The sequence below is a fragment of the Streptomyces sp. NPDC001508 genome (assembly GCF_040298665.1).
Lineage (GTDB): Bacteria > Actinomycetota > Actinomycetes > Streptomycetales > Streptomycetaceae > Streptomyces.
Genome location: NZ_JBEPAP010000062.1, coordinates 1 through 57,671, shown reverse-complemented (window position 1 = coordinate 57,671; position 57,671 = coordinate 1). Strand labels below are relative to the sequence as shown.

Here is a 57,671-nt window from a genome sequence, read left to right as displayed (position 1 = left end):
TTAGGACCCGAGTCCTCGGTCACCGCGTCTGAGACCATGGGGGCGTGAATGAGATTCGGCGCGGCACGCTTCAGGAGCAGACCTTCTACCAGCAGGTCGGTGGGGAGGAGACCTTCCGCCGGCTGGTGCACCGTTTCTACGAGGGAGTCGCCGAGGACCCGCTGCTGCGGCCGATGTACCCGGAGGAGGACCTGGGCCCCGCCGAGGAACGGCTGACGCTCTTCCTCATCCAGTACTGGGGCGGCCCGACCACCTACAGCCAGAACCGCGGCCATCCCCGGCTGCGCATGCGGCACGCCCCCTTCACCGTGGACCGGGCGGCGCACGACGCCTGGCTGAAGCACATGCGGGTGGCCGTCGACGACCTCGGCCTCTCCGAGGAACACGAGCGCACGCTGTGGAACTACCTGACCTACGCGGCGGCCTCCATGCTCAACACCCCGGCCTGACCAACCCCAGCCCCACTGGCCCCCCTCCATCCGGGCGGGGGCTCCGCCCACGGGGCCGTCCCGGCGGGACTCCACACGGTCCGTCCGGGCGGTCCACGTGGGGACGTCCGAACAGGGCGACGCGAGCGCACGGGCGACCCCCGCGGGGCAAGCAACGTGAGCCGATGTACCCAGGCGATCCGTGCGGGCCGAAGCAGGCGGAGCCATTCGCCCTGGTCGGGGTAGGCGAAGTGGTTCGTGTGAGGTGGCCGCGCGTGCCGGTGCCGTAGGGCTGACGCGCGGATTCCGGGCAGATGACACCGGAATCCGGTCACAATCCGGTCAAGCCGTGTTCACAACCGCTTACCCGGCCGGTCCTCCTCTGACAGCATCACCGGAGTTGCTCTGGAGGAGCGGACCACACGGGGGCCGGGTGACGGGGTTCGTCGTTCTGCGTGCGCGGGCGCACCGCCTGTTGCTCGCCGCCGCTCTGCTCACCGTGGTACTCACCACGGCGGTGCTGGCAACCCTCACCGCCTACTCCGGCGCGATCGGCGACGCCGCCCTGCGCCACTCCCTGGCCGATCCCCGCACCGCCGCCGACACCACGCTGATCGTCAAGGCCGACGTGCCCGCGGACCGCCGCACCGCCGCCGACGCGACCGTACGGAAGGCGGCCGAGAAGACCTTCGACGGGCTGCCGGTCACGGTACGGACCCTGGTGCGCTCGGGGCCGTACGCCCTGCCCCGCTCCGTGCAGCCCCCGGCCGACCGTGCCGACGACCCGGACCTGACCTATCTCGCGGCGCTCGACCGCACCCAGGTCCGCCTGGTCTCCGGGCGGCTCCCGCGGCCGGCCTCCGGTGAGATCGAGGTGGCGCTGCCCCAGTCCTCCGCCCGGCTGCTCGATCTGCACGCCGGCGACCGGCTCACTCTCGCCGACCGGCTCGACGGCCCGTCGGCGCACGTCCGCGTCACCGGGCTGTACCGGCCAGCGACGGCCACCGCGCCCTACTGGCGGCTGGACGACCTGCTCGGCCGCGGTGTCAGGACATCGGCCTTCACCACGTACGGACCGCTGCTCGCCGATCCCGCCGTCCTCGACGGCACGGCGGTGAGCGCCGGCCCGTCCGCCTGGCAGGCCACGGCCGACTTCGGCTCGCTGACGACGGACCGGATCGACGCGCTGCGCACCGCGGCGCGGGCGGGCAGCGCGGCGCTGCGCGGACCGCACGGGCTGAGCGGAGTGACGTCTTCGACCACCTCGCTCCCGGACACCCTGGACCGCATCGACCGCTCCCTGCTCGTCTCCCGGTCCACCCTGCTGATCGTCGCCCTGCAACTGGTGCTGCTCGCCGGTTACGCGCTGCTGCTCGTGGCCCGGCTGCTGAGCGCCGAACGCGCGGGCGAGACCCGGCTGTTGCGCTCGCGCGGCGGCTCGCGCGTCCGGCTCGCCGGCCTCGCCGCCGCGGAGGCCCTGCTGCTCGCGGTGCCCGCGGCGATCTGCGCGCCGCTGCTGGCGGGTCCGCTCACCCGGCTGCTGGCCGGGCAGGGCGCGCTGGCCAGGATCGGGCTGCGCCTGCACGCGCCCGCGGGCGGGCGGGCCAGCGTGTGGCTGGTGGCGTGCTGCGTGGCGCTGGGCTGCGCGCTGGCGGTGACGGTGCCCGCGCTGACGGACGGCGGCGACGGCGCACGGACCGGCGCGGAGCCCGCCGGCCGGGGCTGGGCCCGCGTCCGCCGCGGCGCGCTGCCCGGCCCGGTGCGGGCCGGTGCGGACGTCGGCCTGCTGGTGGTGGCCGCGGTGGCGTACTGGCAGTTGAGCCGGCACACCTCCGGTGCCGTCGGCGCCGACGCGTCCGGCGGCCTCGGCATCGACCCGCTGCTGGTCGCGGCGCCCGCCCTGGCGCTGCTGGCCGGCACGGTGCTGACGCTGCGGCTGCTGCCGCCGGTGGCCCGGCTCGCGGAACGCCGGGCGGCGGCCGGTCGGGGGCTGCCGGCGGCGCTGGCGGGCTGGCAGCTCAGCCGCCGCCCGATGCGCGGCGCGGGCCCGGTGCTGCTGCTGGTCCTCGCGATCGCGCTCGGCATGCTGGCGATCGGGCAGGGCGCCTCCTGGAACCGCTCGCAGGACGACCAGGCCGACTTCCGGGCCGGTGTGCCGGTGCGGGTGCTGGGCGCCGGTGACGGCGGGCTCGGCCGCACCGAGACCTACGCGCACCTCCCCCGCGTGCGCGAGGCCGCCCCCGCCGTACGCACCGAGCAGCCGATGTCCGGCGACCGGACCGCGACCGTGCTCGCGCTGGACACGGCGCACGCGGCCGGCACCGTCCTGATGCGTGAGGACCTGGCCCCCGAGCCGGTCCGGCCGCTGCTGTCCGGGCTGACGCCCGAAGGTTCCCCGGCCGGAGCCCGGATCCCCGCGGACACCACCGGACTGCGCCTGCGGGCGACCGTGGCCGGCTCCCCCGGTTCTCGGACCACGATGGATGTGACGGCCACCCTCGTGGACCAGTACGGCGTTTTCTACCGGCTGCCGTTCGGCCGGCTGCCCGCCGACGGCCACCCGCACACCCTGACCCTCGAACTCGACGCCGCGCCCGGCCCGATCACGCTCACCGGGCTCCAGCTCGACATGGCCCAGCCCGCCGGACAAGCCGAACGGCACCGCCTGACCGTCTCCGGGCTGACCGCCCTCGGCGGCGACGGGCGGACGCGGCCAGTGTCCCTGTCGGCCGACTGGACCGCCTCGGTGAGCCTCGGAGCGACCGCCTCCACCAACGCGGCGACCCGCCCGCCCCGCCCGCGGGTGACCGGCACCGAGCCGCTGACCGTCGACTACGGCACCGGCTACACCCCCGACCGGACCCGCTGGTCCATCGCCACCGCCACGATCCGGCTCCAGGTGGCACAGCCCACGGCGCCCGAGGTCACCGCGCTGGCGACCGACCGCTTCCTGACCTCGGCGGGCGCCCGCGAGGGGCAGCGGGTGCAGGTGACGTTCGCCGGGCAGAGCCTGCCGGTGCGGATCGCACGGTCCGTGCGGGCCCTGCCCACCACGGCCGACCCGACGGATTCCGCCGAGCGCGACGGGGGCGCCCTCCTGCTCGATCTGCGGTCCGTGAACCGGGCGTTGCAGGCGCGGTACGGCGAGAGCGTCACGCCCACCGAGTGGTGGCTGCGGACCGCGCCGGGCGACGCGGCCTCGGTGGCCGCCGCGGTGCGGGCACTGCCGGACGTCGACCCGGAACAGGTCGTGGTGCGCGACGAGATCGCCGCCGAGCTGCGGGACGATCCGTTCGGGGCGGGGCCGGAGGCCGCCTTCGCGGCGGCGGCCGTGGTGGCTGCCGCGCTGGCCGCGGTCGGCTTCGCGGTGAGCGCGGCCGGGTCGCTGCGGGAGCGGGGAGCCGAGTTCGCGGTGCTGCGCGCCCTGGGCGCCCCGCGCCGGCAACTGGCCCGGACGATCGCCGCCGAGCAGGCCGTCCTGGTGGCCCTGGCGCTGGCGGTGGGGGTCGCCCTGGGCACCGTACTGACCAGGGCCGTCCTCCCGCTGATCGTCCTGACCGCCGAGGCCGGCCGGCCGGTGCCGGCCCTGCTGGTCGAACTGCCCCCGCAACGCGTGGCGTTGCTGCTGGCCGCGGTCGCCGCGACGCCGCTGCTCGTCACGGCCGCGCTGGCCCTGCGGCGCGCGGACCCGGCGACCTCGCTGCGCGACCAGGGAGGTGAATGAGATGCCCTCCGAACACAACTCCGAGCACAGTGCGGCTGCCGACCGTGGTGTGGCTGCGGGGGACCATGTGGCCCTGGGGGACAAGGGAGCGTCCGGACGGGGCAAGGCGTCGTCCGTGGTCGCTCCTTGGGTGCGCACCCGGTTGCGGGCCGCGCCGCTCGCCGCGCTCGCGCTCGCCCTGCTGGTCGCGCTGACCGCGTGCCTGGCCGCCGCCTTCCCGCGCGCGGTCGACCGGTACGAGGACGCGGGGCTGCGGCGCTCCCTCCAGCAGGCCCGCCCCGAGAGCACCAGCGTGCAGATCACCGCTTCCCAGCTCGCCGGCGCACCGTCCCCCGAGGAGCTGGCGGCACCCCTGCTGCCCGGCGCTCTGCGCGACCGGTACGAGAAGCTGTTAGACACCGTCCCCGAAGCGCTGGCCCTGGACCGCGCGCAGTCCGCGTACGGCGTGACCCTGAGCAAGAACCTGGAAGTGCCCGACCCCTGGATCCCCCGCCCGAGCGGCGTGCCCGCCCGGGTCGCCCTGGTCGCGCAGAACGGTCTCGCCGACCATGCGACGGTGCGCGAGGGCCGCCTGCCGCGCACATCCGGCACGGTGGGTGCGACGACCCCCGTGGTGGAGGCCGCCGTCACCGCCGCCACGGCCAAGAGCCTGCACATCAAGGTGGGTTCGGTCATCCATGTGCCGGCCGTGGGCCGGGCCCCGCTCGCCGTCCGGGTCACCGGCATCGTCACCCCGCGCGAGGCGGCCGGCGGGTACTGGTCGACCCGCCCCCTGCTGCGCACCCCGAGCCTGATGGCCCTGCCCACCGGTGGCCCCGACCGCTCCTGGTACTGGCTCGGCGTGCTGCTGCTGGCTCCCGAAGCCGCCCCCGCCCTCCTGGGCACCGACGGGGGCCCGCTGCGCTACTGGTCCCTGGCCCCCGACCCGCACCGCTTCCACGCCAGTGACCTCGGCCGTCTGAAGTCCGCCGTCGCCGGGCTGGAATCGGGCCCCGGTCTGCAGGAGGTCCGCGCTCTCACCGGCCCCGGCACAAGCGTGACCACCGGCCTGGACGGCGTCCTGATCTCCTTCTCCCAGCTGCGCGCGGGCACCGCGCCACTGGTCGCCGTCGCCGCCTTCGGCACCGCGACGGTCGCCGCGGTCGTCCTCCTCCTGGCGGGCGCGCTCGCCGCCGACCGGCGCCGCGCCGAGGCCGCTCTGCTGCGCGCCCGCGGCGCCTCCCTGACCGGCCTCGCCGGGCGGCTGTGCGCGGAGACGGCGGCCATCGCCGTACCGGCCGGTGCGCTCGGTCTCGCCGCCGCGCTCCTCGTGGTCCCCGAGGGCCGTACCTCGTACGCGGTCGCCGCCGCCCTGACGGTCACCGTCATCGCCTGCGCCACGCTCCCGGTGCGCGTCGCGCTCGCCCACCGCTCCATACGTGTCGCCGGACCGCGCGAGGACATGGTGACGACGCGTCCGTCCCGGCGGCGCACGGTCGCGGAGCTGACGCTGCTCGTGCTGGCCGCGGCGGCGGTGGAGTCGCTGCGCAGGCGGGGCACGTCGAGTTCGTCCGCGGACGGCCCCGCGGGCGATCAACTGGTGTCGGTCGCACCGGTGCTGGTGGGCGTGATCGCGGCGCTGGTGCTGGTGCGGCTCCTGCCGTTCCTGCTGCGCCGGCTGGCCCGCACGGCCGGACGGCTGCGCGGCGCCGTGGGCTTTCTGTCCCTGGCCCGCGCGGGCCGCACCTCGGTCTCGGCGGTGCTGCCCCTGCTGGCGCTGCTCACGGCGCTCACCACGGCGGCGTTCGGCGGTTCCGTGCTGGCGGGCGTGAACGAGGCCCGCGACCGGGTCGCCCTGCTGGCCGTCGGCGCGGACGCCCGCGTGGAGTCCGAGGGCCCGCTGCCGTCGGGCCTCGCCGACCGGGTGCGCGGCGTGTCCGGAGTACGCGCGGTCACCGAAGCGAGCATCGGCTACCAGGCGAAACCGCACGACGAACAGACCCCGGTACCGCTGGCGGGGGTGGATCCGGCCGGATACGGGACGCTGGCGGCCCGCACGGGCCTCGGCGCCTTCGAGGCCGACCGGCTCAAGCGTCCCGCGGCCGGCGGGCCGCTGCCCGCCCTGGCCTCGCCGTCCGTCGCGAAGGCGTACGGCACCCGCCGCCCCTTCCCGGTACGGCTGGAGGACGGCACCACGGTCTCCGTCCGGATCACCGTCGTCCGCGACCGTACCCCGGCCGTGACCAGCGACGGCTTCCTCGTCGTGGACCGGGCCGGGCTCAGCCCCGCCGCGGCCCGCCCGACGGCCCTGCTGGTGACGGGCCACCACGTGGACGCGGGGGCACTGAACCGGACGGCGGGCCCCACCGCGGGCGTGCGCGTGCGCGCACAGGAGCGGGCACGCTACGCCGACCCGCCCCTGCAGACCGGTGCCGAGCACGTCTACACGGCGGCGGTGGCGGCCGGCGCCGGCTATGCCGTACTGGCCCTGCTCCTCGCCCTGCTGCGCGCCGCACCGGAACGCGCCGCGCTCCTCGCACGCCTGCGCACCATGGGCCTGACCCGGGCGCAGGCCCGCCGTCTGCTCGTCCTGGAGTCCCTGCCCCAGGCGCTGCTCGCCGCGGCCGGCGGCGCGTTGACCGGCTGGGCGGCGATCCGGCTGCTGTCCCCCGGGATCGATCTGACCGCCGTCGCCCTCCCCTCGGCCGGCACATCGGCCGGCAGGACCGAGCTGTACCCGGATCCGCTGGCGCTGACCGTGCCCGCGATCACCGTGCTGGTGACGGCGGTCGGGGTGGCCGGCGTGCAGGCCTGGTGGGCCGGGAGACGCGGGTCGGTGCGGGAACTGAGGGCGGGGGATGCGCGATGAGCCGGGCCGGCCTGTCAACCGTGCGGGAGACGCGATGACCACCAACCCCACCCTCACCGAGCTGGCGAACCGGGTCACCGAGGCCCGCAACCGCCCGGCCTTTGGCCACGACGCCCTGATCACCTGCGACCGTGTCGTCCGGATCTTCTCCACGGACGGCGTCGAGGTCCAGGCCCTCCAGGGCCTCGACCTGCTGGTCCGTGAGGGGGAGCTGATGGCCCTGGTCGGCGCCTCGGGCAGCGGCAAGTCCACGCTCATGAACATCCTCGCCGGCCTGGACACCCCCACCGCGGGGGCGGCCCGGGTCGCCGGCCGCGATCTGCTCACCATGACCGCCAAGGACCGCCTCGCCTACTGTCGCGACGTCGTCGGCTTCGTCTGGCAGCAGACCTCCCGCAATCTGCTGCCCTATCTGACCGCCGCCCAGAACGTCGCCCTCCCGCTGAGCCTGTCCGGCACCCGCCTACGCCGCCGCGCCCGCGCGGAACGCGCCCTGGAGCTGCTGGAGTTGCTGGAGGTCGCCGACTGCCGCGACCGCCGTCCGCAGCAGATGTCGGGCGGCCAGCAGCAGCGCGTCGCCATCGCGGTGGCGCTCGCCAACTCGCCCGCGGTGCTGCTCGCCGACGAACCCACCGGCGAACTCGACTCCCACACCGCCGCGCAGGTCTTCGACGCCTTCCGCACCGCCAACGAACAGCTGGGCACCACCATCGTCATCGTCACGCACGACCAGGCGGTGGCCGACGAGGTCCGTCGCACGGTCGCCATCCGGGACGGCCGCACCTCCACGGAGGTCCTGCGCCGCAGTGAGATCGACGCCGCCACGGGCCATGAGACGGTGGTCGCCCGGGAGTACGCCATGCTGGACCGCGCCGGCCGTCTCCAGCTCCCCGCCGAGTACACGGAGGCCCTGGGCATGCGCGACCGGGTCGCCCTGGAACTGGAACCGGATCACATCGGCGTGTGGCCCGACGACAGCCAGGACCGCTGAGCGCCGCGCCGGAACTGCCGCGCTGTGCCGTCGGTCCTCTACGGCACCATCGTGGCCGGCCCACGCCCTTCAGAGCGCTGTCGGACCGCAACGGACTTCACCGGACCTGCTTGGCCCCGTCGGTGGACCACCGCCGGTCGGAGAGGTCAGCGCACGCTGACGTCCAGCGCCCCCAGGCCCGCCTGCCGCACGGCGACCGACCCGTACGGCGTACGCAGCCTGAGCCAGGGCCCCGACGAGAACAGCCCGGCCTCCACGGCACCCCGGCGCCGCAGGAAACCGAGGGACTGCGCCGCGTGCACGGCCCGTACCGGGAGCGGCGTCCCGGCGACCGTACGGGACCAGATGTCCCGCCCGATCCGGTCCAGCTCCGCCCGTGTCCGCCGCTGCGGCGCCAGCTCCCCCGAACGGGCACGGAACTCGGCGACGGCCGCGGCGACCAGCGTGCGCAGCGCGTCCGGCGCCGGCAGGCCCGCCTCCGGGCGCCAGCCACCGCGTGGCGGCAGGACCCCGGCCCACGGGGGCCCGGTCACCGGCCGGGGGACGACGGCGGTGGCCGCCAGCTCGTCCAGGGACTCCAGCAGCTCACCGGCGGACACGGTCACATCGAGGGTGACATCCAGCCCGTCCTCGTAGGGCTTGGCCAGCCGCACCGTGCGGATCGCCAGCACCTCGAAGGACGGCGGACGGCCGAACACGGCGAGGGCCGTCCCCGCCGCCTGCAACCGCACCGCGGCGCCACGGTCGTAGTGGAGCAGCCGGGACAGGAAGGCCGCGAGATCCGCCGCCTCCCCGTCGTCGGCCAGGTGGAGCACCGTCATGCGGCGACGGCCTCCTCCTCGTTCTTGCCCTCGTCCGCGCCTTCGCTCTTGCCCTCGTCGTCGGCGTCATCCATGTACTCCCGCAGGAACTCCCGTTCCTCGGCGGTGATCCGGCGCGGGCGCTGCGCCTCGAAGTCGTACGGCACGATCACCGTCGACGCACGGACGTAGATCTGGTCGCCGTCCTTCACCTCGTAGGCGAGGGTGAAGGACGCGGCCCTGGTCTCCGTGACCCACAGCTCCACATCCACGGGCTCGTGCCGGTGGACGAGTTGCCGCTTGTAGTCGATCTCATGGCGCGCCACCACGGACCCCTGCTGGAAATCCTTGTCCGGGCGGAAGAGGAAGTCGATACGGGCTTCTTCCAGGTAGCGGAGGAAGACCACGTTGTTGACGTGGCCGTACGCGTCCATGTCCGCCCAGCGCAGCGGGCAGCGGTAGATGTGCCGCAAGGTCAGCCCCGGGTCAGCTTCTTGTAGGTGGCGCGGTGCGGACGCGCGGCGTCCGGGCCGAGCCGTTCGATCTTGTTCTTCTCGTACGACTCGAAGTTGCCCTCGAACCAGAACCACTTCGACTCACCCTCGTAGGCGAGGATGTGCGTGGCGACACGGTCCAGGAACCAGCGGTCGTGGGAGACGACGACGGCGCAGCCCGGGAACTCCAGCAGGGCGTTCTCCAGGCTGGAGAGGGTCTCGACGTCGAGGTCGTTGGTGGGCTCGTCGAGCAGCAGCAGGTTGCCGCCCTGCTTGAGGGTCAGCGCCAGGTTGAGCCGGTTGCGCTCGCCGCCGGAGAGGATACCGGCCGGCTTCTGCTGGTCGGGGCCCTTGAAGCCGAACGCGGAGACATAGGCGCGGGACGGCATCTCGACCTGACCGACGTTGATGTAGTCGAGCCCGTCGGACACGACCTCCCAGAGCGACTTCTTCGGGTCGATGTTGGCGCGGCCCTGGTCGACGTAGGAGATCTTGACGGTTTCGCCGACCTTGATGTCACCGGAGTCCGGCGTCTCCAGTCCCTGGATCATCTTGAACAGGGTGGTCTTGCCGGCACCGTTGGGGCCGATGACACCGACGATGCCGTTGCGCGGGAGGGTGAAGGACAGGCCGTCGATCAGGACCTTGTCACCGAAGCCCTTGCCGAGGTCGCTGACCTCGACGACCACGTTGCCCAGGCGGGGGCCCGGCGGGATCTGGATCTCCTCGAAGTCCAGCTTCCGCATCTTCTCGGCCTCGGCGGCCATTTCCTCGTAGCGGGCCAGACGCGCCTTGGACTTGGCCTGCCGGCCCTTGGCGTTGGAGCGCACCCACTCCAGCTCGTCCTTGAGGCGCTTCTGCCGCTTGGCGTCCTTCTGGCCCTCGACCTTGAGACGGGCGGCCTTGGTCTCCAGGTACTTGGAGTAGTTGCCCTCGTAGCCGTGCAGCCGGCCGCGGTCGACCTCGCAGATCCAGCCGGCGACGTTGTCGAGGAAGTACCGGTCGTGGGTGACGGCCACGACGGTCCCGTCGTACTTGGCCAGGTGCTGCTCCAGCCAGTTCACCGACTCGGCGTCGAGGTGGTTGGTGGGCTCGTCGAGGAGGAGCAGGTCGGGAGCCTCCAGGAGGAGCTTGCAGAGCGCGACGCGGCGCTTCTCACCACCGGAGAGGTTGGTGACGGGCCAGTCCCCGGGCGGGCAGCCCAGGGCGTCCATGGCCTGCTCCAGCTGGGCGTCGAGGTCCCAGGCGTTGGCGTGGTCCAGCTCCTCCTGGAGCTTGCCCATCTCCTCCAGCAGCGCGTCCGAGTAGTCGGTCGCCATCAGCTCGGCGATCTCGTTGAACCGGTCGAGCTTGCCCTTGATCTCGGCGACGCCGTCCTGGACGTTCTCCAGGACCGTCTTGCTCTCGTCCAGCGGGGGTTCCTGGAGCAGGATGCCCACGGTGTAGCCGGGCGAGAGGAACGCGTCGCCGTTGGACGGCTGCTCCAGTCCCGCCATGATCTTCAGCACGGTCGACTTACCGGCACCGTTCGGGCCGACGACGCCGATCTTGGCACCCGGCAGGAAGTTCAGGGTGACGTCGTCGAGGATCACCTTGTCGCCGTGCGCTTTGCGCGCCTTGCGCATGGTGTAAATGAACTCAGCCAAGAGAAACCGTCCGGCAGCTTGAAATCTGGCAGTGGGCAGATACAGCCCATCTTGCCGTACGGCCGCCCCTGGGCGGAAACGCGTATAGCCGGTCCCCGCTGACCTGGTGTTTCGCCGACGGCACCGGCACCGTCCCAGGACCCGCGTCCCGCGGCCGCCCCTGGCCCGGACCGGCGGGCCAGGTGGCAGGAGCAGGTGGCGGTGCCGGTCCGCGTCCGCGTCGGTCGTCCCGGTCGTTCTCTGTGGAGTTTTCAAGGTGCGGTGCGGCTCGGTGCGGGGCGGACTCGGCCCGTGGCGGTCAGTCGGCGGTCGGTGATTCCCTCCTGCGGAGCGCGACCAGGACCGCGCCGCCGATCACCACCAGGCCGATGGCCACGCCCGTGATCACCGGGGTCGCGCTGTAGCCGCCGGTCGCGGCCAGGTTCGCGGTGCCGCCGGAGGTGCCGCCCACCGTGGCCGGGCTGGGCTCGGCCAGGGTCTGGGTCGACGTGCCGGCGTCGCCGCCCTGGGTCTTGCAGTCGAGGACGCCGGTGAAGCGCTGCGAGAAACCGTTCGGCCCGGTGATCGTGAAGTCGTAGGGCTGGTCCTCCTGGAGCGGGATGGTCACCGTGCGCGAGGTGCCCGCCGGGATGGTGTGCTCGCCTCCCAGCAGCTCGAAGGTGAAGGGCTTGTCGCCGGTGTTGGCGGCGCTGATGTCCACACCGCTCGCGGCGCAGTTCCTGCGGGCCGACAGCGCGGGTATCGGACCCTTCTCCGCCCAGGTCGCGCTCGCGGTCGCGGAGACCGTGGACTCGCTGGAGCCGGCCAGGATCTGGGTCTGGCTGCGGCTCTCGGAGGCGAAGGCGCGGCCCACGGGCACCGTGGTCGAGGCCTGGACGGTGAGCGCGGCGGTCCCGCTCGCGCCGCCCGGCGCGGGTGAGGTCGCCCCGTCGGTTGCCTCGGCGCTGTCCTCGGGGACGTCGAAGTACAGTCTGCTGCCGTTCTTCGCCGACGTGACGACCTTGCCGTTCTTGTCGACGATCCGGACGCCGCTGGTGGCGGCGTCCGCCGGCGGTATGACAGTGACGTCCCGCGCGTTGGTGCGTACCGTCACCGGGCCGAGCAGCTCGCCCGGGTGGCCGGAGACCGCGGGCGGGTCCAGGGTCAGCGAGGCCTGTGGCTCCGCCATGTCACGGGCGCTCTTCTCCAGGTAGTCGGCGAGCTTCTCCGCCCGCGCGCCGACGGCGTCGACATCGGCGCCGTCCGAGTAGCGCCAGATGGCCACCTGGGTGCCGGCCGCGGCGTCCTGCTCGGTGAGGCCGCCGACGCCCGCCCGCTTCGCGAGTGCCGCGAGGTCGTTCACCTGCGGGTAGGAGTTCTGCAGAATCCAACGGATCCTGCCGGCTTCCTTGTTGGTGCCGAGCGAGGTGCCGCTCCAGGGCGTCTCCTGGTACTTGGCGTCCTTCTGGGTGGGGTTGTGCATGTCGATGCAGTACGTCTGCAACATGCCGCCGCCCTCGACGGACATCTCGAACAGGCCCGCCGCCACCTTCAGGTCGCCGCCGTCCCCGTGGATGACGGCCTCTCCGTACGTCTTCAGGCCGCCCAGCGTGGCGGTCGCTCCACCCTGGCCCTGTGCCTCCTCGCCGGCGGCGGCCACCCCGGCGCCCGACAGCACACCGGCCGCCACGAGCCCCGTCACCAGCGTCGCGGCGGCGAGCCGTGACGGGACTCGCCGACGCACGGGCGTGAAGGTGCCACAGAACCGAGAAAACGCAGCTAGCACAGAATTCCCTTTCGAGCAGGACCCGTTGACGTGGGGGTGCGCGGTCCCACCGGCAGAGTCAACGGCCCCGGGGGCTACGCCCGGCATCCTAGAGATCAGTCACAACCCGGCTCGCCGGTCAGCCGGCCGGACGGCTGATCCGACTCGGAATCGTTATCGCCAGACCCCGCCGTGAGCAGGGCTTATCGACAAATCCACCCGGTGGTGGGTGTCTCTTCGGCGACCAGGTGCGGTTCCCTCGGGGTCCGCGGCCCGACCGCAGGCGACACGGCCGGGCCGCGTCCCTCGCCGTGACCGACGTCATGTCACGGCGGCTGTCTCCGAGGGCGGTTGTGCGGGCGGGTCGGCGGACTCCTCCGGGGGTGTCTCCCAGGTGGGCTCCGGTCGCTGGGGCGCCGCCAGCTCCGGTTTGCCGGCCCGCCGGAAGGCCGACGTGCCGCGGGCCAGGTCATGGCCGATCGCCACCGCGTCGATGTCCGCAAAGACCCGGCTCTGTTGCCCTTCGCGCACCTCCGTGCGCACCTTCAGCCGGCCCTGCACGACGACCGGCTCGCCCACGTTCAGCGAGGCCGCCGCGTTGACCGCGAGCTGGCGGTTGGCCCACACCGTGAAGAAGTTGGTGTGCCCGTCGGCCCAGGTGCTCTTCTCGCGATCCCAGTAGCGCGAGGTGACCGCCAGCCGGAACCGCGCCGACGGGCCTGCCGCCGGCTCCCGGTACACCGGCTGCGTCGCCACGTTGCCCACCACGCACACCATCGTCTCGTTCATCATGAACCCCTCCCCGCCCGGTCGCTCGCGCCCGGCGGATACGCGTACGGGCCTGTCCCGTACGGCAGCGTCCACGGCGTCGGCCGCACATCTTCCGTGCGTAGCGATCGCCGCGGGACCCAGACTGCCTCCGCCGGGCCGAGCCCGCTGGGCGCTGTGGACCACCGGCCGCCTGTGGAAAACCCCCACACCCGAACGAGTGATCAAGCCACGAAGGACACCGCGCCGCGGGCTTACGGGGGTTGCGGGCTCGCGGTGCCCGGATCCGCGGCAGCCGGGGGGTCAGGGTGAGCCGGATCCGCGATAGCCAGGGGCACGGTGCACCGGATCCGCGATAGCGGGGGGCTCACGGTGCACCGGACCTGGCAGGCGCCGCGGGCTCAGGCTGCCCCGGACCTCCAGGCTCCGCGGATCCACGGGCGCCGCGGCCAACGGGGGCCAGACCCCCAGGCGCCGCGGATTCACAGGCGCCGCGGGCTCAGGCTGCCCCGGACCTCCGGGCTCCGCGGATCCACGGGCGCCGCGGCCAACGGGGGCCCAGACCCCCAGGCGCTGCGGGCTCGCGGGGATCCCAGACCTACAGGCGCCGCAGGCTCGCGAGAGCCCCAGACCTACAAGGCGCCGCTGCCCCACGGGTGTGCGGGCCCCGGGCGCCGCGGAGGTTACGTCCGCTGGTGATGCGACGCCGAGTCGATGGCCTCTCGGCGCGGCCCGACCCTCCCGCGCCGACCCGCGACCGCAGCCTGGCGATGCCCGTTGCCGCCTGCCGATGCGCCGCGGCGGTCGGCGGCAGGCATCGGGAGGTGCCGGGGTGCCGGAGGTGCCGGAAGATGCCGGGCGTGCCGGGAGTGCCGGGAGGTGCGGGAGCTGTCGGGAGGTGCCTGCGGGCGGCGGTGGAGGGCGGCAGACACCGACGACGCCAAGCAGCGGTGGAGGGCTTCAGACACCGGCGACGACAGACAGCGGCAGGCGGCGGTGGAGGGTCGCAGGCACCGGCGACGACAGACAGCGGCAGGCGGCGGTGGAGGGTCGCAGGCAGCAGGCAGCAGGCAGCAGGCAGCAGCGGAGGGCAGCAGACACCGAAACGGCGGGCGGCCGCAGGCAGCGGCAGGCAGCCTGTCCCCGGGGCTACCCCACCCCCGCCGACGCCCGGGTGACCCGCCCGTACTGCTCGCGTACCTCCTGGTACCGCAGCAGTTCCGCGGCCAGAGCGTCCAGTACCCGGGCCCGGCCGCAACCCGCCGCGGCCTCGCGCAATCGGCGTTCCGCCTCCTGCCCGTAGCGCCGTGCGGGCCCGCGTGCCGCCATCCGGCAGCTCCACTCGACGAGCGGCCCGCCCACGATGCCGGCCACCATCAGCAGCACCGGCACCCCCAGATTCGGCGCCATGACCCCGACGATCTGCCCGACCAGCCACAGCCCGCCCACGATCTGGAGCAGCGTCATGGCCGCCTGGACCAGCACGGCCGCCGGCCACCAGCCCGGCCGCGGCGGCCTGCTCGGCGACAGCCCGGCCCGTGCCGCCAGTTCGTCCAGCGCCTCCGGCAGCCCCTGGGAGCCCCGTACGGCCGCCTCGCGCACCGCCTGCGCCCACGGCGTGGGCAGCCCGGCCGACGCCCGGTCCGACACCGTGCGCACCGCCTGCTCGACACGCTGCCGCGCCGTGGCCTCCTCGTCCGCCTGGGTACGCACGAGCAGCCGCCCGGTGGGCGCGTCGAGCCGCCTCTGATACCAGCGCCACAGCCTCAGCCAGGGCGTCCCGCAGGCCCGGTTGGCGTTGCGCAGCCAGGCGCGTTCGGCGGCCTCGCCCGCCGCCGTGGCGCCCACGGCGTCCGCGAGCCGGGTGGAGAACTCCTCCCGCGCCTCCTCGGTGAGCCCGGAGCGCCGCCCGGTGGCGTACACGGGCCGCAGCCCGGCCGCGGCGGCGTCCACGTCGGCCGAGATACGGCGGGCCGGCGCGCCGCGTTCGGTGACGAACCGGCCGAGGGCCTCGCGCAGTTCGGCGATGCCCTGGCCGGTGAGCGCGGACAGGCTGAGCACGGTCGCGCCCGGCTCGCCGTGCTCGCCCAGGGCGACCCCGTCCTCGTCCAGCAGCCGGCGCAGATCATCGAGTACCTGGTGGGCGGCCTCACCGGGGAGCCGGTCGATCTGGTTGAGGACGACGAACATGACCTCCGCGTGTCCCGCCAAGGGCCGCAGATAGCGCTCGTGCAGGACGGCGTCCGCGTACTTCTCCGGGTCGACGACCCAGATCACCGCGTCCACAAGCTTGAGGATGCGGTCCACCTGCTCGCGGTGCTGCACGGCGGCCGAGTCGTGGTCGGGCAGGTCGATCAGGACCAGCCCCCGTAGCTGCGCCTCGGCCTCCGGGCTCTGCAGCGGACGCCTGCGCAGCCGTCCCGGGATGCCCAGCCGGTCGATGAGGGTCGCCGCGCCGTCGCTCCAACTGCACGCGATGGGCGCAGCGGTGGTCGGCCGTCGTACCCCGGTCTCCGAGATGGGCACCCCGGCCAGGGTGTTGAACAACTGGGACTTGCCGCTGCCGGTGGCGCCCGCGATGGCGACGACGGTGTGCTGCCCGGAGAGTTTGCGCCGCGCCGCCGCCTCGTCCAGGACCCGGCCCGCCTCGGCGAGGGTGACGCTGTCGAGCCGGGTGCGGGAGAGCCCCACCAGTTCCCGCAGGGCGTCCAGACGCGAGCGCAGCGGGCCGTCGTACGCCAGGGCCGCCGGGACCTGTGGAGTCGACGCGCGGGGCTCGACCAAGGAGGGCTGCTCGGCGTCGGCGGTCTCGGTCACGCGCCGCGCGATGAGCCCGTCGTCCCAGGAGCCTGCGGAGTCCGTGCCCTCCGCAGACTCAGCGGAATCCATGGGGGCGGCGGGGGCCATGGCGTCAGTCGGGCCCATGGAGCCCACGGGACCGATGGGGTCCAGAGGCCAGGTGCCGTCCGTGCCACGGGCCGAATCCCCGACACCCGCGGACCTCCCGACACTCGCGGACCCCCCGGCGCCCGTGTGCGTCGCCCCCGAGGCGACCGTCTCGTCCGTCACGCGCGCGTGCCCCCCAGGATCGGCCGTCACGCGCGCGTGCCCGGCATCGTCATCGGCGCTGGAGTCGGACTCGGAGTCCGCGTCCCGTCTCCGGGCCTGCTCCCGTTCGCCGCCCTCTTCGGAGAGGGCGGCCTCGGCCGCGTCCGCTCCGGAGACGGCGTTTTCGGGCTTCTCGGTGCTAGGAGCGGCCTTCCGCGAGGTCGTGTCGCCGGTGTGATCGGTGTGCTCCGTGTGGTCCTGGTCAGTGACGGCGGTCACCGGTCACCTCTCCTTCTGCAGTACGGACAGGGCGGCGATGAGTTCGGCCTGGGGTTCGGGGTGGACGTCGAGCACGTCGAGCGGGGCGAGACGGCGCTCGCGTTCGCTGTGCATGACCCGGTCCAGGTACTCGGCCAGCAGGTTTCCGGCGCGCTCGCGCAGCCGCGTCGCGCGGCGCGCGCCCAGGCGGTCGGCAAGGCCCTCACCGGCGGCCCGGGCCCGGCGCCCGCCCAGCACGACGGTGACGGTCAGGGCCGCGACGACCTCCGGGTCGGGCGCGGCGCTCCGTTCGAGCTCGCGCACCTCCTCCTCGGCGTACTCCTCGACCTCGCGCCGCCACCGCCGTACGGCGAGGCCGATCCGGTGCTCGGCGCTCTCCGGCGACGGATCGCGCTCGGCGAGCCCCGGGGCGGTCGAGGCCGGCTCGCGCCGCCAGGCATCGTCGACGCGCTCGTCGGCGGCGGTGACGGCGCACAGGAGCAGCGCGGCCAGGCTGCCCACCAGGGCATCGAGCAGTTCATCGGCGGTGCAGTCGAGGGGGAAGGCGCGCCAGCGCTTCAGCGCGTCCCCGGCCAGCACGGTCCCGGCGTTCAGCCGGCCACGCACGCGCGCGTGCTCGGTCTCGTACGCCTTCTCGACCGCGGTGACCAGCCGTACCGCCGCCGCGTGCTGGGCGGCGGCGGCACCGGCCAGTTCGGGCATCCGCTTCTTCAGCGAGTCGAGGACGCCGTACGCCGTGCGCGCCATGATGTGCTGCCGGGCACCCGGGTCCTGGGCCTGGTGGACGAGCCAGTTGCGCAGCGGGGCCACCGCGGTGGCGGGCAGCAGGCCGCCGCCCCAGGCGGACTCGGGCAGCTCGGGGACCGTGAAGCGGGGTACCTCGCCCAGGCCGGCCTTGGTGAGCAGGGCGCCGTACTGCCGGGAGACCTCGGAGACGACCTGGTGGGGCACCCGGTCGAGGACGGTCACCAGGGTGGCGTCGTACTCCTTGGCGGTGCGCAGCAGGTGCCAGGGCACGGCGTCGGCGTACCGGGCGGCCGTGGTGACCATGATCCAGATGTCGGCGGCGCAGATCAGCGCGGCGGCGAGGACACGGTTGTCGGCGACCAGGGAGTCGATGTCGGGGGCGTCGAGCAGGGCGAGCCCGCGCGGAAGGCTCTCGGCCGTCTCGATCCGCAGGACGCGCGCGGGGTCCTCGCCGGGGAGCAGCAGATCGCCCCCCGGGTCCTGCTGGGGCATCCACACGCGCGTGAGGTCGGGCAGCACCCTCATCCCGCTGAACCAGTGATGGTCCTCCGGGTGGCACACAAGGACCGGGGTCCGGGTGGTCGGCCGCAGCACGCCCGCCTCGCTGACCCGCCGCCCCACTAGGGAGTTGACCAGAGTCGACTTGCCCGCACCGGTTGATCCGCCCACGACGGCCAGCAGAGGTGCTTCGGGGCTTCGCAACCGGGGCACCAGGTAGTCGTCGAGCTGGGCGAGCAGTTCGTCGCGGTTGGCACGCGCGCGTGGGGTCCCCGCCAGGGGCAGCGGAAAGCGCGCGGCGGCGACACGGTCGCGCAGGGCGGAGAGTGCGTCGAGCAGCTGAGGCCGTACGTCCAAGGTCACCACATGCGAAGAATGCCCAATTTCAGGGGAATTCTGAAGCATATGGCGTTGCCTGCGTGCCGAAAGGACATAACGGACGGAAGGGATGACTGGGACGCGAGCGCAGCTCAGGCATAACGAGTACACAACACCCGGTGCGCGAGCCGCCAAAAGCGATGCACGATTCGCACCTGCCTGCGATTATCAGGACCGCTTCACCGAACCTCCACATTGAGCCACGGAGGCGAAGCAACAGGGACAAGGATGCGGGAGCCCTATCCTTGTCCCCGGCAACGTCACGGCTGGCCCACACCCGGGCACCACGAACGAGGCCACGACACCGGCCCCCGTAGCTCAGTGGATAGAGCAGGCGCCTTCTAAGCGCTTGGCCGCAGGTTCGAGTCCTGCCGGGGGCGCTCACACCCTCTGACCTCACTGTTTGGACAGGGGGTCTTTTCCTGTCCGGTCCGCGCAGCGGCATTGGACCAAGCGCCTCGACGATTCCCCGGATCGGCGTAGCGACCCCGCGCGCATGTTCTACTCATGACAATGCGGCTTGGAGTACGGGGGAACTTCGTCATGACCCACATGGTCCCGCGGGCTTCGCTCGTCGGATGTGCTCTCACCGCGTCGGTACTCTTTCTCACCGCCTGCACCTCGGGCGGCGAAAGCGACCAGGCGGCGAAGACGCCGCCCTCAGCCGCGCCGAGCGCGTCCCCTGCGTCCGCCGGTCCGTCCGAGCAGCAGCTCACCGCGCAGGCTCAGGCGGCCCTGGCCGCCGTCCACCACGGGCAGATGGTCGAAGCCGGCGCGGAGCGCGTCAGTGACGGCATCCACACCGAGCCCGCCTTGAGGACGGGCAGGGCCTACCGGCTCAGCCTGGTCTGCTTCGGCAACGGCAGCGCGCGCCTCGCCGTGACACCAGAGAGCACCGCGACACCGGAGCGCACGGTGACACCAGAAAGCACCGCAACACCAGAAAGCACCCACACACCGGCCCCCTGCGACCAGTCGGTGATCCAGCGGCGCATCACGGTGGACAAGCCCGTGCGTATCGACGTCAACAGCACCAAAGGATCAAGCGGCGTGATCGCGTGGCAGATCGACGCGATCTGATTCGGCCGAATCTGAGCGCTCCCCGCGTGATGCGCGATGAGCAGCCGGTGACGACCCCCGTCGTCCCGGCCACGCCTGCACCGCGGGCCGGGGGCAGCGCCGGGCCGGGGGCCGGGGGCAACGCGGGCCCGGGCTGTTGGAGGAGCCGGCGTAGGGCCGGGTGGAACGTTCCCACGCGTCTGAGGACGGTGCCTCGCTCGGCCAACCCCCGGCGCTGTTGCCCGGACACATGGGTATCGGCTACGTGTACGGAAAGGCTCCACCCGAGGAACCGGTACTTACCGCGGCTTAGGGGGCAGCAGTGCGGGGCCATGAGCTCTCGGCACAGAACGAGTTGAGCGGCACGGTGCACGGCGCGGCCGTCCAGGCGGGCGCGGTGTACGGCGGCATTCACATCACCGCCGAGCCGGGCGCCGCCCGTCGGACGCCCTGGCAGTTGCCGCCCTCCGTGCACATGGTCGACCGGTCAGGGGAGCTGGCGGCGCTGGAGCGGCACCGGGCCCGCGCCGCGCGGGAGGAGCGGCCCGCGCTGACCGCGGTGAGCGGCCTGGGCGGGGTCGGGAAGACCGCCCTCGCGCTGCGCTGGCTGCACACTCTGCGCCCGCACTTTCCGGGTGGCCAGCTGCACGCCGACCTGGGCGCCCAGTCGCCGGGCGGTCCGGCGCTCCCGGAAGAGGTGCTGGGGCGCTTTCTGCGGGCCCTGGGGGTCCCCGCGCAGCAGGTGCCCACGGCGCTCGCCGAACGGACCGCGCTGTACCGGTCGCTGACCGCGGACCTGCGCCTCGTCGTGCTGCTCGACGACGCGGCGACCGCGGCCCAGGTGCGCCCCCTGCTGCCCGGAAACGGCAATGTGACGGCGGTGACCAGCCGCCACCGGCTGCCGGGACTGACCGTCGACGGCTGTTTTCCGGTCCATCTGGAGTCGCTCGCGCCCGAGGCCGCCGTGGAACTGCTCGCGGACACGCTGGCCGACGGGCGGGTGGCCGAACAGCCCGACGACGCACGCGCCTTGGTCGAGCTGTGCGCCGGGCTGCCGCTGGCCGTCCGGGTCGCCGGCGCCCGGCTCGCGGCCCGGCCGGGGCGACGGATCACGACGATGGTCAGCGCCCTCACCGAGGAGCACGACCGGCTGGAGGCGTTGGCCATCGACGGCGACCACGATGTGCGCGCGGCCCTGGATCTGTCGTACCGGGCCCTGTCGAGGCCGGCCGGCCGGCTGTACCGGTGCTTGGGGCTGCATCCCGCCGCGGAGTTCGGCAGTCCGGTGGCGGAGGCGGTCCTCGCCGACGAGTGGGACGCGGCGGAGCTGCTGGAGACGCTGCACGACGCGAGCCTGCTCTTCGACGCCGGAGAGGGACGCCACCGCTTCCACGATCTCGTACGTCTGCACGCCACCGCGAAAGCGCGGGAAGAGGAAACTCCGCAGGAGAGGGCACGGATCCTGCGCCGTATCGCCGACCACTATCTGGCGAGCGCCACGCGCGCCGAGGAGATCATCGACCCCCAGCACCGCACGATGGCCCGGGACTACGGCCCCGGACCGGTGGTCACCGCGGACGTGGGCGACGGCCACGCCGAAGCGGCCCTGGACTGGCTGGAGCGGGAGCTGCCCAGCCTGATGGCGGTGATCCTCCGGTCCCGCTCCGCGGGTTTCCCGACCGTCGGCTGGCAGCTCGCCGACGCGATGTGGCCCCTCTTCCTACGGCGCAAGTTCTACGACGACTGGCAGACGGCGCACGAGGAAGGGCTGGCGGCGGCAGCGGAACTCGGGGACACGGAGGCGGAGTGCCGGATGCTCACCTCGGGCGGGATCGGACAACTCGGCTCCGGGAACCACGGACGCGCCCTGGAGATGTTCGAACGTGCGGCGCGGCTGTTTCTGCGGCGCGGCGACCGGCTCGGCCAGGCCCGCACCCTCAACTACCGGGGGCTCGCGCTACAGCGGCTGGGCCGGCCGGCCGAGGCCGCCGACCTGTTCCGGCGCGCCGCCGCGGAGCTGCCGGCGTGCGGCGACCGGCGGGCCGGGGCACTGGCGCGGCTCAACCTCGCCGATGTCACGCTGGCCACCGGGCAGCCCGAAGCGGCGGTGCAGCACGCCCGTGCCGCTCACACCGCGCTCCGGGACGCGGGCGATCCGTACAACGCCGCCCGCGCGACCACGCTCCTCGGCCGCGCCCACCTCCGTCTGGACCGACTCGATCAGGCGGACGAGGAACTGACCGCCGCGCTGGCGACACTGCGCGGCATGGCCGCCCACTACGAGATGGCCCGCGCGGTCGCGGGGCTGGCCGAGGTCGCCGAGCGGCGCGGGCAGACCCGCGCCGCCCGAAACCGTTACCGTGAGGCGCTGGACCTCTTCTCCTCGGTGGGCCGTGCGCAGTCGGAGGAAGCGGAATCCGCGGGGCGCCGGCTGCGGCGGTTGGCGGGCGGCGCGTCCGAGACCTGACCGCGCAGGAGGCACAGCCGGGCCGATGCGAACTCCGCGGCGGGCAGCCCGGCCACCAGCCAGGCGTGGGCCAGGGAGGCGAACGTCCCCCAGATCCGCGCCGACTGCCCGGGCCCCTGGGCTTCGAGTTCCAGGGCGGTCCCTTCCGGGCCGAGCCGCAGCCAGCAGCGGGGGCCGTGGTGCACCGCCACCACCAGGGCACCGGGATGGGACAGCGCCGTTTCGGCGGCGCTCGTCGCTCCCGCGCCGGGCCCGACCAGGACATCGCCGAGCGAAGGCCAACGCTTGCCCGCCGGGAGGCTGACACGCACATGCTCGTCCACGATCATGGTCACGGCCCCGGACCCGGCAGCCCCAGCCCCAGCTTCGGTCCCGGACCCGGACCCGGTTGTGGTCCCCGTCCCGGTCCCGGAGTGCGGATTGAGCAGCACGGTACGGACCCGGAGCGGGCCCCCGCCAGGATCGCGTACCGGACCGGGCGACTCCACGCCCCAGAACACCACCGACCGGAAGATCCCCGTCCGGGACTCCGCCGAGCGGGAGAGCCCCGTTCGGTACCCCGGGCTGGAGGTCCCCGTCCGGGACACGGCCGTGCGGGAGATCTCGGCCCGGTGCACCACCACCCCCGGCACCCCCGCCAAAGACACCGCCACCCCCGCCGGAGACACCGCGACCCCGGACACCCTCGGCCCCGACACCCCCACCGGAGACACCGCCGCCCCGGACGCCCCCAGCCCCGACACCCCCACCGGGGACACCGCCACCCCGGACACCACCGGCCCCGACACCCCCACCGGAGACACCGCCACCCCGGACACCACCGGCCCCGACACCCCCTCCCCAGACGCCCCCACTCCCGAGACCGAGACCCCCTCCCATGAGACAGCCGCCCACGACACCCCCGCCCGGAACACCACACCCGCCGGCCTCGTCATGGCGCCGCCACCCGGCCCGGCTCGTCGTAGCGCACCGTCAGTGGCAGACGGGCCGGCTCCGTGGTCGTCCGCGTGCTGGGCGCCCGCAGGCGCAGCTTGCGATAGAGCAGGGTGCGCATCTTGCGGGAGTACCGGCCCGGTTCCGAGGAGATACGCGCCGCGACCCGCTCGTACCGATCCGAACGACCGGTCACGGAACTCCGTTTGAGCTGCGGGAGCAGCGGGCGGTCCCCGCGCAGCCGGGGCGCGAAGGACATGAGTTCCGCCAACGGCGAGCCCGGATCCACATCGGCGTCGGGCCGTCCCGCCATGAACACGGGGACACCGGTCATGGCGCCGTAGAGGGACACCGAACCGTGGTCGCCGACGATGTAGTCGGCGGCGACGACCGCCCCGGTCCAGTCCCCGTACGGACTGACCAGGGTCAGCCCCGAGCGCGCCAGCCCGGCGAGCCAGGCGCGGACCTGCCAGTCGCCGTGCGCCGTCCAGACGTGCGGATGCAGCAGCGCGGCGATCCGGAACTCCTCCCGGGGCAGCTCCGCGACCAGCCGCTCCAGGACCTCCCATCCCTGCCCCAGGAGCGAGTCGGGCCCCCAGGTGGAACAGACGAGGACCAGCCGCTGCCCGGCCGTGGCACCGAGGGCGTCCCGGTACAGCGCGCGGGAGGGCAGGCTGGCGGCGATGCGGTCGAAGCACGGATCGCCGACCACTTCCGCCACCGGCAGCGCCTCCGGGCACTCGCGGCCGAGCCTGGTCAGCTCCTCCTGATGGGCCAGTACGATCACCTCCGGCACGATCGCGCCGTCCCGTACCAACCGCTGCCTGCTGAGGCCGTACACCCCGCGCCGTGCCACCGGGCGCCCGTTCCGCCCGGCCGGAGTGATCTTGTTGTGGCCGGCGCCGTGCGGCAGCACGATCACCGGCGCCTGAAGTTCGTGCAGGCTGCCGTGGCTGGCGGCCAGCGCGAGGTCGAAGTCCGTGTGCACCGCCTGGCTCCACGGCAGCACCAGGCCGCCCAACTGGTCCAGGAACGTGGCCACTCCGTTGCTGAACACGTCGGGTGCCTGGGTGAAGAAGGTCTGCACCCGGACATCGCCCTCCAGCACGCGTACGGCGTCGAGCAGCCGATGTCCCGCTATCACCGTGTGCACCACGACCAGGACCCGCCTGCGCGTCCTGCGGGTGGCCCAGCGCTCGACGTCCAGGCGCACCGGCACATGCCGCCAGTGCGGCTCGGGCACTGTCACGCTCATCGTTGATTTCCCCCGGTTCCCCGTCATGTCTCCGTGACCGCGGCCATGCTCGGCCCGTGACGGCCGTCCGCGGCCCATGAGGAGGGGGTGCCCCGGTGTCTGGACGACGGGCTTGCAGGAATCCTGCACTCCTGTGGAATCCCCGTGCCCCCGGGCGTCCCTGGGCGGAACCCCAGCGTCCGTAACCGCCGTCGCCCTCCGCGACGTACCCGAGACCGGGAGCGGCGCGGCCGAGAGCAGAACCCACGCACCCGAAACCGTGAACGGCTGACGGAAGCCGTGCTCATCGCGGCCGAACCCGGAGCCCCCGCAACCGCGACCGGCGTGCCCGAAGCCGTGGGCAGGGTCGGCGTGCGCCTGTCGCGCTTCAATGCGCCCCTGTCTTCGCCCCGGGCAACCACAGAACAGTGAAAGGAGTACCGCACACCTCTGCGGGCGCCGCCGAAGCCGGCAGGAAGAAGCACACCCATTGCACACCCACCGGGAGTGATGGTGGAACTTCTTGCTCTGGGACCCCTTGAGCTGTGGCACGGCCGACAGCAGTACCCCCTCGGCTCGCTGAAGGAACGCTGCGTACTGGCCGTACTGGTCCACGCCCGGGGTGAGCCCGTCTCCGTGGACACGCTGATGGACCGCGTATGGAACGGAGATCCGCCGCCGACGGCCCTGGACACCCTGCACAGTTACCTCTCCCGGCTGCGGGGGCGGCTGCGCCGGGCGGTGGGCGAGGAGCGGGCGCGCGTGAAGCGGCCCTCGCCCCGGCTGTACCAGTTGCGGGCCGATCCGCAGGCCATCGACCTGCTGCGATTCCAGCGCCTGCGGACGGACGCGGCGGACTCGGCGGCGCGCGGCGAGCGTGCCACGGCCATCGACCTGCTGCGCACGGCCGAGGCCCTGTGGCGCGGGGAGCCGCTCGCCGAGTTCGCCGGCAACTCCTGGGCGCTGTCGACGCGTACCCGGCTGATCGAGGACCACCGCAGGGTCCGTGAGGAGCGGATCGTTCTGGAAATGGCGGTGGGGCGGCACGCGGACCTCGTCGGCGAACTCCAGGAACTCGCCTCGCAGAATCCCTTCGCGCAGCGGGTGATCGGCACGCTCATGCTGGCCCTGTACCGCTCGGGCCGGCACGACGAAGCGCTCGCCGTCTACCGGGACACCCGGGCGAAGCTGCACGAGAGCCAGGGGATCGAGCCGGCCGCGGAACTCCAGGGACTCCATCTGCGCATGCTCGAACAGGACCACACCCTGCTGCTCCCGCCCACGGAGCACATCCCCGCCGCCGCGGCACCGGCCCCGGAGCCGGAAGCCCGTAACTGTCTGCCGCGGGACACCCAGGACTTCACCGGCCGGGCCGCCGAACTGCGCCTCCTGCTGGCCGCCGCCCCGGCTGCGGCCGGCGCGGCGAACGCCCTGCCGGTCACCGTCCTGCACGGCATGCCCGGCATCGGCAAGACCGCGCTCGCCGTGCACGCGGCCCACCGGCTGTGCGCGGCCTATCCCGACGGCCAGTTCTACGTCGATCTGCGCGGCTACAGCAGCCGGCAGCCGCTGGACCCGGCCGAGGCCCTGGCCATCCTGCTGCACTCGGCGGGGTGGTCGGGTGAGCTGCCGGACACCCTGGACGAGCGGGCCGCCCGCTGGCGGGAGTGGACGGCGCGCCGGCGTGCGCTCGTCGTGCTGGACAACGCGCGGGACGCGGCCCAGGTCGGCCCGTTGCTGCCGGGCACCCCCAACTGCCGGGCCATCGTGACCACCCGGAGCCGGCTGACCGGGCTGGACAGCGCCGCGTCCCTGCCGGTGGAGGCCCTGTCCCGGGCGGAGGCGGCCACCCTCTTCTCCCGGATCGTCGGCGCCTCGCGCACGTCCGCCGAGCCGGAAGCCCTGGAGCGGGTCGTGGACGCGTGCGGCTGCCACCCCCTGGCCCTGCAACTGCTGGCGAGCCGTTTCCGGCACCGCGACGCGTGGGCCCTCCAGGACCTGCTCGACCGGCTGACCCGGGCGACCGACCCGCTCACCGAGTTCGACGAGCTGATCACGGCGGTCTTCCGGCTGTCGTACGCGGAACTCGGCCAACCCGCACGGCAGTTGTTCCGTCGTCTCGCCCTGCACCCCGGCCCCGACATCACCCTGCGGGCGGCGGCGGCACTGGCCGGTCCTGACCTCGGGCGGGAATCGGGGCTGCTGGAGCGGTGCGTGGACGAACTGCTGGACTCCAGCCTGCTCGAAGAACCGGTACGCGGGCGCTACCGGCTGCACGACCTGACCCGCGCCTTCGGTCTGCGGACCGGCGCCCGTACGGATCCGGACGCGGCCCGGCACACGGCGGTCGGCCGGCTGATCGCCTACCACCTCACCGCCGCCCACCGGGCCGATCGCCGCGCCCGTCCGCACCGCAGGGCGGTTCCGCTGAGCGCGCGGAAGGAGTCCCGCTACGCCCCCGCGTTCTCCGACGCGGACGAGGCCCAGGTGTGGCTCACCGTGGAACACGCCAATCTGCTGGCGGTCGCGCGGACCGCCGCGGACCGGCATCCCGAGTACGCCGCGCTGTTCCCGAGCGTCCTGGCACGCTCCCTGAAACTGTGGGAGACCCGGGACGTGGCGGCCGGCCTCTTCGACACGGCGGTGCCGGTGCTGCGCGTCTCGGGCGACCGGGCCGCGCTCGCCCGCACATTGACGGACCGGGCCGATCTGCTGGCGCAGCGCAACCACGGCGAGGCGTTACGCTGCGCGGCCGAGGCCCTGTCGATCTACGAGGATCTGCACGATGCCCACGGCCGCGCCGACGCGCTCCTCCAGACGGGCCGCGCCCAACTCGCCGCCGGCCACGGCGGCACGGCCATGCGCGTCCTCGAACGGTCCCTGGCGCTGTACCGAAAGGCCGGCGACCGGTCCGGTGAGGCCGAGTGCCTGAATGTGCAGGGAGCGGCGCTGTTCTACGCGGGTCAGTACGACGAAGCCCTCCACCGGGTCCAGTTGATGCAGGGCATCTACGAGACACTGCCCGATCCGTACGGCCAGGCGCAGGCCCTGAACAACCGCGGTGAACTGCACAGCCTTCAGGGACGCTACGCCGACGCCCGCGACTGCTACGAACGCTCGCTCGTCCTGATGCGCCAGCACGGCGGCAGACAGGAACTGGGGATTCTGGAGAAGAACTTGGGCGCGGTGCATCAGGCGACGGGGCAGACGGACCGCGCGCTCGCCTGTTACCGCAGGGCCCTTGCCGCGCACCGGGCCGGCGGCGATGTCCTCGGCGAGGCCGACGTGCTGATCAGCATGGGCCTTGCGCACGCCGAAGCGGGGCGCAGGGGCGAGGCGCTGCTGCACCTCACGATGGCGGAACAGGTCGCGACCAGCATCGACAACAAGTACGAGATGCTACGGGCGTTGATCGGTGTGGCGGACGTCCACCGGGAGTCGGGGCGGCTCGACACCGCGTCCAAGAGCTATGAGCGGGCCCTCGCTGTGGCGCGGAGCGTGGAGTTCCCGCTGGGGTCCGCCCATGCGCTCGCGGGACTCGCCCGGACCGCCTTCCTGTCTCCGCGCGGCGCCGAACGGGCCTGGCGGTACGGCGAACAGGCGGTCGCCCTCTATCGGCGCCTGGGCGCCGACACGGAAGCGGAGAAGCTGCTCCGGCTGCTGGCCCACCACGAGCCGACCGGCTCCTGAGACCCGGCCCAGGAGCCGCCGACCCCTGCGGTCACCACATCCAGCGGTCCACCACCACGACCACATAGGCGGAACCGAGGACGGGGAGCGCGACGAGGTAGTACTTCAAAAGCTTCAGCAAAACGTTTCCTTGAGCTGGTGGTACGAGTACGCCCGGCACAGGGATGACCGTTTCGGCGTGCGAGAAGGCATCCGACGTGCACGGAGATCAGGTACGCATCTGCAAAAAAGCGAACACACATGCGGTGATCCCGACGGGACGGGAGCATATCCTGATCAAGCCCTCCGGCCCCAACTTTTACGGGAGTTGACTTCGGTCCGGCGATCCGCCCGGGGCACGACCGATCCATGTGGTCACGATTGCGAATCGAAGTGTCCGGATCTCTGGACGGCCGGCCTGTGTCTCCCCCTGCGTTTCTCCCTGTGGTCGGCCCCTGTGGACCGGCCTGGCAGATCCCGTTAAGGGAGCGTCAAAAGGCTGGTCAGGGACCATACTTGAGGGTGCGGGGGTGGTCCCCGCGTGAGGGTTCGGCGCAGGGAGGGTCGTTCGGTGAGGCTTGCCGGGAAAGGGCTGGGGAAGGTCGAGGTACGGCTCAAGTGGGACCCGAGTCCCCTGGGCGAGACGCCCCGGCATCTCGACATCGTTGCCGCGACCTACTCCGTGGACGACCCCTACGGCCGCCCGGAGTACGTCGTGCACTACGACAGCAGGTCACCGGACGGCACCATCAACATGAACCGGCACAGCCAGACCGGCCAGGGCTTCGGGTTCGTCGAGGTGATGGTCCTGGAGGTGGAGCGGCTGGCGTCCGCCTACGGGCGGGTGGTGGTGGGCGTGGTCATCCACCAGGACCCCGTCCCGCGTACGTTCGGCGACATGTCGAACGCGGGGGTGGTGGTCGTCGAGGGGTACCGGGAGCTGGTGGCCGACGACTTCTCCCAGGTGGCCGGCTCGACCGCGACGACGGTGGTGGAGTTCGCCAGGAACGACTCCGGCGAGTGGGAGCTGTACGAGATGATCCAGGGCTCCGACAGCGACCCGGCCGCCTTCATGCGAGAGATGGGCGCCGCCCGGCACGCCTGACCCCATCCGCCGTCTCTCCACGGACCGCGGGCCCTCGGACGGGGCCGGCAGCGGCAGTTCGGGCGCGAGCCTCGGCATCCGCGTGCGGAGGGGCTTCTCGCGCCGTCCGGCGGCGGGGCGGGGATGGCGGCGGCGCGGGCGGGGGCACCCGTGCGCGGCAAGGCCGGTTGGTCCCGACGTCTCTTCGGCGCCGTGCCGCGTCGCCGGGCGTCGTGGTCAGCCGCGCAGGCTGCGGGCCGGCAGGACGACATGCGCGGCGGCGCTCAGGGTCTCCTCGGCGCCGACGAAGGCGGCCAGTTGCTGTGGGGTCAGGGGTGTGCCGGGCCGCGCCTCGGGCCAGGGGCGGGCGGTGAACACCAGGTAGGCGTAACCGCGTCGGGCGACGGCGGCGAGCCACTCCGGCGGGGCGGGGCACTGGGCGTTCAGCTGCGGCAGGGTGACGACGGCCTGGCCGGCCTGCACGAGCAGGGTGACGGGCAGGCTGGGCCTGGCGGCGCCGTCGACGAGGTCACCGCCGACCGGCAGTCCGCTGTTCTCCAGCAGCCGCTCGACGGCGGCGGACGTCGTCGCCCCGCCGCCCTCGGCGTCCCCGAGGGAGTACGCCAGCAGGTAGGGCATGTCGGTTCCGTCGGTGGCCTCTCCGCTCCAGGCGAGCACGACGAGCGTGCCCAGGTCGGCCAGGCGGAAAGGGCGGGTTTCGGCTGAGGTTGAGGTCACCGCGCGACCCTATCGACGGGCCCGCGGGCCGCTGCCGGCTTCTCACCCGACCGGCCCACCGGCCGCGGGGTGGCCACACGAACGAGGGACGCCACCCGACGCCCCTCGACACCTCCCGACGCCTCTCGGTGTCCCTCGGACGCCGCGCGCGAGGCCGGCCGGCTCAGCTCTGCAACGGCAGACCGCCGAGCAGCGGGCTGTGCTGGTTCAGGGCGGCGGTCGCGCCCTTCACCGTGCTGAGCACGGAGCCCTTGTTCTCGGTGTCGAGCGCGCTCGACTGGTGCCGCAACGGCATCGCGTCCTGCACGGTGAGGGGACCCCTGGTGAGCGTGTCGACGGCGCCGTTGAGGCTGGTGGGCGTGAGGTCGGCGGCGGTGTGGGCGAACGCGGGCGCTGCGACACCGGCGAGGGCCACGGAACCGGCTACGACAGCGGCAGCCTTCAGGGACTTCATCGCGTTCCTTTCTCGGTAACTCACGTCACCTCGGGAATGTCTGACGCCGTGCCCAACGATGCCCGGGCAGGCCGGAAACCCCGTCGGCGGAAGACATATGAGATCCCCCGGAGTGACCCGCTCCAGGGGGCATAACCGGACCGAAGCTTGCATTTACCGCCATTCGGTTGATTGTCGCCGTATCCGAGTTTGGACAAGAGCGAAGAGTCAGGCATTCCTGGCATCTTGAGGGGCCTCTCCACGTCGGCCCCTCGGGAGGTCCCATGCAAGCACCGTCCAGCAGCCTCAGTCCGGCCCTCCCGTCACAACAGTCATCCGCCGACCGAAAAGCGGTCGTCGAACCGCCGCAGAAAAGCCGGTTCGACGGCGCATGGTGGGCCTGGGCCATGGCCGCGGCGTTGTTCCTCGTGTACACGGCCGTGTCGCTGCGCGTCCACCACCGGATGCTCTCCAACAGCTATGACCTGGGCATCTTCGAACAGGTCGTCCGCTCGTACGCGGACGGACATCTGCCCGTCTCCGAACTGAAGGGGCCCGGCTTCCCCGTCCTGGGGGATCACTTCTCGCCCGTCCTCGCTCTTGTCGCGCCCTTCTACATGCTGCACCGGTCGGCGGCGACCCTGCTCGTCGTGCAGGCCGCGCTGATCGCGCTGAGCGTGGTCCCGCTGGCGCTCTGGGCGCGCAGGGCCCTGGGCTCCCTGGCGGGCGCGGTGATCGGTGCCTGCTACGGGCTTTCCTGGGGCATCGCGAGCGCCGTCGGCTTCGACTTCCATGAAGTCGCCTTCGCCGCCCCGCTGCTCGCGTTCTCCCTCGCCGCTCTCGGCGGCAACCGGCCGGCCGCGGCCGCGTGCTGGGCGCTGCCGCTGCTGCTGGTGAAGGAGGACCTCGGGCTCACGGTCGGCGTGATCGGCCTGGTCATCGCCTGGCGCGGGACCCGCAGACTCGGTTTCGTGACCGCGGCGGCCGCTGTGGCCGGGACGCTGCTGACGCTGCTGGTGATCCTGCCGGCCTTCAACCCGAACGGCTCGTTCGCCTATTGGTTCCTGGCGGACTCCCCCACGGGCACCTCGGGCGCGGGCGCCGGCAGCGGGCCGCTGGACCTGCTGTACCGGAGCACGGTGGGCCTCGTCACCCCGCAGACCAAGCTGTCGATGCTCACGCTCGTGCTGGCCCCGACCGTGTTCCTGGCCGTGCGTTCCCCGCTGCTGTGGGTCGCTGTGCCGACACTCGTCTGGCGTCTCTTCTCGAACAACTACGTCCACTGGGGCACCGGCTACCACTACTCGCTGGTCGTGATGCCCATCGTCTTCGCCGCCTTCGTCGACGCCCTGGTGCAACGGGGCACGGGGCGCGCCAGTCTGCGCCGGTATCTCGCGGCATCGGCCGCGGTCACCCTCGCGGTCCTGCCGAGCTTCCCCTTCTGGCAGCTCTTCAGCCCGGCCACCTGGCGATCTGATCCGCGCGTCGCCGTCGCCCACAGCCTGATGAAGAAGATCCCCGACGACGCCACGGTCCAGGCGTCCACCTATCTGGTTCCCCAGCTCACCAACCGCACGAGCGTCAGTCTCTACGGCTATCCGGTCAGTCGCCCCTCCCCCCAGTGGATCATGGTGGACACCTGGGTGGCGGCACGCTGGCGGTGGCCCCTGACCTTTGAAGCGGAACGCGCCCTGCTGAACCAGAGCCGCGCCCAGGGGTACCGCACCGTGGCCGACCGCGACGGCTTTGTCCTGCTGCATCTCACCCACCGGCCCGAACGCACACCGGTCTTTGGCGATCTGGACGCCTCCAAGCACAAAGGCTGATTCCGCCGTGGGACAGATCCGACCCATGACCCGTATCGGGAAACGTAGGAGCGTGGTGCTGTCGTGAAACCCTCCATCTGCCTCTGCATGATCGTCAAGAACGAAGCGGGAGTCATCGAGCGATGCCTGGCGTCCGTGCGCGATGTGGTGGACACCTGGGTGATCTCGGACACCGGATCGACGGACGGAACCCAGGAACTGATCCGCGGCGCCCTCGACGGGGTTCCGGGCGAACTCCACGAGGAACCCTGGGTGAACTTCGGGCACAACCGCACACTGAACATCCGGCAGGCCCGCGGCAAGGCCGACTATCTGCTGCTCCTGGACGCGGACCACGTCCTCAGAAAGGACGGCCCGCTGCCCCGGCTCACGGCAGACGCGTACATGCTCCGGCACGAAGGGGCCATGGAGTACCGGATCAGACGCCTGGTACGGGGCGATCTCCCCTGGCGGTACGAGGGCGTCACCCATGAATTCCTCACCGCGGACGGGAACGAGACACAGGAGAACCTCGATGCGCTGGTCGTCGAGGACCATGCGGACGGCGGCTCACGGCACGACAAGTTCGAGCGTGACGCACGCCTGCTCAGCGCCGAGATGGAACGCGACCCCAGCAACACCCGCACGGTCTTCTACCTGGCCCAGACCATGCGGGACATGGGCAACACCGCCGAGGCGATCAGGCTGTACGAGCATCGGGCGTCGATGGGCGGCTGGGCGGAGGAGGTCTACTACTCCCTGCTTCAAGTCGGGGTCCTGCACGCCGATTCCGGTGATCTGCCCGCCGGTGTGGACGCGTTGACCCGGGCCTGGGAATCACGTCCGCAGCGGCTCGAAGCGTGTTACGAGCTGGCCTCGCGGCTGCGCGCCATGGGCCGTCATCACATGGCTCACGCGATCGTCGTCGCTTGCCTGGACAAGGAGCAGCCGGACGACATCCTGTTCACCCAGCCCTGGGTGTACCGCTGGGGCCTGTTGAGCGAGTTCTCGATCACGGCCTATTGGGTGGGCGACTTCAAGGGTGCGCTCCAGGCCTGCGACCGTCTGCTCGCCATGCCCGACCTGCCGCCGGCCCACCGTGAGCAGACCCGCGTCAACCGTGAGTTCGCCGTGCGCAGGCTTGCCACGATCCCGGAGCCGAGCCATGGCTTCGGGGGCGGCAAGGGCAAGCGACAGCACAGAGGCGCGAAGTCCGGCTGACCCGCCGACGGCCGCGGCAGCACATGAAGTCCAACGAGGCTCCCATACCGACGAGTTGAGGTTGCGAATGCCTCTCTCGACGGCACGGGAGCCTCACGTGTTGGGGGCACGGTCACCGGGCACGCCGGCCGCCGATCGCCCGGGCAAGGGCGTTTGCGTCGAAAGCCCATCCGCGAATCCCCTGTATTCCGCCCCTAATTGCGGCGGGCCACACTCCTGCATTCCCCCCGCCTCATTCGATGCTGATAAGCCGATTAAATACAGACTCTCCGAGTGATCTATGTGCCACTTTCAGCCCCTTTGCCCCGAGTTACCTGGATTTGCGGGCGTCATATGCAGTTTGCTTCTCACACCTCATCTCCCTCAGTTTTTGTCACGAAAGGCACGGTGGGTTTTGGTGCATGGGGCTTTTAAGACCGGCGGCGCGTCGTCGCTGGTTCTCGGAGCAGTGAGCCTCGGCCTTACCTTGGGTCTGTGCGGCCCGGCTGCGGCGCACACACCCTCTCTCGCGGGCCGGGCTCACGCTCAGACCGGCGCGCAGGCAGACCGGATCGCGCTGCGAGCCGGAGAGAAAGCAGACCACAGGAACCTTCGCTTGGCGGTCACGGGTGTCGTGACCGCGCAGGCCGGAGTGAACGTCCGTCAGCTGCCGACGACGAACTCGGCGAACCTGGGCTCGTTCCCCTTCGGGGCGAGCATCTCCCTGCTGTGCCAGGAGGCGGGCGAGTCGGTCGACGGAAACATCTGGTGGTACAAGCTCGCCAACCAGAACGGGTGGGTGACCGCCCGTTTCGTCAGCGCGTCCGGCGTGCCGCTGTGCACGGACCTCCCGGGCCCCACCGGTCCGACGGGTCCCTCGGGTCCGACGGGTCCGACCGGCCCCACCGGCACGGGCGCCACCGGTCCCACGGGCCCGGTCGGCCCGCAGGGTCTCATCGGACCGACGGGACCGCAGGGCGTCCAGGGCATCCAGGGGATCCAGGGCGTCCCGGGCGTGCAGGGCAACACCGGAGCCACCGGCGCGACCGGCGCCACCGGAGCGACGGGGGCCACCGGTGCCACCGGTGCCACGGGGGCCACCGGTGCCACCGGGGCGGTCGGCCCGCAGGGCAACACCGGAGCGACGGGGCCGCAGGGCATCCAAGGCATCCAGGGCGTCCAGGGCGTGCAGGGCAACACCGGAGCCACCGGCGCGACCGGCGCCACCGGAGCGACGGGGCCGCAGGGCATCCAAGGGATCCAGGGTATCCAGGGCCCGCAGGGCAACACCGGAGCCACCGGCGCGACGGGGCCCCAGGGCGTCCAGGGACTCCAGGGGAACCAGGGGAACCAGGGCGTGCCTGGCGCACAGGGCAACACCGGCCCGACCGGGGCCACCGGCCCGACCGGCCCCGGCGCGCAGGTCCTCAGCTCGACCGTCCAGACCCTGGCGGCCGGCACCACCGGCACGTTCACCGGTCCCTCGTGCCCCACGGGAACCACGGCCGTCTGGGGCGGTGTGACCCAGACCGCGGGGACGGGTCCGCTCAATGTGCAGTCGGGCATCGGTGGCGCCGCCTGGACGGTCACCGTAGTCAACGGGGGCGCGGACGTCGCGTCCTTCACCGTCCAGTCGGTCTGCCAGTAGCCCAGCCGATCCCACGAAGACCGCAGACGTCGCAGGCTCGCCCCGGTGACTGAGTGGTCCTACGACCGGTCCGTGCCGTCCGCCTCCACAGCGGACGGCACGGACCGTTTCCGCGTTCCTGCTCGTGATGTCCTGACACTTCCCATCCCGAGGCGGACGACGGGGACGGCATGACCGCCGGCCCGTCCGCACGTCCCGCCCCCTTCGTCGAGGACGGCGTTCCGCAGCGATCCCGCCGTGCGGCGGCCCGGCCGGCCCGCACACGCCCCTGGGCGGCTCGACACGCGAACCGGCCGCCCTCCCGAGCGGGAGGGCGGCCGGCCCATGCGGTGCGGGTGCCGGTCGCTCACACGTCCGGCACGCTACGGAGTTACCTGACGGACACGGCTCGGCCTCGCCGGTACAGCATCACGCCGCCCGCGATCAGCGCGGCGCTGAGGCCGGAGGCCGCCAGCGTGGACGCGCTGCCGGTCTCCGCCAGTGCGGGCTGCGCGGGCCGGGACTCCTCACCCATGGGGACGAGTCCCGGCTGCCGCTCGGTGGAACCGGTGGAACCGGTGATACCAGTGGAACCGGTGGGGGGGGAGTCGTGCGTCCCCGCCGCGGAGGGCGAGTCGGACCGGATGTGCTCGGCGGGGGCGGGCGGCCGGGGAGCCGGGGGGCGCGCGACGGGCGGGGTGCTCACAGCGCCCGTCGGGGGAGGCGTCTGCTGGGCGCCGCTGTCACTGGGACCGACCTGCCCCGGAATGCCGGGGGTGGCCTGTTCGGCCCGACCCGCGCCGTTGACACAGGAGTTGCCGAACGCCGGATTCAGCAAGGCGATGACGTCGACGGTGTTGCCGCAGACGTTGACCGGCACATGGACCGGCGCCTGCACGGTGTTGCCGGACAGCACACCCGGGGAGCCCGAGGTGGTGCCGCCGGCTTCCGAGTCGGCGACGGCGGCGATGTCGCACAGGGACAGAACGCTCGTCGCGGCGGCGGCCACGACCACTCCCCTGCTCAGGGTCTTTCGCAATCTCGTTGTCTTCCTGCTTGAAGAAGTGGGAAGGCCGGCCCCGGAACGAAGAACCCAAGGATCAACGGTCCGGGGCCGGCCGCTGCACAGCCCGAGGGCCGACGCGTGATGTCGGGTGACGTCAGCCGTTGGCGCAGGTGTTGCCGAACGAGGGGTTCAGCAGCCCGATGACGTTGACGGTGTTGCCGCACGCGTTCACCGGAACGTGTACGGGGATCTGGACGACGTTGCCGGACAGGACACCCGGGGAACCGACGGCAGCACCCTCGGCACCGGAGTCCGCGAAGGCCGGGGCTGCGGCGCCCAGAGCCAGGATCGCGCCCGCGACGACGGCAGCGCTCTTCTTCATGAACTTTCCCTTCTCAGCGGTCATGCCCCTATGACGGCCGAAACCGAGCGAGCACAGCTTGAACGGCTCGCACCATGACCGGCAGGTTGTAGAACGAGGGATAGACGGTCGAAGAAACTACAGAACGCGCGTCATCCCGTAATTCACTCGAACGCCTTCACAACATTGACGCATGAGAGGAAACAGTTCGGCTGAGCGATGGACTTCAGATTGAACGAGGATTTCACGGAAAAGTCCGCCCGGGCGGCGCGGAAAACGGCGCGCGGCCCGGGCGGACTTTCCGCGGGGTCGGCTCAGTGGTTGCCCGTGCCGTTGCCGGACAGGGCCGAGATGTCGTCCAGGATGTGCGACAGCGGCTCGTCGCCCTTGGCCTGGGTGGAGTTCTCGACGCACTGCTGGTTCTGCGGCGAGGACAGAACGGGCACGTCCTGTACGGCGACGGGGACGAGACCGACGACCGAGCCGACGTTCGCCTTGGCCGGCAGGCCGGTGCAGAGCTTGTTCAGCGAGCCCTGCACCAGGGTGGCCTGCGGACTCAGGTCGCCCCCGGTCACCTGGTTGCCGAACGCCTCCTTGGCGCCGACGCCGCTGGCGGACGTGGTGCCGGTGTCGTTGCCGATGGCAAGCGCCTGCGGGGCGAGCGCCGCCGACGCGCCGACGGCGGACGCGGCGACCGCCGCCACGGCCATTGCCTTCTTCAGCATTTTCGCTTTCCTTTCCTGGCCGCATGGCCAAGACGCACGTTCCTGCCCTCGCATCAACCCGCCACAAGCCAAATGGTTGCGGCGCGTCACCCGATCGGATCGTCCGGCGGCGAAGGAATTAACGCACCACCCAGGAGGGTCACAGCCACGCATTCCCGGCGGCGCGGCATGTCGGCCATCGGAGTGAATACCAGGAACCGGATGCGCTCTGCCCAGTTGAACCAGGGCACTCCGGTGGACGGGGTTTCTTCAGAAGGGAATCGCAAGTGATCAAGAAGGTTCTGGCCTCCGCCGCGGTCGCCGCCTCCGTCGTCGGCGTCTCGGCCACCGCCGCCCCGCAGGCTCTGGCCATCGGCAACGACAACGGCACCACCTCGGCGAGCGGCAACGGCGCCTCGCAGGCGTACGGCAACTCCGCCACCTTCGGCAACATGAGCCCGCAGATGGCGCTCGTCCAGGGCTCGCTCAACAAGCCCTGCGTCGGCCTGCCGGCCAAGGCGAACGTCGGCTCGGTCGTCGGTCTCGTCCCCGTCGCCGTACAGGACGTGCCCGTTCTGTCGTCGCCGCAGAACCAGCAGTGCGTCGAGAACTCCACCCAGGCCAAGGGCGACGAGCCGCTGTCGCACATCCTGGACGACATCTCGGCCCTGTCCGGCAACGGCACGAACAACGGCTGACCGGGACACCTCCCAAGCCCCTTCCGGGCTTCAGCAGCGGGCCGCCGGACTTCCGGCGGCCCGTCGGTCTGTTACGGGACATGGACGCGCAGGGACGTTTCTCCCTTGATCGGGCCGGGCCGGATCCATGGCACGGGCCGCACAGGTCCGTTGATCGGATCGCGCTGGTCCGTTCGAGGCACAGCCCGCAACCCGGGCCGGTGCGCCACCGTTCACGATCATGCAACTCCCTCCCCGGAGTCCGCCTTTCGAAGGGAACGAACATGAAGAAGCTGTGGGCAACCGCGGCTGTGGCCGCCTCGGTCGCCGGCCTCGCCGGCGCGGCCGCCCCCCAGGCCCTGGCCATCGGCAACGACACCGGCACCACGTCCGCGAGCGGCGTCGGGGCCCAGTCGGTGTTCGGCAACTCCGCCACCTTCGGCAACATGAGCCCGCAGATGGCGCTCGTCCAGGGCTCGCTCAACAAGCCCTGCGTCGGCCTGCCGGCCAAGGCGAACGTCGGCTCGGTCGTCGGTCTCGTCCCGGTCGCCGTACAGGACGTGCCCGTTCTGTCCTCGCCGCAGAACCAGCAGTGCGTCGAGAACTCCACCCAGGCCAAGGGCGACGAGCCGCTGTCGCACATCCTGGACGACATCTCGGCCCTGTCCGGCAACGGCACGAACAACGGCTGAGCGGTCCGCTCCGCCGCGGCGGGTCACCGGTTCCCGGTGGCCCGCCTTCTGTGTGCCCGCCGGGCGAGCGGGATCCGGCGGTGGCCGTGGCGCGAGTGACGCCGCATCAACCGCCGTACAGCGCCTCGGTTCAACTGCCGTGCAGCGCCTCGATTCGGCCGTCGTGCAGCGCCTCGGTTCAACCGTCGTACAGCGCCTCGATTCGGCTGCGTAGACCGCCGTGACCGCCTGCCGCTTGGCCTTCGGGGACGGTGTGAGCAGCCCGTTGTCCTCGGTGAACCCCCGCTCGACCAGGGCGAAGGCGCGGATCGGCGCGCGAGACGGCCTCCTCGTCGGCGTAGTCGACGGCGCGCTGCACCTCGGCCCGCAGACGGGGGTCGCGGACCAGGGTGGTGACGCCATACGGGTTCGGTGAGCCGACCGCATCCTTGTGTGGTGAGCGGTTCCGTTCGATGCTGGCGTTTCTTGATGCCTTGCGTTTTTCGGAGCCGCCGTATGAGTGCAGAGAGAGCCCTCCTGAACCGACCGAGCCGTCGCACCGTCCTCGCGGCGGGCGCCCTGGCCGGCTGGGCCGCCTTCGCCGCGCAGAAGCGCGCCTTCGCCGCCGACGGCGACCCGTGGGACGCGAACCCGCGGGTGTTCCAGGTCAACCGCGAGCCGGCGCGGGCCCGGCTGGTGCCGTACGCGAGCGCCGCGGACGCGCTGCGCGGACGGTTCCAGGAGTCGCCGTACCACCGTTCCCTCAACGGGGACTGGCGCTTTCGCTGGTCGCGCAACCCGGACCGGCGGCCCGTCGGGTTCCATGAGCCCGGCTACGACGACGGCGGCTGGGACCGCATCGCCGTCCCCTCGAACTGGGAGATCGAGGGCTACCCCGAGCCGATCTACCTCAACATCAGATATCCGTGGATCGGTTACGAGACGCCCGCGCCGCCCGAGGTGCCGCACGACGTCAACCCGGTGGGCTCCTACCGCCGCACCTTCACCGTGCCGAGGACCTGGTCGGGCCGGCGCACTCTGCTGTCCTTCCAGGGCGTCAAGTCCGCGTTCTTCGTGTGGGTCAACGGGCAGCGGGCCGGCTACAGCGAGGACAGCTACACCCCCGCCGAGTTCGACGTCACCCGGTATCTGCGGCCCGGCACCAACACCCTGGCCGTGGAGGTCCACCGCTGGTCCGACGGCAGCTGGCTGGAGGACCAGGACATGATCGACCTGTCCGGGATCTTCCGGGACGTGTATCTGTACTCGATCCCGCGGGTGCATGTGCAGGACCTGTTCGTGCACACCGCGCTGGACTCCGCGTACCGCGACGCCGTCCTCACCGTCGATGTCGCGGTGCGCGACCGGGACGGCGACGGCGGTGTCCCGGGCCACCGGGTGAGCGCCGAACTGTTCGACGCGCGCGGGCGGCGGGTGCTGGGCCTCGCGGACGCGGCCGGCGACACAGTCGTGTCCCTGAAGGGCGGGGTGCGGGCGCCCGCGCTGTGGTCCGCGGAACGGCCGTACCTCTACACGCTGGTGGTGACGCTCACCGACGCCCGGGGCCGGGCCGTCGACATCCACAGCACCCGCGTCGGCTTCCGCCAGGTCGAGTACGGGCCGGGGACCTTCACCCTCAACGGGAAGCCCGTCATGTTCCGCGGCACCAACCGCCATGAGAGCGACCCCGAGCGCGGCCAGGCCGTCGACGAGAAACGCATGCTGCGGGACATCCGTCTGATGAAGCAGCACAACATCAACGCCGTCCGCACCTCGCACTACCCCAACCACCCGCGCTGGCTCGAACTGTGCGACGAGTACGGGCTGTATGTGATCGACGAGACCAATCTGGAGACGCACGGCGTGCGCGACACCGTGCCCGCCTCGCTGCCGGAGTGGACCGATGCCTGCGTGGACCGGCTGCGCTCGATGGTCGAACGGGACAAGAACCATCCGAGTGTTGTCGTCTGGTCACTCGGCAACGAGGCCGGGCACGGTGACACCTTCCAGGTCATGGCCGACTGGGCGCACGCCCGGGACGCCTCCCGCCCCGTGCACTACGAGGGCATGAACACCGTCGCCGACCTGCACAGCGAGATGTACACCAGCCCGGCCGGCGTCGAGGCGTACGGCAGGTCAGGCAACCCCACGCCGTTCCTGCTGTGCGAGTACAACCACTCGATGGGCAACAGCGGCGGCAACGTCCGGGAGTACTGGGAGGTCTTCGAGCGCTACCCGAACCTGCACGGCGGGTTCGTCTGGGACTGGGTCGACCAGGCCGTCCGGCTGCCGGTGCCGGGCGACTCCCAGCGCACCTATCTGTCGTACGGCGGCGACTGGCGCCCCGGCTATCCGACGGACGGCAACTTCTGCTGCAACGGGCTGGTGGCCGCGGACCGCTCGGTCCACCCCGGGCTGATCGAGATCAAGAAGTGCTACCAGCCGGTGGGGATGACCGCGGACGACCTCGCGGACGGGACCGTGCGGGTGCGCAACAAGCATCTGTTCAGCGGCCTGGACGGCTACGAGCTGCGGTGGGCCGTGACCCGTGACGGCACGACGGTGCAGCACGGCACGCTGCCGGCGCCGGCGGTGGCGCCCGGCGCGGACGGCGTCGTCCGTGTCCCCTGCCGCAGGCCCGCCGCGCCGGAACCCGGCGCCGAGTACTTCCTCGGCCTCTCCTTCGTGCTGCGCGACGCCACCGGGTGGGCGGGCGCGGGACACGAAGTGGCCGCCGAGCAGTTCGCGTTGGACTGGTCCACGCCCGCACCGGACGACTCCCCCGCCCGGGGCGGCCTCACCCTCACCGAGACCGACGCCGAAGTGCGGGTGCGCGGGCGGGACATGGAGGTGGTGCTGGCCAAGGAGTCCGGCACCCTCGCCTCGTACACCTGGCGGGGGCGGGCGCTGCTCGTCGAGGGTCCGGTGCCCAACTTCTGGCGCGGCCCGACCGACAACGACATCGGCCGCGGCTTCCACAAGACCGCGCTGACCTGGCGGGACGCGGGCGCGCGGCGGACGGTGACCGGGGTGCGGGCCGAGCAGTCCGCGCCCGGCGAGGTCGTCGTCGAGGTGTCCTGCACGCTGCCGACCACACCGCACGCCTCCGCCTGGCACACGGTGTTCCGGGTGCGCGGGGACGGGGAGGTGCGGGTGCGGCACACCCTGGACGCCGCCGCCGGGCTGCCCGATCTGCCCATGGTGGGCGCGCTGGTGCGGGTGCCGGCGGGCGCGGAGCGGCTGGAGTGGTTCGGGCGCGGGCCGCACGAGAACTACCAGGACCGCAAGGCGTCCGCGTTCGTGGGGCGCTGGCGTTCCACGGTCGACGCGCAGGTCGCCCCGTATGTACGGCCGCAGCAGACGGGCAACCAGACCGATGTGCGGTGGCTGTCGCTGACCGGACGCTCCGGTGCCGGGCTGCGGGTGGCCGCCGACCCCGCGGACGGCGAGGCGCTGCTGGAGACCAGCGCCCTGCACCACACGCCGGCCGACCTGGACGGGCCGCGGCACCCGCACGAGCTGACCCGGCGCGCCGAGACGGTGCTGCTCGTCAACCACCGGCAGATGGGCGTCGGCGGCATCAACTCGTGGGGCGCCGCGCCGTTGGAGCAGTACCTGCTGCACTCCGGGCGGACATACGCCTATGGGTACCGGCTGCGGCCCGCTGACGGGTAGCCGCGCCGGGCCCCGGCGGTCAGCCGAGGGAGCGGTCCGCCTGTCCGACGGCCTCGGCGAGCCGGCGGACCGCCTCGTCCTCGGTGACGCGGGCCCGTCGAGACCGGTGGGTGATCCTCCGGTGTTCTAGGAGACGATGTCCTTGCGGGCGAATCCGCGGAAGGCCAGGGCGAACAGCACGAGCGCGTACGTGATGGAGATCGCGGTGCCCTGGATCATGCCGGACCACTCGGGGCGCGGCTGCACGGCGTCGGCCCAGGCGAACTGCCAGTGCGCGGGCAGGAAGTCACGCCAGTGGCCGAGGGCGGTCACGGCGTCCAGGACGTTGCCGACGATGGTCAGGCCGACCGCGCCGCCGACCGCGCCGAGCGGCGCGTCCGTCTTCGTGGACAGCCAGAACGCCAGCCCCGCGGTGACCAGTTGGGACACGAAGATGTACGCGACGACCACCACGAGGCGCTGGGCCGCCGTGCCCGGGTCCAGTGCGCCGCCGGTGGGGATCTCCAGCGGGCCCCAGCCGTAGGCGGCCGTGCCGACGGCGATGGCCATGAGCGGCAGCAGCACCATCGCGGCCAGGCTGAGCCCCAGGCCGACGGCGAGCTTGGACCACAGCAGGCGGGCTCTGGGCACGGGCGCGGCGAGCAGATAGCGCAGGGACGACCAGCTCGCCTCCGAGGCGACCGTGTCCCCGCAGAACAGGGCGACCGGGATGACGAGGAGGAAGCCCGCCGACACGAACAGGTTCACCGCGGCGAAGTTGGCGCCGGACGCGGTGGCCGTGTCCATCAGGGTGACCTGGCCGTCGCGTCCGCTCGGGCTGCCGCCGATGGCGAAGGCGACGACCAGGACGAACGGCAGGGCGCCGAGGATGCCGCCCATGACGAGCGTGCGGCGGCGCTTGAGCTGCCGGACCAGTTCGACCCGCAGCGGCAGCGTGTGCCCCGCACGGTAGCCGGAGGCCACCTCGACGGGCTCGGCGAGCGTGCTCATGCGGAACCTCCGATCAGGGTGAGGAAGGCGTCCTCCAGCCGGCGGTGGGGCCCGAGCGAGACGACGGGGACTTCGAGCCGGACCAGTTCGACAAGAAGCCGCGCGGCAGGCGCCGCCGTGTCCCCCGACAAGCGTCCACCGCCGCCCGGGTCCGGGGACGGGAGTTCGGGTGGGTTTGGGGGCGGGTCGGTGGGGGCTGGGGTCAGGTGGATGAGTAGGCCGCCGTCCGTGCGGGTTGCCGATGCCACCTCGGGCAGCGCCGCTACCTTTTCGACCAGCGGGTCCGTGATGTCCGTGGCCAGGCCGACGAGGAGGGTCTCGCCCGAGCCGACGATCTCGCCCACCGGGCCGGCCTGGACCAGCCGGCCCCGGTCCATCACCACCAGGTGGGTGCAGGACTGTTCGACCTCGGCGAGGAGATGGCTGGAGACGATCACCGTACGGCCCGCCGCCGCGTAGCGGATCATCACCTCGCGCATCTCGCGGATCTGCGGCGGGTCGAGACCGTTGGTCGGCTCGTCAAGGATGAGGAGGTCGGGCAGGCCGAGCATGGCCTGGGCGATGGCGAGCCGCTGCCGCATGCCCTGCGAGTAGGTGCGCACCGCGCGGGCGAGCGCGTCGCCGAGGCCCGCGATCTTGAGGGCCTCGTCCAGGTGCGCGTCCTCGGCCGGACGGCCGGTCGCCCGCCAGTACAGTTCCAGGTTCTCGCGGCCGGACAGATGCGGCAGGAAGCCCGCGCCCTCCACGAAGGCGCCGACCCGCGACAGCACCGGCGCGCCCGGTCGGATCGCATGGCCGAAGACGCGGATCTCCCCGTCGTCGGGGGTGATCAGGCCCATCAGCATGCGCAGGGTCGTCGTCTTGCCCGCGCCGTTCGGCCCGAGCAGCCCCAGCACCTGGCCCTTCTCGACGTGGAAGGAAACCTCCCGCACCGCGTACCGGTCGGCCGACTTCGCGTACCGCTTGCTCAGGTCCTTGATCTGGAGCGGGACGTCGGCCAGGGCGGGATCGGGCTCGGACACCGCCGTGCGCCGGCGGGCGGTCAGCAGCAGGGCCAGCGCCAGCACGGCGGCGGCCGGTGGCAGCCACCACACCCAGGACGGCAGCGGCGCCGCCGCGGTCGTCACGCCCGGGGCCGTCGGCACGCTCAGCTCGCCCTTGAGGGCGACGGTGTAGGTCGCCGGGGCCGCCGGTGAGGCGTAGCCGAGGTCCGTGGAGGCCAGGACCAGACGGAGCCGGTGGCCCTTCTGCACCTCGTGGTCGATCGCCGGGAGGGTGACCGTGACGTCCTTGCCGGACTTGGCGTCCTCGACACGCAGCGGGGTGACCAGTTGCGCGGGCAGCACCGGCCGGCTGCCGCCGGGTCCGACGTCGTACACCTTGCCGAACAGCACGGCGTCGTCGCGGGTCGAGGTGATGTGGACGGTGGCCGTCGGGGAGCCGGTGATGCGCAGGTCGGTGGCGACCGGCGACGACTCGAACGCGGCGTACTGGCCGGGGAAGTCGAGGGAGACGCCCACACCGAGGGCGGACAGCCCGCCGAGCCCGCTCGCGGCGCCGAGGCCGGGCAGCGCGGAGACGCCCGGCGGGCTGGCCCCGGCCGGGTTCTCGACCCGCTGTGTGCCGCCGGTCAGCGCGAGGGAGCGGCGGCCGGCCTCCAAGCCGGGGTAGGTGTCGGCGCTCGCGCCGCGCTGCAGGGCCGTGCCGTTGGTGGAGTCGACGCCTCCGGTGCGGGTGATGCGGAACGCCGGGCCGGTGTCGGTTCCCTTGTCGTCCTTGAGGTAGCGGTCGAACCAGGCCGTGACGCGCGCCTGCACACGGTCCGTCTCCATGTCGCCGCCGTCATGCCCGCCCGCGATCCAGTCGACGTCGACCGGGGCGCCGTTCGCCCGGATCGCCTTCTCGGCGGCGTCGGACTGGGCGAGCGTGAACAGGGAGTCGGTCTGCCCCTGCACGAGGAGCGTGGGCACCTTGATGCGGTCGGCGACGGCGGACGGCGAGCGCTGCTCCAGCAGTGTGCGGGCGGCGGCGTCCGGCCTGCCCGACTCGCCGATCCGGTCGTACATGGCGCACAGGGCGGGTTCGAATCTGGCGCAGCCGCCGCCGGTGTTGAAGAAGATCCCCGCCCACAGCTTCTTGAACACGCCGTTCGGGAACAGGGCGTCCGCCAGGTTCCAGTACGTGATCGCCGGGGCGATGGCGTCCACCCGGTGGTCGTGTCCGGCGGCGAGCAGGGAGATCGCGCCGCCGTAGGAGCCGCCTGCCATGCCGACGCGCGGGTCGCCCTGTTTGTCGAGCCGGACCTGGGGCTGCTGTGCCAGCCAGTCGATGAGCCGGGAGACGTCGGAGACCTCGTGCCGCGGGTCGTTCAGCCCGATCCTGCCGGTCGACTTCCCGAAGCCGCGCGCGGACCAGGTCAGCACCGCGTATCCGTCCCGGGCCAGGTCCTGGGCCTGGGCGCGCAGGTCGTCCTTGCTGCCGCCGAAGCCGTGCGCCAGCAGGACGGCCGGGCGGCGGCCCGCGGCGGCCGAGGTGAAGTACGAGGTGTCGATGTGGGTACCGTCGGCCATGGTCATGACCTGGTCGGTCCGGTGTACCCGGGGCGGGTCGTCGGCGGCGACGGCCGTCCACGTGCCGGCGCCGGCGAGCACCACGACGGCGGCCGCGGCGGTCCACAGCCGCCGCGGCCCCCGGAGCAGCCCGCGCCAACCGGGCAGTCGAAGATCCATGCCTCAACGGTACGGGCCGCCACCGACAACGGATGCAGTCACCGGTCGGAACACCCGCACCTTCCCGAGGAGTACGGGCCCGCTCCGGCATACCGCGGACGTGGTACGCGCCGGGTCACAGCCGGCGAGATCAGGTCCCCGCATCCTCCGGGATCGACACCAGCCAGCGGGTGTCGCGGCGCGGGCGCAGATAGAGGACCCAGTAGAGGGTGGCGACGGCCATGATGCCGCCGGTCCACAGCAGATAGGCCGCCTCCTGCGTGCTGAGGACGTAGGCCAGGACGGCGATGAGCAGGACCGGCACCGCGGGCCACAGCGGCATGCGCCAGGCGGGCGTGTGCCGGTGCGGGCTGCGGCGGGCCAGCAGGGCGGCGACCGCGACCAGCAGGTACATGCCGGTCACCGACACGCCCGTGACGCCGTACAGCGTGTCCAGGTTGACGAAGCAGAGCAGCGCGCCGGGGACGCCGACGGCGAGGGTGGCGACCCAGGGGGAGCCGAAGCGGCCGAGCCGGGAGAAGAGGTTGTTGACCGGTTCGGGCCAGGCCTTGTCGCGGGCGGAGGCGAACAGCACGCGGGAGTTCTGGATGACCATGACGATGCCCGCGTTGATGATGGCCAGGGCGACGCAGAGGCTGACGAAGGTGCCGACGGCCGAGTTGGACCAGGCGGTGACCATGGAGCCGATGTCGCCGCCGGTCAGCTGCTCGATGTCGGAGGCGCCCATGGTGATGGCGACGACCGGGACCAGGATGATCACGGCGGAGATGGCGAGGGTGGCCAGAACCGTGCGGGCGACGTTGCGGCGCGGGTTCTCCAGTTCCTCGGAGAGGTAGACGGCGGTCGAGAAGCCCCTGGGTGACGGGACGTCCGCTGTCCGGACATCCGGACGTCCCGGATCCGGGCATGACGACGCCCCGCCCTGCGCGGTCTCCCGGCGTGGAGGGCGGGGCGTGAGGCGGGGCGGTCAGTGGTTGCGCGGGAAGCCGAGGTCCACGCCGGCGGGGGCGTCGGCCGGGTCCGGCCAGCGGGTGGTGACGACCTTGCCGCGGGTGTAGAAGTGCGTGCCGTCGTTGCCGTAGATGTGGTGGTCGCCGAAGAGCGAGTCCTTCCAGCCGCCGAAGCTGTGGTAGCCCACGGGAACCGGGATCGGCACGTTCACCCCGACCATGCCCGCCTCCACCTCCAGTTGGAAGCGGCGGGCGGCGCCGCCGTCCCGGGTGAAGATCGCGGTGCCGTTGCCGAACGGCGAGCCGTTGATGAGGGCCAGGCCCTCCTCGTAGGTGTCGACGCGCAGCACGCACAGCACCGGGCCGAAGATCTCGTCCTGGTACGCCTTCGCGCCGGTCGGCACCTTGTCGAGCAGCGAGATGCCGATCCAGTGGCCGTCCTCGAAGCCCTCGACGGTGTGGCCGGTGCCGTCGAGCACGACCTCGGCGCCCTCGGCGGCGGCACCCCGTACGTACGAGGCCACCTTGTCGCGGTGCGCGGCCGTGATCAGCGGGCCCATCTCGCTCGTCGGGTCGTTGCCGGGACCGATCTTGATCCGCTCGGCGCGCTCGCGGATCTTCGCCACCAGCGTGTCGCCGATCGCACCGACCGCGACGACCGCCGAGATGGCCATGCAGCGCTCGCCCGCGGAGCCGTAGGCGGCGGAGACGGCCGCGTCGGCCGCCGCGTCCAGGTCGGCGTCCGGCAGGACCAGCATGTGGTTCTTGGCGCCGCCCAGGGCCTGGACGCGCTTGCCGTTCGCGGCGGCGGTGGTGTGGATGTAGCGGGCGATCGGGGTCGAGCCGACGAAGGAGACGGCCTTGACGTCCGGGTGCTCCAGGAGCCGGTCCACGGCCACCTTGTCGCCGTGCACGATGTTGAAGACACCGTCCGGCAGACCGGCCTCGGCCAGCAGCTCGGCGATCCTGACGGACGCCGACGGGTCCTTCTCGGACGGCTTCAGGACAAACGTGTTGCCGCACGCGATGGCGATCGGGAACATCCACATCGGGACCATCGCCGGGAAGTTGAACGGGGTGATGCCCGCGACGACACCCAGCGGCTGCCGGATCGAGGACACGTCCACGCGGCTCGCGACCTGCGTGGACAGCTCGCCCTTGAGCTGCACGTTGATGCCGCAGGCCAGGTCGACGATCTCCATGCCGCGCGCGACCTCGCCGAGCGCGTCGGAGTGCACCTTGCCGTGCTCGGCGGTGATCAGGGCGGCGATCTCGTCGCGGTGGCCGTCGAGCAGCGCGCGGAAGCGGAACAGGATCTCCGTGCGCTTGGCCAGCGAGGACCGGCCCCATGTCGCGAAGGCGTCCCTGGCCGCCGCGACCGCCGCGTCCACCTCGTCGACGGTGGCGAACGCGACCTTGGTGGTGACCGCCCCGGTCGCCGGGTCGGTGACCGGCCCGTACGTCCCCGAGGCGCCTTCGACGGTCTTGCCGCCGATCCAGTGGTTGACGATCTTCGTCATGCCCGGTTACTCCTTCACAGATGGCGGCGTCGGGTCGAGACATGCCGTTCGTACAGCTCGCGTGCCTTGACCGCGGACGATCGGGTCGCGGCCTCGGCCACAGGAACATCCCACCAGGCCTGCGCCGGAGGCGCGCCCGACACAGTGTCGGCCGTTTCGGTCTCCACGTAGACACATGTGGGAGTCTCGGCGGCCCGCGCCTCGGCGAGCGCCGCCCGCAGGTCCCGCACGGTCCTGGCGCGCAGCACGCGCATGCCGAGACTGGCCGCGTTGGCGGCGAGGTCCACCGGCAGCGGGGCGCCCGTGTGGGTGCCGTCCTCGGCCGGGAAACGGTAGGCGGTGCCGAACCGCTCGCCGCCCACCGACTCCGAGAGCCCGCCGATGGACGCGTAGCCGTGGTTCTGCACCAGCAGCAGCTTGATCGCGACGCCCTCCTGCACGGCCGTGACGATCTCGGTCGGCATCATCAGATACGTACCGTCGCCGACCAGCGCCCACACCGGCCGGTCGGGCGCGGCGAGCTTCACCCCGATGGCGGCGGGGATCTCGTAGCCCATGCACGAGTAGCCGTACTCCAGGTGGTACTGGTCCCGTGACCGCGCCCGCCACAGCTTGTGCAGATCGCCGGGCAGGGAGCCGGCCGCGTTGACGACGATGTCGGACTCGTCGACGATCTCGTCGAGCGCGCCGAGCACCTGTGGCTGGGTCGGCCGGACGTCCGGCTCGTCGGCCTCGTAGCAGGCGTCGACGCGCTGCTCCCAGCGCTCCTTGTCCTCCGTGTACTCGCCGACATACGCGTCGGCGACCCGCCACCCGTGCTCTGCGAGGGCCCCGGTGAGCGCGCGCAGCGCGTCCCGGGCGTCGGCGACGAGCGGCAGCCCGGCCAGCTTGTGACCGTCGAAGGCGGCGATGTTGACATTGAGGAAGCGGACGTCCGGGTTCTCGAAGAGGGTGCCGGACGCGGTGGTGAAGTCGGTGTAGCGGGTGCCGACGCCGATCACCAGGTCGGCGGTGCGGGCCAGTTCGTCCGCGGTCGCCGTACCGGTGTGGCCGACGCCGCCCACGTCCTGCGGATGGTCCCAGCGCAGCGAGCCCTTGCCGGCCTGGGTGGCGGCGACCGGGACGCGGGTGGCCTCGGCGAACGCGGCCAGCGCGGACTCGGCCCGGCTGTGGTGGACGCCGCCGCCCGCGATGACGAGGGGCCGCCGGGCCGCGCGGACGGCCCGGACGGCCGCGGCCAGCTCGACCGGGTCGGCCTGCGGCCGGCGCACCGTCCACACCCGTTCGGCGAAGAACTCCTCGGGCCAGTCGTACGCCTCCGCCTGGACGTCCTGCGGAAGGGCGAGCGTGACGGCGCCGGTCTCGACGGGATCGGTGAGGACCCGCACCGCCTGGAGCGCGGACGGTGTCAGGGCCTCCGGCCGGGTGATCCGGTCGAAGTACCGGGAGACCGGGCGCAGACTGTCGTTGACCGACACATCGCCCGCGTACGGGACTTCCAGCTGCTGGAGCACCGGGTCGGCGGGGCGGGCGGCGAACACGTCACCGGGCAGCAGCAGCACCGGCAGATGGTTGACGGTGGCCAGCGCGGCACCGGTGACCAGATTGGTGGCGCCCGGGCCGATGGACGTCGTCACCGCGTGCGTGGACAGCCGGCCCGACTGGCGTGCGTAGCCGACCGCCGCGTGCACCATGGCCTGTTCGTTGCGGCCCTGGTGGTACGGCATGTCGGCGGCGTACTCGACGAGCGCCTGACCGATACCGGCGACGTTGCCGTGCCCGAAGATGCCCCAGGTGGCGCTGATGAGCCGGTGCCGTTCGCCGTCCCGCTCCGTGTACTGGGCGGACAGGAAACGGACGAGCGCCTGCGCGACCGTGAGCCTCGTCGTTGAGGTCATCGGTACCCCTCTGTGCTCTCTGCGTGGTCTGGATGGAAGCAGATCCGCCACTCCCGCGTCCCGCCCGGACCCGCCATGACGTTGAGGTAGTACATGTCGTGCCCGGGCTGGGCGATGGAAGGGCCGTGCCATCCGTCGGGTACGAGGACGGCGTCGCCGGTGCGGACCTCGGCGAGGACGTCGGATCCGCCCTCACGAGAGGGAAATACGCGCTGATAGCCCAGACCGTTCGGACCGGCGATCTCGAAGTAGTAGATCTCCTCCAGTTCACACTCCTCGCCCGGCCGGTGCTCGTCGTGCTTGTGCGGCGGGTACGAGGACCAGTTGCCGCCGGGGGTGATCACCTCGACGGCGATCAGCCTGTCGCAGTCGAACACGTCGGCGGCGGCGAAGTTGCGCACCAGGCGGGAGCAGGTGCCGCTGCCGCGGTGTTCGACGGGGACCTCCGGTGCGGGGCCGTAGCGGGCGGGGAGTCGTCGCTCGCACTTCGCTCCTGCCAGGGCGAAGCGGCCTCCCGCACCGGAGGCGATCTGGACCCGGGCGTCCCGGGGCGCGTACACGAAGTCGGAGACGGAGGCGAACACGCTCTCCCGGCCCCGGATTTGGAACTCTTCGTCCTCCACCTGCACGGTACAACCGCCGCTGAGCGGAAGCACGATCCACTCACTGTCCCCGGTGGTGAACATATGGGTGCCGCCCGGGGTCAGTTCGACGACGCGCAGGCTGCTGCGCGCCCAACCGGCCCGCTCGGGGCCGATGTCGACGGTGTACCGGGCGCCCGCGGTCGAGCCCTGGGGCAGATACAGGTCCTTGCTGGTCATGCGGCCCTCACAGCAGTCCTACGGCGGTGTCCACGGCGGCGGCCACATCGCCGTCCGCCGGGTACAGCAGCGAGCGGCCGACCACCAGGCCGCGCACGGTGGGCAGGCGCAGGGCACCGCGCCACTTCTCGTACGCCGCCTCCTGGTCCTCGGGGGTGCCGCCGACCTCGCCGCCGAGCAGCACCGCGGGCAGCGTGGAGGTCGCCATGACCTCGGCCATGTCGTCCGGGTGCTCGGTGACCGGCACCTTCAACCATGTGTAGGCGGACGTACCGCCGAGGCCCGAGGCGATGGCGATGGAGCGGATGACGGCCTCCGCGGACAGGTCGTTGCGCAGCCTGCCCTCGGGCGTACGACGACTGATGAACGGCTCGACGAACACCGGCAGCCGGCGCTCGGCCATCGCGTCTATGACGCGCGCTGTGGACTCCAGGGTGGTCAGCGAACCCGGGTCGGCGTAGTCGATGCGCAGCAGCAGCTTGCCCGCGTCGAAGCCGAGCCGCTCGATGTCCTCGGGGCGGTGGCCGGTGAAGCGGTCGTCGAGTTCGAAGGAGGCGCCCTGGAGTCCACCACGGTTCATGGAGCCCATGACGATCTTGTGGTCGAGGGCGCCGAGCAGCAGCAGGTCGTCGAGGATGTCGGCGGTCGCGAGGACCCCGTCCACACCGGGGCGGGACAGCGCCAGGCACAGCCGCTCCAGCAGGTCGGCGCGGTTGGCCATGGCCAGCCTGCGCTCGCCGATGCCGAGGGCGCCACGGGCCGGGTGGTCGGCGGCGACGATCATCAGCCGGCCGTGCTCGCCCAGCAGCGGGCGGCGCGGGCGGCGGGCCGCCGCCTCGGCCACCGCCTCGGGGCGGCGGGTGCGGGTGCGCACCAGCGCGGAGACGTCCACGCGCGCGTGCCCGTCGCTGTCCTTGCGGACGTGTCCGTCCTTGCGGAGGTGCCCGCCGTTGTCCTTGCGGACGTGTCCGTCGCCGTCCGCGCCCTCGGGGTGGGCGCCGGTGGCCCGGCCGGCCCTCACAGCACCGCTCCGGCCGCGAGCGCGGCGGCCACCTCGTCCGGGGTGGGCATCGCCGAGGAGCACTCCAGCCGGGAGGCGACAATGGCGCCGGCCGCGTTGGCGTGCCGCATGACCGTCTCCAGGTCCCAGCCGGCCAGCAGGCCGTGGCACAGGGAGCCGCCGAAGGCGTCACCGGCACCGAGTCCGTTCAGGACGGTGACCGGCAGCGGCGGCACTTCGGCCCGCTCGCCGCTCCCGCTGACCGCGAGGACGCCCTTGGGTCCCTGCTTGACGACGGCGATCTCGACGCCCGCGTCGAGCAGCGCGCGGGCCGCGGCGTGCGGCTCGCGGACCCCGGTGGCCACCTCCACCTCGTCGAGGTTGCCGACGGCGACGGTGGTGTGGCGCAGTGCCTCCGCGTAGAACGCGCGCGCCGCGTCCGGGTCGGACCAGAACATGGGGCGCCAGTCGAGGTCGAAGACCGTCGTGCCGGACCTGGCGCGGTGCGCGAGCACCGCCAGGGTCGCCGTGCGGCTGGGCTCCTCGCTCAGGCCGGTGCCGGTGACCCAGAAGACGCGGGCCTCCCGAACGGCGTCGAGGTCCAGATCGTGGGCGTCGATCTCCAGGTCGGGCGCCTTGGGCTGCCGGTAGAAGTAGAGCGGGAAGTCGTCCGGCGGGAAGACCTCGCAGAAGGTGACCGGGGTGGGCAGCCCGGGGACCGCGGTGACCCAGCGGTCGTCGACGCCGAAGCCGCGCAGGGCCTCGTGCAGATAGGCGCCGAACGGGTCGTCACCGGTTCGGGTGATCACGGCGGTGCTTCTGCCGAGCCGGGCCGCGGCGACCGCGACGTTCGTCGCCGACCCGCCGAGGAACTTGCCGAAGGAGGACACCCGGGCGAGCGGCACCCCCGTCTGCAACGGATACAGATCCACTCCGATCCGCCCCATGGTGATCAGGTCGTACGCCATCGGCTTCCCTTCTCCAGCACACGGCTCTCCCCCGGTTTGTAGTCCCGACCGGGCACCCTGTCAATGTTTTGTCCAGACATTCGGACGAGAGCTTGACACCCCCTTCCGTGACCCGCACCCTGGCGGCCATGACGCCGTTGTCACCTCAGTCTCCCGTCCCCGGCCTCTCCCGCATCCGGGTCGGATCGGCCCCCGACTCCTGGGGCGTGTGGTTCCCGGACGACCCCCGGCAGGTGCCCTGGCGGCGCTTCCTCGACGAGGTCGCCGCATCCGGCTACGAGTGGATCGAACTGGGCCCCTACGGCTATCTGCCGACCGATCCGGCCGTCCTCACCGAGGAGACCGCCCGGCGCGGCCTGAAGGTGTCGGCCGGCACCGTCTTCACCGGCCTGCACCACGGCCCGGCGGTCTGGGACCGCACCTGGGCGCATGTCTCCGACATCGCGGCCCTCACCCAGGCCATGGGCGCCCGGCACCTGGTCGTCATCCCGTCGTTCTGGCGCGACGACAAGACCGGTGAGGTGCTGGAGCCGGACACGCTGACCCCCGAGCAGTGGCGGAATCTCACCTCGCTGACCGAACGGCTCGGCCGCGAGGTGCGCGAACGCCACGGCCTGGAGATCGTCGTCCACCCGCACGCCGACACCCATATCGACAGCGAGGAGAACGTCGTCCGCTTCCTCGACGGCACCGACTCCTCCCTGGTGTCGCTGTGCCTGGACACCGGGCACTACGCGTACTGCGGCGGGGACAGCGTCAAGCTGATCCAGACCTACGGCGAACGCATCGGCTATCTGCACCTCAAGCAGGTGGACCCGGAGATCCTCGCCGAGGTACGGGCGGACGGCATCCCGTTCGGGCCCGCGGTCGCCAAGGGCGTCATGTGCGAACCGCCGTCCGGCGTGCCCGCGCTCGGCCCGGTCCTGGAGGCGGCGGCGAGGCTGGACGTCGACCTGTTCGCGATCGTCGAGCAGGACATGTACCCCTGCGAACCGGACCGGCCGCTGCCGATCGCCCAGCGCACCCGGGCCTTCCTGAGGTCCTGCGGCGCGTAACGCCGCCGGACGGGGCGCGTTGCGGTACGGGACCGCCGGTTGCGGTACGGGACCGCCGGTCCGATGCGGCCCACCCCTGCACCGGCCTCCGCCTTCACGTCCACACTGAACCGGCGACTCCTTTGCATCGGCCGTGTCACAAACGCCTTGGCCGTGTCACACATGTCGCGTGTACGCGGGTTCTCGGTCACATCCGGTCGACAGCCCCTTGCCCGTGCTCACTGTGCGTCGTTGACCGGACACAGGCGTGGTGATCGCCAGTGCAGCGCCCGGCTCCCCCGACGGCCGTCCCGGCCGCCGCCGCGGCGCGCGCAGGGAGGTGCGACTCATGACCGACAGAAGACTCTGGTCCTACAAGGAGATCGCGGCACACATCAAGGTGCAGCCGGACACCGTACGGTCCTATCGCAAACACGGGCTGCTACCCCCGCCCGACCATGTGGAGGGAGGTAAGCCCTACTGGTACGCGGACACCGTCCGCGCCTGGGTCGCCTCCCGTCCCGGCAACCGCGGCAGACGCCAGAACTGACCGCCACCCTCCACCGTGCCCCGCCCCCGGGCGGGGCACGGTGCGTCACCTCCGGATGGAGCACGGTGCGCCACCTCCGGGCGGGGCATGGTGCGCCGGTGAACACGGGGCCGCTCGTTTGGGCGTGGGCGGGCCTCAGGAGCATGGGTCGATGACCGTCACCCCGGGTCCCGGTTCGGTGCCCATCGCGGCCGGCGCGGACGGTGCCGCCTCCAGCGGGGTCACCGCCGTCACCGGCCGGTCGGGGCGCAGCGCCCCCGCCCGGACCAGTTCCAGCATCACCCGGTGGGCGTGCGCGGCCATGCCGTGGCCGCCGAGGATCTCCAGGCTCCGTCGGCTCCGGGTCCGTCACCTCCCTGATCTCGGCGGGCTCTCCGTACCGCTCGAACACCACAGCCCGCGTGTGTCTCTCCTTCTGACCGGCTCATCTGCGGTTCCGCTCCGCGGTTGCACTCCGCTTGGGGTGGACCCATGATGCGTCGTCGGGCGGCTGCGGCCGTGTGGGGGCTGGGCGCGCAGTTCCCTGCGCCCCCTTGGGTCGCTGTCGGGCTGTTGGTGCTGGGGCGGTTTCGGTCAGGCCGAAGCGGTTGTGGAAGCTGCGTAGGGGGGCGGGGGCCCACCATGTGGCGCGGCCGGTCAGTCGCATGATCGCCGGGACCAGCAGGCTGCGTACGACCATCGCGTCCATCAGCACGGCCAGTGCGATGCCGAGTCCGAGCATCTTGGTGTTGGTCACCCGTGAGGTGCCGATCGCGACCATGACCACGGCCAGGATGACCGCCGCCGCCGTGATCAACCCGCCCGTGCGCTGGAGTCCGTGGCGCACGGCCTCGGTGTGGTCGCCGGTGCGGTCGTACTCCTCCTTGATGCGGGAGAGCAGGAACACGCCGTAGTCCATGGAGAGACCGAAGGCCACGCAGAACATCAGGACGGGCAGGGTCGTCTCGATGGAACCGGTGCTGGTGAAGCTGAGCGGGCCGGACAGATGGCCGTCCTGGAAGACCCAGACCACCGCGCCGAACATGGCCGTCAGGCTGAGCGCGTTGAGCACCACGGCCTGGAGGGGTATCAGCACGCTGCCGGTGAGCAGGAAGACCAGCAGCAGGGTGACGATCACGATGAACGCGGCCGCCCAGGGCAGGCGTTCGGCTATCGCGTGCTTGGAGTCGACGAGGACCGGCCCCGCCGATCCGCACCTCCACCGGGCCGTGCGTCCCTCGGTAGTGGGGCGCGATGCGGTCCAGGGTCTCCCCCATCGCCTTCTCGTCGCCCGTTATGCGCGCGGCGATCAGCGCCTCGTGGCCGTCCTTCGCGCGCAGGGCGGGCGACTTGGTCTGCCAGTAGGAGCCGACGCCCGTGAGGCCCCGCTCGCTCGCCAGACGGCCGGCGAGATCCCGTGCCCGGGCCGCGACCGCCGGGTCGTCGACGGAGGAGCCGCCGGCGTCGACCAGGAGCAGCAGGTTGGGCTGCGAGTCGGGAAACTCGCGCTCCAGCGCCTTGGTGGCGTACGTCGACTCGGCGGCCGGGTCCTCCCAGCCGCCGCTACCCAGGCGGTCCGCGACCCCGCTGCCGGCCAGCACCGCGAGCACGGTGAGCACGAGGGCCGCGAGCAGCGACAGTCTGGGCCTGGCGGTCACCAAGCGGGTCCAGCCGCCGACGTCAGGAGGCGCGTTCCCGGTGTGCGGCGGCTTGTTGACTTCGGTCATCCTGCGGTGTCCCCTTCACCGTGACCTGTGCGTCCGTGCAAGCACGGCAGCATGGATCAGCCATTGCCATAGACTGGCAAACACGAGAGATCGCTCGCGTTTTCCTAGAATGCGAGTGACCGCTCGTGTTTGTCAATCGCGTTCGAAGAGCTGGGGATAACGCGTGTCCGACAAGCCCGAGACGCCCGAACCGTCGGGGACCCCGGGGAACGAGCCGGTGACCCCGGAAAAGCCCCGGAAGGAACAGCCGCGCCGCCGCCAGGCCCGCGGCGAGCGGCGCATCGCCCAACTGCTGGATGCCGCAGCGTCGGTCTTCTGCGCGACCGGCTACACGGCCGCCAGCACCAACGCCATCGCCCGCGAGGCGGGCGTCTCGCCGGGCACGCTCTACCAGTTCTTCCCCAACAAGGAAGCGATCGCGATCGAGCTGGGCGGCCGGCTGATGCACGAGATGCGCGAGACGTACGGCGCGGTGCTCACTCGGGTCGACCCCGCCACCCCGCTCGCGGAGACAGTCGGCGCGGCGGTCGACCGCTTCGTCGCGTTCAGCAGCGAGCACCCCGTGTTCTTCGCGCTGATGAAGGGCCCCGACACGCCCGGCCGGATCGCCGAGGAACACGACGCCCTGCACGCGACGCTGATCGCCCGCATCGAGGAACTGCTCTCCTCCTACCTGGCCGGCCTGTCCGCGGCCGAGGTCACGCGCACGGCACACATCTGCCTCAGCATCCACAAGGCCGGGCTGGAGCTTGCCCTCTCCCACGAAGGTGCCGAACGCGACGCGTACGTCCAGGAGATCAAGAACGTCCTGATCCGCTACCTCGAACCGCTGGCCGCCCACACCCCGCCCTCAAGCTCCTGACAGCGCCGGTGGGGCGGCTGGGCCGGTAGCGCAGACGCCGACGGCAGGTGTGGGCCAGGGGCGCGGGCACCGGCGGTGGGGCTGAGCGGACGTGTGGTCGCCCGTGGGCAGCTGGGGGCTCGTTCGCGCCGGTGGCGGCTGCGGGCGGAGGCGCGAACACCGGCGGCATGTGCAGGCCGGGGGCGCAGGTGCCGGCGGTGGGCCGGCCCGGGGCTGACCACCGGCGGGCGCGGACGGGTGGCTCGTCCGCGCCGGTGGCGGGGCCGGTCATCGGTGAAGACGAGCCGATGGCGCGGACGCCAACGGTGCGGCTGCGTCGGGGCGCGAACACCGACGACGGCGCCGGACAGGGGGTGGGGGCGCTGGGCAGGGATGTCGTCGCCTATCCGGGGGATTGGCTTTCGAGTGTGGTCACCCGGGCGGGACTTGGCCTCCGAGCACGGCCGGCCCGGAGGTCGGCCTCCGGGAGTGGTCGCCTGGGCCAGGGGTCATGCAGAGGGGCCGTCGCCGGCGGCAGCGCCTCCGGGACGGAGAACCGGCGGGGCCGAGGACCGCCGGGGCCGAGGACCACCACGGCAGACAACCACCGCACGCAAGACCACCACGGCAGACAACCACCGGACGGAGAACCGCCGGGCGCAGGCCCGCCGGGACAGAGAGACGGCCGGGAGGGACGGAGAGACGCCGGGGCGAAGGCCCGCCGGGTGGAGGGCCGGTTGGTGGAGGGCCAGTTGTGGGTTGTCGGGGTGGGGTTCGGACTGCGGGGGCAGGGGGGTCTGCGTAGGGTGCGGGTAGATCGTCTCCGAGGGGACCTGCCGTGACCCACGCCCCGCCGCCCGGGCCGCCCCGGGCCCGCATCCCCGGCCCGCGGCGGTCCCCGCCGCCCCGCCGCCGGCTGCGCGGGGGC

General features: G+C 72.4%; 38 protein-coding genes, 1 tRNA gene and 4 pseudogenes. 18 read left to right on the top strand and 25 right to left on the bottom strand.

All coding sequences use genetic code 11. The features are described 5' to 3' along the window. Positions 1-44: 44 nt before the first annotated feature. From ABT245_RS36825 to ABT245_RS36810, 4 genes are all read left to right on the top strand, one after another. Positions 45-449, top strand: a complete 405-nt coding sequence (locus ABT245_RS36825) for a globin (protein ID WP_351742646.1) — start codon at positions 45-47, stop codon at positions 447-449. Between the two features lie 412 nt (positions 450-861). Further along, positions 862-4,152 (top strand): FtsX-like permease family protein, encoded by a 3,291-nt coding sequence (locus ABT245_RS36820; protein ID WP_351742643.1) that lies wholly within the window; start codon positions 862-864, stop codon positions 4,150-4,152. 1 nt (position 4,153) lies between these two features. Further along, positions 4,154-7,000, top strand: coding sequence for an FtsX-like permease family protein (locus tag ABT245_RS36815; protein ID WP_351742641.1), 2,847 nt, complete (start codon positions 4,154-4,156; stop codon positions 6,998-7,000). Between the two features lie 34 nt (positions 7,001-7,034). Further along, positions 7,035-7,991 carry an ABC transporter ATP-binding protein gene (locus ABT245_RS36810; RefSeq protein WP_351742638.1) on the top strand — a complete coding sequence of 319 codons (957 nt, stop codon included), beginning with the start codon at positions 7,035-7,037 and terminating at the stop codon, positions 7,989-7,991. Positions 7,992-8,137: 146 nt separating this feature from the next. Here the strand turns inward: ABT245_RS36810 and ABT245_RS36805 are convergent, their stop codons facing one another. From ABT245_RS36805 to ABT245_RS36775, 7 genes are all read right to left on the bottom strand, one after another. Then, positions 8,138-8,812, bottom strand: coding sequence for a DUF8185 domain-containing protein (locus ABT245_RS36805; RefSeq protein WP_351742635.1), 675 nt, complete (start codon positions 8,810-8,812; stop codon positions 8,138-8,140). Then, positions 8,809-9,264 carry an acyl-CoA thioesterase gene (locus tag ABT245_RS36800; RefSeq protein ID WP_351742633.1) on the bottom strand — a complete coding sequence of 152 codons (456 nt, stop codon included), beginning with the start codon at positions 9,262-9,264 and terminating at the stop codon, positions 8,809-8,811. The genes ABT245_RS36805 and ABT245_RS36800 overlap by 4 nt, the downstream gene beginning before the upstream one ends. A 2-nt stretch (positions 9,265-9,266) precedes the next feature. Then, positions 9,267-10,931: an energy-dependent translational throttle protein EttA gene (gene ettA / locus ABT245_RS36795; RefSeq protein WP_351742630.1), complete on the bottom strand. Its 1,665-nt coding sequence runs from the start codon at positions 10,929-10,931 to the stop codon at positions 9,267-9,269. Positions 10,932-11,229: 298 nt separating this feature from the next. Further along, positions 11,230-12,654, bottom strand: a complete 1,425-nt coding sequence (locus ABT245_RS36790) for a Cys-Gln thioester bond-forming surface protein (protein WP_351742628.1) — start codon at positions 12,652-12,654, stop codon at positions 11,230-11,232. A gap of 342 nt (positions 12,655-12,996) precedes the next feature. Then, complete coding sequence (locus ABT245_RS36785; protein WP_351742664.1) at positions 12,997-13,464, bottom strand: single-stranded DNA-binding protein; 468 nt, start codon at positions 13,462-13,464, stop codon at positions 12,997-12,999. A 1,128-nt stretch (positions 13,465-14,592) separates the two neighbouring features. After that, the gene (locus ABT245_RS36780) at positions 14,593-16,770 is read right to left on the bottom strand and encodes a GTPase (RefSeq protein ID WP_351742625.1); all 2,178 of its coding nucleotides are present in this window, start codon (positions 16,768-16,770) and stop codon (positions 14,593-14,595) included. A 3-nt stretch (positions 16,771-16,773) separates the two neighbouring features. Beyond that, a complete protein-coding gene (locus tag ABT245_RS36775; RefSeq protein ID WP_351742622.1) occupies positions 16,774-18,381 on the bottom strand; it encodes a dynamin family protein in 1,608 nt (535 codons plus the stop codon). Positions 18,382-18,700: 319 nt separating this feature from the next. Between ABT245_RS36775 and ABT245_RS36770 the strand changes: the two genes are divergently transcribed. The 3 genes from ABT245_RS36770 to ABT245_RS36760 all read left to right on the top strand — a co-directional run bounded on the left by ABT245_RS36770 (position 18,701) and on the right by ABT245_RS36760 (position 21,919). Then, positions 18,701-18,773: transfer RNA gene (locus tag ABT245_RS36770), tRNA-Arg, on the top strand. 163 nt (positions 18,774-18,936) lie between these two features. Further along, positions 18,937-19,473 carry a DUF6023 family protein gene (locus ABT245_RS36765; RefSeq protein ID WP_351742620.1) on the top strand — a complete coding sequence of 179 codons (537 nt, stop codon included), beginning with the start codon at positions 18,937-18,939 and terminating at the stop codon, positions 19,471-19,473. 301 nt (positions 19,474-19,774) lie between these two features. Then, positions 19,775-21,919, top strand: coding sequence for an ATP-binding protein (locus tag ABT245_RS36760; protein WP_351742618.1), 2,145 nt, complete (start codon positions 19,775-19,777; stop codon positions 21,917-21,919). Here the strand turns inward: ABT245_RS36760 and ABT245_RS36755 are convergent. Next, a complete protein-coding gene (locus ABT245_RS36755; RefSeq protein WP_351742616.1) occupies positions 21,808-22,254 on the bottom strand; it encodes a hypothetical protein in 447 nt (148 codons plus the stop codon). The genes ABT245_RS36760 and ABT245_RS36755 overlap by 112 nt on opposite strands. Before the next feature lie 596 nt (positions 22,255-22,850). Beyond that, positions 22,851-24,107 carry a hypothetical protein gene (locus ABT245_RS36750; RefSeq protein ID WP_351742613.1) on the bottom strand — a complete coding sequence of 419 codons (1,257 nt, stop codon included), beginning with the start codon at positions 24,105-24,107 and terminating at the stop codon, positions 22,851-22,853. A gap of 489 nt (positions 24,108-24,596) precedes the next feature. Here ABT245_RS36750 and ABT245_RS36745 point away from each other — a divergent pair, with 489 nt between their 5' ends. Then, complete coding sequence (locus ABT245_RS36745) at positions 24,597-27,776, top strand: AfsR/SARP family transcriptional regulator (protein WP_351742611.1); 3,180 nt, start codon at positions 24,597-24,599, stop codon at positions 27,774-27,776. A 550-nt stretch (positions 27,777-28,326) separates the two neighbouring features. Beyond that, entirely contained in the window at positions 28,327-28,860 is a 534-nt protein-coding gene (locus ABT245_RS36740; protein ID WP_351742608.1) for a TerD family protein, read from the top strand. A gap of 216 nt (positions 28,861-29,076) precedes the next feature. Here the strand turns inward: ABT245_RS36740 and ABT245_RS36735 are convergent, their stop codons facing one another. Together ABT245_RS36735 and ABT245_RS36730 are read right to left on the bottom strand one after the other, a co-directional pair. Further along, complete coding sequence (locus tag ABT245_RS36735) at positions 29,077-29,577, bottom strand: DUF5949 family protein (protein WP_351742605.1); 501 nt, start codon at positions 29,575-29,577, stop codon at positions 29,077-29,079. 163 nt (positions 29,578-29,740) lie between these two features. Beyond that, the gene (locus ABT245_RS36730; protein WP_351742602.1) at positions 29,741-30,031 is read right to left on the bottom strand and encodes a hypothetical protein; all 291 of its coding nucleotides are present in this window, start codon (positions 30,029-30,031) and stop codon (positions 29,741-29,743) included. Positions 30,032-30,417: 386 nt separating this feature from the next. Between ABT245_RS36730 and ABT245_RS36725 the strand changes: the two genes are divergently transcribed. From ABT245_RS36725 to ABT245_RS36715, 3 genes are all read left to right on the top strand, one after another. Continuing rightward, complete coding sequence (locus ABT245_RS36725) at positions 30,418-31,836, top strand: DUF2079 domain-containing protein (RefSeq protein WP_351742600.1); 1,419 nt, start codon at positions 30,418-30,420, stop codon at positions 31,834-31,836. Between the two features lie 87 nt (positions 31,837-31,923). Next, positions 31,924-33,036 carry a tetratricopeptide repeat-containing glycosyltransferase gene (locus ABT245_RS36720; RefSeq protein ID WP_351742597.1) on the top strand — a complete coding sequence of 371 codons (1,113 nt, stop codon included), beginning with the start codon at positions 31,924-31,926 and terminating at the stop codon, positions 33,034-33,036. A 595-nt stretch (positions 33,037-33,631) separates the two neighbouring features. Continuing rightward, entirely contained in the window at positions 33,632-34,663 is a 1,032-nt protein-coding gene (locus ABT245_RS36715; RefSeq protein ID WP_351742594.1) for an SH3 domain-containing protein, read from the top strand. A gap of 370 nt (positions 34,664-35,033) precedes the next feature. On the opposite strand, the gene ABT245_RS36710 is transcribed toward ABT245_RS36715, so the two are convergent. The 3 genes from ABT245_RS36710 to ABT245_RS36700 form a co-directional block, all read right to left on the bottom strand. After that, positions 35,034-35,681, bottom strand: a complete 648-nt coding sequence (locus tag ABT245_RS36710) for a chaplin (protein ID WP_351742592.1) — start codon at positions 35,679-35,681, stop codon at positions 35,034-35,036. A gap of 121 nt (positions 35,682-35,802) precedes the next feature. After that, positions 35,803-36,030 carry a chaplin gene (locus ABT245_RS36705; RefSeq protein WP_351742662.1) on the bottom strand — a complete coding sequence of 76 codons (228 nt, stop codon included), beginning with the start codon at positions 36,028-36,030 and terminating at the stop codon, positions 35,803-35,805. A 293-nt stretch (positions 36,031-36,323) separates the two neighbouring features. Further along, positions 36,324-36,734, bottom strand: coding sequence for a rodlin (locus ABT245_RS36700; RefSeq protein ID WP_351742589.1), 411 nt, complete (start codon positions 36,732-36,734; stop codon positions 36,324-36,326). Between the two features lie 266 nt (positions 36,735-37,000). Between ABT245_RS36700 and ABT245_RS36695 the strand changes: the two genes are divergently transcribed. Together ABT245_RS36695 and ABT245_RS36690 are read left to right on the top strand one after the other, a co-directional pair. After that, positions 37,001-37,411: a rodlin gene (locus ABT245_RS36695; RefSeq protein ID WP_351742586.1), complete on the top strand. Its 411-nt coding sequence runs from the start codon at positions 37,001-37,003 to the stop codon at positions 37,409-37,411. A 263-nt stretch (positions 37,412-37,674) separates the two neighbouring features. Further along, entirely contained in the window at positions 37,675-38,082 is a 408-nt protein-coding gene (locus ABT245_RS36690; protein ID WP_351742583.1) for a rodlin, read from the top strand. Positions 38,083-38,283: 201 nt separating this feature from the next. On the opposite strand, the pseudogene ABT245_RS36685 reads toward ABT245_RS36690, so the two are convergent. After that, positions 38,284-38,470, bottom strand: a pseudogene (locus ABT245_RS36685) (hypothetical protein); the annotation flags it as partial. Positions 38,471-38,577: 107 nt separating this feature from the next. Here ABT245_RS36685 and lacZ point away from each other — a divergent pair. Continuing rightward, complete coding sequence (gene lacZ, locus ABT245_RS36680) at positions 38,578-41,736, top strand: beta-galactosidase, LacZ type (protein ID WP_351742580.1); 3,159 nt, start codon at positions 38,578-38,580, stop codon at positions 41,734-41,736. A 126-nt stretch (positions 41,737-41,862) separates the two neighbouring features. Here the strand turns inward: lacZ and ABT245_RS36675 are convergent, their stop codons facing one another. From ABT245_RS36675 to iolC, 8 genes and pseudogenes are all read right to left on the bottom strand, one after another. Further along, the gene (locus tag ABT245_RS36675; RefSeq protein ID WP_351742577.1) at positions 41,863-42,726 is read right to left on the bottom strand and encodes an ABC transporter permease; all 864 of its coding nucleotides are present in this window, start codon (positions 42,724-42,726) and stop codon (positions 41,863-41,865) included. After that, positions 42,723-45,455, bottom strand: coding sequence for a CocE/NonD family hydrolase (locus tag ABT245_RS36670; protein ID WP_351742574.1), 2,733 nt, complete (start codon positions 45,453-45,455; stop codon positions 42,723-42,725). The genes ABT245_RS36675 and ABT245_RS36670 overlap by 4 nt, the downstream gene beginning before the upstream one ends. 130 nt (positions 45,456-45,585) lie before the next feature. Continuing rightward, positions 45,586-46,311: pseudogene (locus ABT245_RS36665) on the bottom strand (APC family permease); the annotation flags it as partial. A 111-nt stretch (positions 46,312-46,422) separates the two neighbouring features. Continuing rightward, positions 46,423-47,925 (bottom strand): CoA-acylating methylmalonate-semialdehyde dehydrogenase, encoded by a 1,503-nt coding sequence (gene mmsA, locus ABT245_RS36660; RefSeq protein WP_351742571.1) that lies wholly within the window; start codon positions 47,923-47,925, stop codon positions 46,423-46,425. Between the two features lie 14 nt (positions 47,926-47,939). After that, complete coding sequence (gene iolD / locus ABT245_RS36655; RefSeq protein WP_351742568.1) at positions 47,940-49,823, bottom strand: 3D-(3,5/4)-trihydroxycyclohexane-1,2-dione acylhydrolase (decyclizing); 1,884 nt, start codon at positions 49,821-49,823, stop codon at positions 47,940-47,942. Further along, positions 49,820-50,644 carry a 5-deoxy-glucuronate isomerase gene (gene iolB / locus ABT245_RS36650; protein WP_351742564.1) on the bottom strand — a complete coding sequence of 275 codons (825 nt, stop codon included), beginning with the start codon at positions 50,642-50,644 and terminating at the stop codon, positions 49,820-49,822. The genes iolD and iolB overlap by 4 nt, the downstream gene beginning before the upstream one ends. 7 nt (positions 50,645-50,651) lie before the next feature. Further along, complete coding sequence (locus tag ABT245_RS36645; protein ID WP_351742659.1) at positions 50,652-51,536, bottom strand: Cgl0159 family (beta/alpha)8-fold protein; 885 nt, start codon at positions 51,534-51,536, stop codon at positions 50,652-50,654. A 125-nt stretch (positions 51,537-51,661) separates the two neighbouring features. Beyond that, positions 51,662-52,612: a 5-dehydro-2-deoxygluconokinase gene (iolC, locus tag ABT245_RS36640; RefSeq protein ID WP_351742561.1), complete on the bottom strand. Its 951-nt coding sequence runs from the start codon at positions 52,610-52,612 to the stop codon at positions 51,662-51,664. A 128-nt stretch (positions 52,613-52,740) separates the two neighbouring features. On the opposite strand from iolC, the gene ABT245_RS36635 reads away from it, so the two are divergent. Both ABT245_RS36635 and ABT245_RS36630 read left to right on the top strand, forming a co-directional pair. Continuing rightward, a complete protein-coding gene (locus ABT245_RS36635; protein ID WP_351742657.1) occupies positions 52,741-53,667 on the top strand; it encodes a sugar phosphate isomerase/epimerase family protein in 927 nt (308 codons plus the stop codon). Between the two features lie 328 nt (positions 53,668-53,995). Next, complete coding sequence (locus ABT245_RS36630) at positions 53,996-54,196, top strand: helix-turn-helix transcriptional regulator (protein ID WP_121888636.1); 201 nt, start codon at positions 53,996-53,998, stop codon at positions 54,194-54,196. 135 nt (positions 54,197-54,331) lie between these two features. Here the strand turns inward: ABT245_RS36630 and ABT245_RS36625 are convergent. Both ABT245_RS36625 and ABT245_RS36620 read right to left on the bottom strand, forming a co-directional pair. Next, a pseudogene (locus ABT245_RS36625) lies at positions 54,332-54,523 on the bottom strand (alcohol dehydrogenase); the annotation flags it as partial. A gap of 97 nt (positions 54,524-54,620) precedes the next feature. Further along, positions 54,621-55,902 (bottom strand): annotated as a pseudogene (locus ABT245_RS36620) (MMPL family transporter). Positions 55,903-56,119: 217 nt separating this feature from the next. On the opposite strand from ABT245_RS36620, the gene ABT245_RS36615 reads away from it, so the two are divergent. Then, complete coding sequence (locus ABT245_RS36615; protein ID WP_351742654.1) at positions 56,120-56,764, top strand: TetR/AcrR family transcriptional regulator; 645 nt, start codon at positions 56,120-56,122, stop codon at positions 56,762-56,764. Positions 56,765-57,671: the final 907 nt, after the last annotated feature.

Bases quoted from the DNA above. Each gene is read 5' to 3' on its own strand.
- ABT245_RS36815 (WP_351742641.1), top strand. From the start codon at position 4,154: ATGCCCTCCGAACACAACTCCGAGCACAGTGCGGCTGCCGACCGTGGT.
- ABT245_RS36810 (WP_351742638.1), top strand. From the start codon at position 7,035: ATGACCACCAACCCCACCCTCACCGAGCTGGCGAACCGGGTCACCGAG.
- ABT245_RS36805 (WP_351742635.1), bottom strand. From the start codon at position 8,812: ATGACGGTGCTCCACCTGGCCGACGACGGGGAGGCGGCGGATCTCGCG.
- ABT245_RS36785 (WP_351742664.1), bottom strand. From the start codon at position 13,464: ATGAACGAGACGATGGTGTGCGTGGTGGGCAACGTGGCGACGCAGCCG.
- ABT245_RS36765 (WP_351742620.1), top strand. From the start codon at position 18,937: ATGACCCACATGGTCCCGCGGGCTTCGCTCGTCGGATGTGCTCTCACC.
- ABT245_RS36750 (WP_351742613.1), bottom strand. From the start codon at position 24,107: ATGAGCGTGACAGTGCCCGAGCCGCACTGGCGGCATGTGCCGGTGCGC.
- ABT245_RS36745 (WP_351742611.1), top strand. From the start codon at position 24,597: ATGGTGGAACTTCTTGCTCTGGGACCCCTTGAGCTGTGGCACGGCCGA.
- ABT245_RS36730 (WP_351742602.1), bottom strand. From the start codon at position 30,031: ATGAAGTCCCTGAAGGCTGCCGCTGTCGTAGCCGGTTCCGTGGCCCTC.
- ABT245_RS36725 (WP_351742600.1), top strand. From the start codon at position 30,418: ATGGCCGCGGCGTTGTTCCTCGTGTACACGGCCGTGTCGCTGCGCGTC.
- ABT245_RS36720 (WP_351742597.1), top strand. From the start codon at position 31,924: ATGATCGTCAAGAACGAAGCGGGAGTCATCGAGCGATGCCTGGCGTCC.
- ABT245_RS36705 (WP_351742662.1), bottom strand. From the start codon at position 36,030: ATGAAGAAGAGCGCTGCCGTCGTCGCGGGCGCGATCCTGGCTCTGGGC.
- ABT245_RS36700 (WP_351742589.1), bottom strand. From the start codon at position 36,734: ATGCTGAAGAAGGCAATGGCCGTGGCGGCGGTCGCCGCGTCCGCCGTC.
- ABT245_RS36690 (WP_351742583.1), top strand. From the start codon at position 37,675: ATGAAGAAGCTGTGGGCAACCGCGGCTGTGGCCGCCTCGGTCGCCGGC.
- lacZ (WP_351742580.1), top strand. From the start codon at position 38,578: ATGAGTGCAGAGAGAGCCCTCCTGAACCGACCGAGCCGTCGCACCGTC.
- ABT245_RS36675 (WP_351742577.1), bottom strand. From the start codon at position 42,726: ATGAGCACGCTCGCCGAGCCCGTCGAGGTGGCCTCCGGCTACCGTGCG.
- ABT245_RS36670 (WP_351742574.1), bottom strand. From the start codon at position 45,455: ATGGATCTTCGACTGCCCGGTTGGCGCGGGCTGCTCCGGGGGCCGCGG.
- mmsA (WP_351742571.1), bottom strand. From the start codon at position 47,925: ATGACGAAGATCGTCAACCACTGGATCGGCGGCAAGACCGTCGAAGGC.
- iolD (WP_351742568.1), bottom strand. From the start codon at position 49,823: ATGACCTCAACGACGAGGCTCACGGTCGCGCAGGCGCTCGTCCGTTTC.
- iolB (WP_351742564.1), bottom strand. From the start codon at position 50,644: ATGACCAGCAAGGACCTGTATCTGCCCCAGGGCTCGACCGCGGGCGCC.
- iolC (WP_351742561.1), bottom strand. From the start codon at position 52,612: ATGGCGTACGACCTGATCACCATGGGGCGGATCGGAGTGGATCTGTAT.
- ABT245_RS36635 (WP_351742657.1), top strand. From the start codon at position 52,741: ATGACGCCGTTGTCACCTCAGTCTCCCGTCCCCGGCCTCTCCCGCATC.
- ABT245_RS36630 (WP_121888636.1), top strand. From the start codon at position 53,996: ATGACCGACAGAAGACTCTGGTCCTACAAGGAGATCGCGGCACACATC.